The organism is Rathayibacter festucae DSM 15932 (genome assembly GCF_004011135.1).
GTDB lineage: Bacteria > Actinomycetota > Actinomycetes > Actinomycetales > Microbacteriaceae > Rathayibacter > Rathayibacter festucae.
Genome location: NZ_CP028137.1, coordinates 3511982 through 3568835, shown reverse-complemented (window position 1 = coordinate 3568835; position 56854 = coordinate 3511982). Strand labels below are relative to the sequence as shown.

Sequence of the window (56854 nt, the reverse complement as noted above, 5' to 3'; positions counted from 1 at the left end):
ATCATCCCACTGTAGCTCGGACGACCCTCGTCACCTCGGAGAGCACGCCGTCGCCGAGCACCACGACCTCGGGCGGGGAGAGCCTGAAGCGGCGGATCTGCTTCGCCGCGGCCTCGATCTCCTTCTCGGCGTTGATGCCCTTCAGCAGGACGAGCTCGCCGCCCGGCCGCAGCAGCGGCGCCGTCAGCGGAATCAGCTTCGAGAGAGCGCTGACCGCTCGCGCCGTGACCTGATCCAGCGGCTCCGCCAGCCGGACCTCCTCGGCGCGGGCCCGCAGAACCGAGACATTCTCGAGTTCGAGCGCGTCGACCTGCTCCTGCAGCCACAGCACCCGGCGCTCCATCGGCTCGATCAGCACGAACCGGACGTCCGGCCGCACGATGCCCAGCACGACGCCGGGAAGGCCGGCACCACTCCCGACATCACCCACGAGCCCCGGACGCAGGAGAGGGGCCACCAGGGCGCTGTTGAGCACGTGCCGCGTCCACAGGCGCGGGAGCTCCAGCGGTCCGATGAGGCCGCGCTCCTCCCCCTCGCGGGCGAGCGCCTCCGTGAAGCGCCGCAGGACGGGCAGTCGCTCACCGGCGATCGCGGCAGCGGCAGCGGGCTCCGGCTCGAGGGTCGGCTCCACGGCGCTCAGCCGCGGGTGATGACGGTGTGACGCTCGCGGGCCTCGCCGCGCGACTCCGACACGAAACCGCGCTCGCCGACCATGTCGTGGACCAGCTTGCGTTCGTAGGACGACATCGGGGGCAGCGACGCCGACGTCGCGCCCTCCTCGATGCGCTCGATCGCCCGGTCGACCAGCTGGGCCAGCTCGGCCTCGCGGGCGTCCCGGGAGCCGCCGATATCGAGGATGAGCCGCGAGAAGCCGCCCGTCTTCGTCTGCACCGCGAGGCGCGTGAGCTCCTGCAGCGCCTGGACCGCGTCCGGGCGGGAGAGCACGCGCAGGTTGGTGTCGCCGGAGGCAGTGACCGACAGGTAGGCGCGGCCGTTGCGGACCTCGATGTCGATGTCGCCGTCGAGGTCGCAGATGTCGAGGAACTCCTCGATGTAGTCCGCGGCGACGTCGCCCTCCTCCTCGAGCTGCGACAGCGTCGGCGCGGCACCGCCGTCGGTGGAGGACGCCCGCGGAGCGAGCTCCTCGTCGGCCGGAGCGTGCGCGTCCGGGGCCGCCGGAGCACCGGTGAACATCTGCGTCGAATCGGTCATTCTGGGGGCCTACTTCTTTCCGGCTTGCTTCTTGGAGCGGTTCTTGCTGACGGGCTGCGCGCGCTGCACGACCTTCTTCTCGACGAGCGTGACGGTGCCGGCGTCGGTCGTCTCCTCGACGAGCTTGCCCTTGCGGCGCAGGCGCTCCTCGCGGGCCTTCGCGGCCTCGCTGCCGGGGGTCGGCATGTTCCGGATGACGATGAACTGCTGGACCATCGTCCAGATGTTCGAGGTCAGCCAGTAGAACATGACGCCGAGGGGGAAGGCGAAGCCCGAGAAGGCGAAGACGAGCGGGAGGATGTAGAGCAGGATCCGCTGCTGCTTGAACGTCGGCGAGGCCTTGGCCTCGGGCGACATGTTCTTCGAGACGATCTGCAGCTGGGTGATGAACTGCGAGGCGGTCATCAGGACCACCATGACGACGGCGATGACGACGACGAGCTCCTGGCCGCCCTCCGCGAGCGCACCCTGGATCGACTGGTGCAGCGGGGCGATGCCGAAGAGGTTGGCCTCACCGAACTGGCGGGCGAGGACGTCGTCCAGCGGACCGACGCCGCGCTGGCTGTGCTGCGCCGAGTTCAGCACCGAGAACAGGCTGAAGAAGATCGGCATCTGGATCAGCAGCGGGAGGCACGAGGCGAGCGGGTTGGTGCCCGTCTTCTTGTAGAGCTCCATCGTCTCGCGGGACATCGCCTCGCGGGACAGCTGGTCGCGCTTGCCCTTGTACTTGTCCTGGATCTTCTTGAGCTGCGGCGCCACCTCCATCATGCGGCGCTGGCTCTTGATCTGCTTGACGAAGATCGGGATGAGCGCGGCGCGGATGACGAGGACCAGCCCCACGATCGACAGCACCCACGTGATGCCGGCCGCCGCATCGAGGCCGGTGAAGGTCAGCAGCTGGTGGAAGGCGACGAGGAGCAGCTCGACCACCCACTTGAGGGGCCAGAGAATCGTGCCGAGGAGGTCCATGGGAGGGGGTCAGTCCTTTCGAGGGCCCGCGACGAACCCGAATCGCGTCACGGCGAAGCGGGTCCGGCCGGGAGCCGGTCGGTGCAGGGGGATCGAGGTCGGCACGTCGTCGACCCCGCCGGCCGCCCACGGGTGGCAGCGGAGGAGTCGGCGGGCGCCGAGGACGGACCCGAGGACGAGCCCGTGGAGCTGGACCGCCTGGAGTGCGTAGGAGGAGCACGACGGGTAGTAGCGGCAGACGTCGCCGTACAGCGGCGAGACCACCGCCCGGTACACGACGAGCAGCAGGATGCCGATGTTGCGCGGCAGCAGGAGGAGGAACCAGCCCAGGCGGGCGGTCCGGGAGGCCGCGGGCGACGATCCGGAAGCGGTGACGACCGGCGCGGTCGTCGACGGAGCGGCCGTCACCGGAGCACCTCGCCCGTGCGGACGGCGCGCGCACGGGTGACGGCGGCGACCACGTCCTGCCGCAGCGCGGACCACGGAGCGTCGGCGCTGCCGGGCAGTGCCCGCACGACCACGTCCGTCCCGGACTCCAGCTGCGGCACGAGCTCGAAGGCGACGGCCTTGAGCCGGCGCCGCACGGTGTTCCGCTTCACGGCCGTCCCGACCGTCTTGGCCACGATGAAGCCGAACCGCACCGGTGCGTCGCCGGAGGACCTCCGGACATACGTGACGGTGTGCGGTCCCGTGGACCGCACACCGCGACGGACGACTGCCCGGTACTCGCCACCGAGGACGATGCGATGGGCTCTGGCCAGCACCGCTGGACGGAATCGCTAGGCGCTACGCCGAGAGCTCGGTGCGGCCCTTGGCGCGGCGAGCGCTCAGGATGCCGCGACCGGCACGCGTGCGCATGCGCAGACGGAAGCCGTGCACCTTGGCGCGACGACGGTTGTTCGGCTGGAAGGTTCGCTTGCTCATAGTCAGATCTCCACGTACGGGTTCCGCGGTGCGAGCGGGGCTCCACGCCGGTGGCGGGGGCTCCGGTTCGTCCGGGAAGAGGGGGTGCCCGGGTGCCGATCGGCCCGATCCGCGAGGACCGTGCTCCCGACGCCGGGCAGGCGTCAACTGACTTAAACTACGTCCTCCGCCGCCACCGGTCAAATGTGCGCCGGGCGAAACCTCGATTCTGCACACGGGACGCGGTGTTCCGCGCATTGACACGCGGGTGTCGCTGTGGTGGATTTGTCTCCCGTCGGCTCCGTTGGTTACGGTGTTGAGCCGCAGTTATCCACAGGCGCGAACCGCCCCCTCCCGCGTGATCGCGGGGATCGGGCGAGGCCTGTGGAAGCGCCTGTGCAGGGATCGGGCCCCGGATCTCCGCTGGAACCGAGGGCCCGCCGTGACGGACGACAGCCCGAGGCGGCGGCCAGGATTTCGAGAGCGACCGAGGACCGGAGACAGATGCCTGACGACACGTCGATGATCGACGCGTGGAACGTGATCCGCGGCGAGCTGTCGCGGGACGAGCGCATCACCGCGCCGATGTACGGCTTCGTCTCGCTGGTGGAGCCCAAGGGCATCATGGCGGGCACCTTCTACCTCGAGGTCCCGAACGAGTTCACCCGCGGGATGCTCGAGCACCGGGTCCGCGTGCCGCTGCTCAGCGCGATCGGCGCCCTCGACGACTCCTTCGGCGTCTCGACCTTCGCCTTCGTGGTGAACCCCGACATCGAGCACGAGCCGATGAGCTCCCCGTCGTCCGACTCCCTGAACCCCTTCGAGCCGGTGACCGGCTCCTCCGCCACGGTCGCCCCGCCGGTCCGCGTCGTCGAGGAGCTGCGCACCGTGCCGGCGACCGACACCCGGCTCAACCCGAAGTACAGCTTCGACAACTTCGTCATCGGCGGCTCCAACCGCTTCGCGCACGCCGCCGCGGTCGCCGTGGCCGAGGCGCCGGCGAAGGCGTACAACCCGCTCTTCGTCTACGGCGACTCGGGCCTCGGCAAGACCCACCTCCTGCACGCCATCGGCCACTACGCGATGAGCCTCTACCCGGGCATCCGCGTGCGGTACGTGTCGAGCGAGGAGTTCACCAACGACTTCATCAACTCGATCGCGAACAACCGCGGCAACGCGTTCCACGGCCGGTACCGCAACGTCGACATCCTCCTCATCGACGACATCCAGTTCCTGCAGGGGAAGGCGGAGACGCAGGAGGCGTTCTTCCACACCTTCAACCAGCTGCACGACCACAACAAGCAGGTCGTGATCACGTCCGACCTGCCGCCGAAGGCGCTGACCGGCTTCGAGGACCGCATGCGCTCGCGGTTCGAGTGGGGCCTGATCACCGACGTGCAGGCGCCCGACCTCGAGACCCGCATCGCGATCCTCCGCAAGAAGGCCGTCAGCGAGAAGCTGCTCGTCCCGGACGACATCCTCGAGTTCATGGCGTCGAAGGTGTCCAGCAACATCCGCGAGCTGGAGGGGACGCTGATCCGCGTCACCGCGTTCGCGAGCCTCAACCGCACCCCGGTGGACATGGCGCTGGTGCAGACGGTCCTGAAGGACCTGATCACCCTCGACGAGGACAACGTCATCTCGCCGGTCGACATCATCAATCACACCGCGGACTACTTCAAGCTCACGGTCGACGACCTCTACGGCTCGTCGCGCTCGCAGGCCGTGGCCACCGCCCGTCAGATCGCGATGTACCTCTGCCGCGAGCTGACCAACCTCTCGCTGCCCAAGATCGGCCAGCTGTTCGGCAACCGCGACCACACCACGGTCATGTACGCGAACAAGAAGATCTCGGAGCTCATGAAGGAGCGCCGCAGCATCTACAACCAGGTCACCGAGCTGACCACCCGCATCAAGACCAACCGCTGACCCCCGGGCCGCCGGCTGCTCCCTCTCTCCGGTCGAGCAGCCGCGCAGCGGCCCCCACCTGCTGGTCGAGTAGCCGCGGAGCGGCGTATCGAGACCCACCCCTCCCGGTGACGCCGTCTCCCACTACGCCCCCTCACCACCCCGCCACGCCCGCCCTCGTTCGCCACATCGAACGATTCCGGTCGATTTCCACACGTGTGAGCAACCTGTGGATAACTGTGGACAACCGCCCTCGATCTGTGCGCTCCGAGCACCCGCCTGTGCACTCCGGACGACCCGGTCGGATCCCTCCACAGGCCGTCCACGACCGCGCTCACACTCCGTCCACAGGTCGACCCCCTCCGCATCGCAGTCGCGAGTAGGGCTCCCGGACGTTTTCCACAGTTTCCACACGTGTTAACACTGTTAACGCAGTTCTCTCTTTACCCAGGGGCGGACCGGCAACCTCTCCACAGGGCTCGGCTGCGCCGGGAGGGCGCCGTGCTTCCGGGCACGTCGAAGCTGACGAGTACGATGGGCGTCGGTCTTCGTCCACGACTCGTCAGGGGTGTTCTCGTGAGGTTCCAAGCCAACCGCGATGTCTTCAGCGAGGCGGTGTCGTTCGCGGTCAAGCTGCTGCCGCAGCGCACGACCCTGCCGATCCTCTCGGGCATCCTCATCGAGGCGACCGCCGAGGGCCTCACGCTCTCCTCGTTCGACTACGAGGTCTCCGCGCAGACGCAGATCGCCGCCGACGTCGAGGAGACCGGCACGGTCCTCGTCTCCGGCCGGCTGCTCGCCGACATCGCCAACCGCCTCCCCAACGCCCCGGTGCGCGTCGCGACGGAGGAGTCGCGCGTCTCGGTCTCGGCCGGCTCCGCGCACTTCACGCTCCTGCAGATGCCCGTGGAGGAGTACCCGAGCATCCCCGAGATCGACGCCTCCACCGGCCTCGTCCCCGCCGACGCGTTCTCCGCCGCGATCTCGCAGGTCGCCGTCGCCGCCTCCCGCGACGACGTCACCCCCGTGATCACCGGCGTGCAGCTCGAGATCACCGAGAACACCATCGGCCTCGTCGCCACCGACCGCTACCGCGTCGCCGTCCGCGAGATCGACTGGGACAACGGCGACAACGCCGCCCCCAGCCAGCCGCTGACCGCGCTGGTCCCCGCGCGCACCCTGCAGGAGGTCGGCAAGACCTTCAGTCACTCCGGCACGGTCTCCGTCGCGATCACCCAGCGCGACGAGCGCGAGCTGATCGCCTTCACCGCCGATCGCAAGACCGTCACGTCGCTCCTGATCAAGGGCAACTTCCCGCCCGTGAAGCGCCTCTTCCCCGCCTCGGTCGAGAACTACGCCGTGATGGCGACGAGCGACCTCATCGAGGCCACCCGCCGCGTCTCGCTCGTCCTCGAGCGCGAGGCCGCCCTGCGCTTCAGCTTCAGCAGCGACGGACTCACCCTCGAGGCCATCGGCTCCGAGCAGGCGCAGGCGTCCGAGAGCATCGACGCCATCGTCACCGGCGTCGACGTCGTCGTGTCGCTGAAGCCGCAGTTCCTGCTCGACGGCCTCGCCGCCGTGCACTCGGAGTTCGTGCGCATCGCGTTCACGAAGACCGAGAACCCCAACAAGCCCGGACCGGTCCTGATCACGGCGCAGACCTCGCGCGAGCAGCCCGGGAGCGACAGCTACCGCTACCTGCTCCAGCCGAACCTGCTCCTGCGCTGACCGCTCCTCCCCGATCGCAGCGCCGCGACCGCCCTGCTCCCGACGAGCACCCGCCCGCCGGACATCGAATCCCAGGAAGGTTCACCATGCACATCGGACTCGTCGGACTCGGCAAGATGGGCGACAACATGCGCTCCCGCCTGCGGGAGAAGGGCGTCGAGGTCACCGGCTACGACCGCAACCCGGACGTCTCGGACGCCGCCTCGCTCGACGAGATGATCGCCGCCCTCCCCGCGCCGCGCATCGTCTGGGTCATGGTCCCGGCCGGCGCCATCACGGACGCCGTCGTCACCGACCTGTCCGAGAAGCTCAGCGAGGGCGACCTGGTCATCGACGGCGGCAACTCCCGCTTCACCGAGGACTTCAAGCACGACGCGCTGCTCAAGCCCAAGGGCATCCACTACATCGACGCCGGCGTCTCCGGCGGCGTCTGGGGCCTCGAGAACGGCTACGGCCTGATGGTCGGCGGCCCCAAGGAGCTCGTCGAGTACGCGATGCCCGTCTTCGACGCGCTGCGCCCCGAGGGCCCCCGCGAGGAGGGCTTCGTCCACGTCGGCGAGGTCGGCGCGGGCCACTACGCGAAGATGGTGCACAACGGCATCGAGTACGCGCTGATGCAGGCGTTCGCCGAGGGCTACGAGCTCCTCGACACCCGCAAGGACATCATCAAGGACGTCACCGGCACCTTCAAGGCGTGGCAGCGCGGCACGGTCGTCCGCTCCTGGCTCCTCGAGCTGCTCGTCCGAGCGCTCGAGCAGGACCCGGAGTTCGAGCACATCGAGGGCTACGTCCAGGACTCCGGCGAGGGCCGCTGGACCATCGAGGAGGCCATCAACAACGCCGTCCCCGTCCCCACGATCAGCGCCTCGATCTTCGCGCGGTTCGTCTCCCGCCAGGAGGACTCCCCCGCCATGAAGGCGGTCGCGGCGCTCCGCAACCAGTTCGGCGGGCACTCCGTCAAAGCAGTCGACTGAGTCGACCGGTTGAGGACCGCCGAGGCGGTCCTCAACGGCGGTCGGCTTCTCGAAGCCGTGGCGTCATGCAGAGCCGGTCGCGGACGGCGACCTGCGGCCCGCCGCGACCATGACGCAGGGATGCTGTCATGGCCGCGGCGGGCCTCCGGCCGCCTTCACCTTGCGCGGGGGAGTTCGTCGGCTTCTGCTGTGCTCGGTGGGAGAGGCGCGTCCTTCGGACGACGCGGTGGCTTGCTCGGTCGCGTCCTGCGGACGGCGGGGTTCCATGCTGGTCGAGTAGCCCCGCAGGGGCGTATCGAGACCCGCCGTCGTCAACCGTGGGGTCTGCAGACTCGTCCTTCTGACGCGGGTGGATCTCGATACGCCCGCTCCACGGGCTACTCGATCAGCAAGGCTCCGTCGCGGTGCACGGCCCCACCATGCTGGTCGACTAGCCGCGAGCGGCGTATCGAGACCCCGCGTCGGCAGGTGCCGCATCGGGCAGAGTGGACACGGAGGAGGTGAGCGCGTGCAGGTGACGCAGCTGGCGTTGAGCGACTTCCGCAACTACGCCTCCGTGGACGTCGCGCTCGCGCCGGGCCCCAACCTCTTCGTGGGGCGCAACGGCCAGGGCAAGACGAACCTGGTCGAGTCGCTCGGCTACCTCTCCACCCTCGGCTCGCACCGGGTGTCCACCGATCAGGCGCTGATCCGCGCGGGGCAGGACAGCGCGGTGATCCGCGCACGCCTCCGCAACGGCGATCGCGACCTGCTCGCCGAGGTGCAGATCAACCGCTCCTCGGCCAACCGCGCGCAGATCAACCGCGGCGGCATCAAGCCGCGCGAGCTGCCCCGCTTCTTCTCGAGCGTCCTCTTCGCGCCGGAGGACCTCCTCCTCATCCGCGGCGACCCGTCCGCGCGGCGCCGCTTCCTCGACCAGCTGGTCGTCCTCCGTTCCCCGCGCATGAGCGCCGTGCAGGCGGACTACGAGCGGGTGCTCCGCCAGCGCAACTCCCTCCTCAAGTCCGCGCGGGCGAGCGGCGTCCGCGATCCCGCCAAGCTCGGGACGCTCGACATCTGGGACGAGCGCCTCGTCGCCCTCGGCACCGAGATCATCCAGTCGCGGCTGACCCTGGTCGACGAGCTGAGCGGCCCGGTCCGAGCCGCGTACGAGGCGGTCGCCGGAGCGGATCAGCGCCCGGTCCTGCGCTCGCGCCTGAGCATCGAGGGAGCGGTCGACGACGACGACGAGCCCGTCGCGACGTCGGAGGTCGCCGCAGCGCCGGCCGAGCTGGCCGAGACCTTCTCCGCCGCTCTGCTCTCCGTGCGCCGCCGCGAGCTCGACCGCGGGATCTCGCTGGTCGGGCCGCACCGCGACGACGTCCAGTTCGAGCTCAACGATCTCCCGGCGAAGGGCTACGCCAGCCACGGCGAGAGCTGGTCGTTCGCTCTGGCGCTCAAGCTCGGCGCGGCCGAGCTGCTCCGTCGCGACTCCCCCATGGGCGACCCCGTGCTGATGCTCGACGACGTCTTCGCGGAGCTCGACGCCCGCCGGCGCGAGCGGCTCGCCGCCGTGGTCGCCGACTACGAGCAGGTGCTGATCACCGCCGCCGTCTTCGACGACGTGCCCGCGGCGCTGGCGGCGCACACGGTCCGGATCGAGGCGGGCCGCATCGTCGAGTCCGACGCGGTCGTGGTCCCGGAGACGCCCCTGACGGCTCCGGCTGAGACCGCGACCGCACCGGCCGAGACCGCGTCCGCTCCGGCGGAGACCGCCGACACGGACGCGTCCCCCGCGCCGGACGACAGCGCGGACGACGCCGCGGACCCCGACCGTGGCTGACTCCCCCCGCCGCGGCGCTCCCTCCCCCGCTCCCGACTCCGAGGCGGCGCGCGTCTACCAGCACCTCAAGGAGGTCTTCGGCGGCGACGCCCCCCGCCGCGTGCGCAAGACGGTCGACCGGGCCGAGCCCAAGGGCGACGCGGCCCCGTTCGGCGGGGGCCGCGATCCGCACGACCTCGGCGACGTGCTCTCCTCTCTCACGGTGAAGCTCGGCTGGACCGCTCCCCTCGCCCAGGGCGACCTGATGTCGTCCTGGACGGCCATCGCCGGCGAGGAGACGGCAAAGCACTCCACTCCGGTCGGCGTGGTGGACGGAGTGCTCACGGTGGCGTGCGAGTCGACGGCCTGGTCGACGCAGCTGCGGCTGATGCGGATCGAGATCATGAACCACATCGCGGTGAACCACCCGGACGCGGGGATCACCGCGATCCGTTTCCAGGGCCCCGACGTCCCGAACTGGAAAAAGGGCCCCAGGTCGATTCCAGGGCGTGGTCCGCGCGATACCTACGGCTGACGACGCATTTTCGGTCGACCCTCCAGAAATCGTTCGTCAGATCGCCACTGAGCGCCGCGCGACCGGCCGCCGCGCGGTAGAATGGAGGGCCGCCGAACCGCAGCGTCGACCCCGTGCGCGAGATCTCCAGATCCGCCTGCGCGCCGCGACGGACCGTCAGAGGAGAACTCCACAGCTATGACACCCGAGCCGACCGACTCCACGTCAGCCCCCGCAGCGAACGACCTGGACGCGAACGGCTCCACCGGCCCCTCCGCTGCTCCCGAGACCGCCGGGACGGAGGCGTCGCACTCCTCGGGGATGTCGACGAAGTCCTCCGGCGACTACGGCGCGAACCAGATCCAGGTCCTCGAGGGCCTCGAGGCGGTCCGCAAGCGCCCCGGCATGTACATCGGCTCGACGGGCCCGCGCGGTCTGCACCACCTGGTCTACGAGATCGTCGACAACGCCGTCGACGAGGCGCTCGCGGGCTACTGCGACAACATCGAGGTCGTCGTGCGCGCCGACGGCGGCCTGACCGTCGTCGACAACGGCCGCGGCATCCCGGTCGACATGCACCCCACCGAGGGCATCTCCACCGTCGAGCTCGTCCTCACCGTGCTGCACGCCGGCGGCAAGTTCGGCGGCGGCGGCTACGCGGTCTCCGGCGGTCTGCACGGAGTCGGCTCGTCCGTCGTCAACGCGCTCTCCACCCGGCTCGAGGTCGAGGTGAAGCGACAGGGCGCCTCCTACAGCATGACCTTCGCCGACGGAGTCCCGGAGGCGCCGCTCGCGAAGGGCGAGCCGAGCGACGAGACCGGCACCACCATCACCTTCTGGCCGAACGCCGAGATCTTCGAGACCGTCGAGTTCGACTACGAGACCCTCCGTGCCCGGTTCCAGCAGATGGCGTTCCTCAACAAGGGGCTCCGCATCGCGCTGACCGACGAGAAGGAGATCGAGTTCGACGGCGAGGGTGAGAACGAGACGTCCGGTGCGCGCAGCGACGTCTTCCTCTACGAGAAGGGCCTCGTCGACTACGTCGAGTACATCAACTCGCTCAAGAAGTCCGATCTGGTGCACTCCGAGATCATCGACTTCGAGTCCGAGGACACCGAGCGCCGCATCTCCCTCGAGGTCGCGATGCAGTGGACGACGGCGTACACCGAGAGCGTGCACACCTACGCGAACACGATCAACACCCACGAGGGCGGCACGCACGAGGAGGGTTTCCGCGCGGCGCTGACGACCCTCGTCAACAAGTACGCGCGGGCGAACAACCTGCTCAAGGACAAGGACGAGAACCTCTCGGGCGACGACATCCGCGAGGGCCTCACCGCCGTCGTGTCGATCAAGCTCGGCGAGCCGCAGTTCGAGGGCCAGACCAAGACGAAGCTCGGCAACACCGAGGCGAAGGCGTTCGTGCAGCGCGTCGCCGGCGAGCAGCTCGCCGACTGGTTCGACCGCAACCCCAACCAGGCCAAGGACATCATCCGGAAGGCGATCCAGGCCGCCTCCGCGCGGATGGCCGCGCGCAAGGCCCGCGAGACCGCCCGCCGCAAGGGGCTGCTCGAGGGCGGTGGCATGCCGGGCAAGCTCAAGGACTGCCAGTCGAAGGACCCGTCGATCTCCGAGATCTTCATCGTCGAGGGCGACTCGGCCGGCGGCTCCGCCGTCCAGGGCCGCAACCCCGAGACCCAGGCGATCCTCCCCCTCCGCGGCAAGATCCTCAACGTCGAGAAGGCGCGCCTCGACCGCGCGCTCGGCAACAACGAGGTCCAGGCGATGATCACGGCCTTCGGAGCCGGTATCGGCGAGGACTTCAACCCCGACAAGGCGCGGTACCACAAGATCATCCTGATGGCCGACGCCGACGTCGACGGCCAGCACATCACGACGCTGCTGCTGACCCTGCTGTTCCGCTACATGCGCCCGCTGATCGACCTCGGCTACGTGTACCTCGCGCAGCCGCCGCTCTACCGCCTCAAGTGGTCGAACTCGCCGCACGAGTACGTCTACAGCGACCGCGAGCGCGACGCACTGCTGGCGCACGGCGCCGCGTCGAACAAGCGCATGCCCAAGGAGAACGGGATCCAGCGCTACAAGGGTCTCGGCGAGATGGACTACAAGGAGCTGTGGGAGACCACGATGGACCCCGCCACGCGGACCCTCCTCCAGGTCACCCTCGACGACGCGGCCGCCGCCGACGAGATCTTCTCGACCCTGATGGGCGAGGACGTCGAGTCCCGCCGCTCCTTCATCCAGAAAAATGCCAAGGACGTGAGGTTCCTCGACATCTGATCGGTTATCGCTTCGCGATAACCGATAGATGTCGAGGTCGAGTAGGCCGCAGGCCGTATCGAGACCCGCGCGCCACCAAGCGCTACCTCGCACCACCTCGCACCACCGAATCATAAGAACTGAACTGACACCCAGCGCGACCCGCCCCCGTCACGACCCGGGGCCCGGACCCACCTGAGAAGACAGAGATCATGGCAGACGAATCAGACACCCCCACCGGACCGGACGACGGCGAGGACATCGTCACCGAGACCGGTGTCGTGATCCACGGGCACGACAAGATCGAGCCGGTCGACCTGCAGCTCGAGATGCAGCGCTCCTATCTCGACTACGCGATGAGCGTCATCGTGGGCCGCGCGCTCCCCGAGGTGCGCGACGGGCTCAAGCCCGTGCACCGCCGCGTGATCTACGCGATGTACGACGGCGGCTACCGCCCCGACAAGGCGTTCTCGAAGTGCTCCCGCGTCGTCGGCGACGTGATGGGCCAGTTCCACCCGCACGGCGACTCGGCGATCTACGACGCCCTCGTCCGCCTCGTCCAGCCGTGGAGCCTCCGCTACCCGCTGGCGCTCGGCCAGGGCAACTTCGGCTCCCCCGGCAACGACGGCGCCGCGGCCCCCCGCTACACCGAGACCAAGATGGCCCCGCTGGCCCTCGAGATGGTCCGCGACATCGACAAGAACACCGTCGACTTCCAGGACAACTACGACGGCCGCACCCGCGAGCCGGCGATCCTGCCCGCGCGCTTCCCCAACCTGCTGGTCAACGGCTCGGTCGGCATCGCGGTGGGCATGGCCACCAACATCCCGCCGCACAACCTCCGCGAGGTCGCCGCCGGCGCGAAGTGGGCGCTGGAGAACCCGGAGGCGTCGCGCGAGGAGCTGCTCGAGGCGCTGCTGCAGCGCATCAAGGGCCCCGACTTCCCCACCGGGGCGCAGATCCTCGGCGTCCGCGGCATCCAGGACGCATACCGCACGGGCCGCGGCTCGATCACGATGCGCGCCGTCGTCTCGATCGAGGAGATCCAGGGCCGCACCTGCCTCGTCGTCACCGAGCTGCCGTACCAGGTGAACCCGGACAACCTCGCGATCAAGATCGCCGAGCTGGTCAAGGACGGCCGCGTCTCCGGCATCGCCGACATCCGCGACGAGACCTCGGGCCGCACCGGCCAGCGCCTCGTCGTCGTGCTCAAGCGCGACGCGGTCGCGAAGGTCGTGCTGAACAACCTCTACAAGCACACCCCGCTGCAGGAGAACTTCGGCGCGAACATGCTCGCGATCGTCGACGGCATCCCGCGCACGCTCTCGCTCGACGGCTTCATCCGCGCGTGGGTCGACCACCAGGTCGAGGTCATCGTCCGCCGCACCCAGTACCTGCTCGACGAGGCCGAGGCGCGGATCCACATCCTGCGCGGCTACCTCAAGGCGCTCGACGCGCTCGACGAGGTCATCGCCCTCATCCGCCGCTCCCCCACCGTGGAGGAGGCCCGCGACGGCCTGATGGAGCTCCTCGACATCGACGAGGTGCAGTCGCGCGCGATCCTCGACATGCAGCTGCGCCGGCTCGCCGCCCTCGAGCGCCAGAAGATCATCGACGAGCACGACCGGATCCAGGCCGAGATCGAGGACTACAAGTCGATCCTCGCGAGCCCGGAGCGCCAGCGGACGATCATCTCGGACGAGCTCGACGAGATCGTCGACCGCTTCGGCGACGACCGCCGCACCGAGATCCTCTTCGGCTTCGACGGCGACATGAGCGTCGAGGACCTGATCCCCGAGGAGGAGATGGTCGTCACCGTCACCCGCGGCGGCTACCTCAAGCGCACCCGCAGCGACTCGTACCGCGCCCAGCACCGCGGTGGCCGCGGCGTGCGCGGCGCCCAGCTCAAGGCCGACGACATCGTCGAGCACTTCTTCGTCACCACGACGCACCACTGGCTGCTGTTCTTCACGAACACCGGCCGCGTGTACCGCGCCAAGACGTACGAGCTGCAGGAGGTCAGCCGCGACGCGAAGGGCCAGCACATCGCGAACCTCCTCGCGCTGGAGCCCGGCGAGCAGATCGCCCAGATCCTCGACATCCGCGACTACGAGGCGGCCCGCTACCTCGTCCTCGCCACCCGCGACGGCCTCGTCAAGAAGACGGCGCTGATGGAGTACGACACCAACCGCTCCGGCGGGATCATCGCGATCAAGCTCCGCGAGGGCGACGAGCTCGTCTCCGCGCTCCTGGTGGACGAGGACAGCGACGTGCTGCTCGTCTCCCGCAAGGGCATGTCGATCCGCTTCACCGCCTCGGACCAGGCGCTGCGCCCGATGGGCCGCTCCACCTCCGGAGTGATGGGCATGTCGTTCCGCGGCGACGACCGACTGCTGGACGCCAACGTCGTCAGCGACGAGGGCTACGTCTTCGTCGTGACCGAGGGCGGCTACGCGAAGCGCACCGCGGTCGACCAGTACCGGCTCCAGGGCCGCGGCGGTCTGGGCATCAAGGTGGCCAAGCTCGAGGAGAAGCGCGGCGACCTGGTGGGCGCCATCATCACCGGGGAGGACGACGAGGTGCTCGTCGTCCTCGCCAGTGGCAAGGTGGTACGCTCTGCCGTGGCCGAGGTACCGGCCAAGGGTCGCGACACCATGGGAGTCGTCTTCGCACGATTCGCAGACGACGACCGCATCATCGCACTCGCCAAGAACACCGAACGCAATCTCGACGCCCAGGACGAGGATCCCGACGCCGCGGCGTCGGCCGAGTCCGAAGCGGTGTCGGAGGAGGATGAGTCCGTCGATGAGTAGCACGGTCGCCGAGAAGCTCGCCAAGAAGTCCGCGAAGAGCCCGGCGGCGAAGCAGGTCAGACTCAAGCTGGTGTACGTCGACTTCTGGTCGGCCGTCAAGCTGTCGTTCCTGCTCGGTCTGACGCTGGCGATCATCACGATCGTCGTCGTCTACCTCGTCTACACGGTGCTCGCGCAGACCGGCGTCTTCGACGAGGTCAACGGCCTCGTCCAGGACATCGCCGGCGCGGAGGCGTTCGACCTCAACACGATTATCTCGCTGCCCCAGATCATGGGCTTCGCGGTCGTCGTCGCGGTGCTGAACACCATCGTCACCACCGCCCTCGGGGCGATCGTGGCGCTGCTGTACAACCTCAGCGTCAAGATCACCGGCGGCCTGCTGGTCGGCTTCACCAACCAGTAGAGTCCGCGGGCGGAGCGGCCGATTGGGATTCTGACCCGGCGTCGGGTAGAGTCTCATCTGGCCAATTCGGGGGTATAGCTCAGGCGGTTAGAGCGCTTCACTGATAATGAAGAGGTCCCAGGTTCAAGTCCTGGTACCCCCACGTGCCGAACGGCCCGACATCGCGAGGTGTCGGGCCGTTCCACTCTCGCCGGTGTTCCGCCGCCGGTCCGGGGCCTTAGCTCAGTTGGTAGAGCGCCTGCTTTGCAAGCAGGATGTCAGGAGTTCGAATCTCCTAGGCTCCACACTCGACACCCCTCTCGGGGTCTTCCTCACCCGCTGTGCGTGCCGTACCGCGGTCGGCGTGCTCGGGCGGCGAAGTCGTCGAGGGCCGCCAGGACCTCCACGGCCTCGAACGATCGGTTCCTGCGTCCCGCTCGCGACTGGGTGAGGACTCCGGCGTCGACGAGCTTCTGCACGGAGAGCGCGCCGACCTGACCATCGAGTCGCCTCAGCTCCAGGCACGCGTGCTCGCTGGCAGCGAGACGTCGAGGGTCGGCGGTCAGCGGGCGATGACGCGATCAAGGGATACCGGGTAGCCCTTGATAAGGGCTCTCCGGACTGCGAGCACCTCGTCCTCTGGCGGGCGACGGCGGGGTCAGCGGGGCTGGCAGGCCAGGCCGAGGAAGTTCTCGACGGAGAGGGTCTCGGAGGTGCCGTCGCGGATGTCGCCGACGATGATCTCGCCGACGGACAGGGTGTCGAACTGCTCGGCGGTGAAGACCACGGGGCGGCCGATGACTGGCCCGCCGACCGCGTAGGCGCCGAGGGTGAGGTCGACGCCCAGGGGGAAGCGCTCGATCTCCCGGTCGGCGGGCCAGACGGTGCGGCCGGCGAGGTCGGTCGCGCCGATGTCGTCGACGGGCTCCGGGGCGACCCAGCGGGTGATCCGCCGCGCGCGATCGCCGATCAGCAGGGGAGCGGTGTCCTCGATGGCGAGGTCGAGGCCGTCGACGGCTCCGGAGCAGACGACGACGACGCCCAGCACCTCGGCGCGCTGTCCGCCGCGGCCGATGCCGACGGTCGCCTCGGAGACGGGCTCCGTCGCGCAGCCGGACAGCGCCAGGGAGGCCGTGGCCGCCAGCACGACGGCGACGCTGGCGACTCGACGACGATGCGGCACGAGGTCACCCTACGGCGAGGGCGAGCGCGGAGAGCGCCTGGGGGAGCGACGGCGCCCCCTCCGCACGGAACACCGCGCGGCCGTCGGCGTCGCGGACCACGACCGTGGGGGTGGAGCGGATGTCCGCGGCTTCCGCTGCCTCGGGCGCGAAGGCGACGTCGAACTCGCGGATCTCCGCAGCGGGGACCAGCTCCGCCGCGCGCTCGAGCACGCTGCGGGCCGCGTTGCAGGCGCCGCAGAACGCGGACGTGTAGAGCTCGACGATCACAGGAACGACAACGCCGGGCGGCACCGCACGATTCCCGGGATGGATCTCGATACGCCCGCTGCGCGGGCTACTCGATCAGCATGGAGGTCGATCCACATCGGATGTGACGCCGTGAGGCGCTCTGCGTGCTGGTCGAGTAGCCGCCGGAGGCGGCGTATCGAGACCCGCCGGGGTCAGCGCAGCGTCCAGGCCTCGTTCATCGTGAGGGCGACGTCGATCAGCTCGACCCGCTCGAGTCCCTCGACCTCGGCCAGCGGGAGCCACGCGGCGGCGTCGGTCGAGCCGTCGACCTCGTGGGTCAGCTCACCGCCGGTCACGCGGGCGCGGTAGACGACGCGGATGGCGTGCAGGGGTCCGGCCTCGGGATCGCTGCGGCGATGCGCGGGGATCACGTGCGAGTCGACGCCGATCAGCCCCTCGAGCTCCGCGTGGTAGCCGGTCTCCTCGAAGATCTCGCGGACGGCAGCATCCGCGGGCGACTCGCCCTCGTCGATGCCACCGCCGGGAAGCGTCCACGCCTCCCAGGGCCCCTGGCTCCAGTGTGCGAGGAGCATGCGCTCGCCGTCGATGATCACGCCATACGCGGCGACCCGGATGTCCACCTCAGCAGCCTAACCGCGGACCGCGCACCACCGGACACGCGTGAGGCCCGGACCCGCAGTGCGGTGTCCGGGCCTCACGCGGCGACTCAGGAAGCGGTCGACGCCGGCGACTGCGCGGCGCTGGCCGGCTCGTCCTCGGCGACCCACAGCTCGTCGTCGGCGCGGAACGTCTGCCAGACGGCGTAGCCGATGCCGCCGACGGCGACGAGGGCGGCGCCGATCGCGAAGACCGTGCCGACCTTGTTCTTCTTCTTCGGGGGAGTGGTGAGCTCCTCCCAGCGCGCCTTCGAGATCTCAGCGAGCTTCGCGCGGTTCTTCGAGTCCTTGGCGGCCTCGAACGCGGCCGCGGCGGTGCCGCCGACAGCGGCGAAGGTCGGGAGGACCTTGTGCTTGTAGGCGTCGCGTGCGGAGGAGTACGTGCCCTCGACGGCGGAGACCCCGTTGTCGTAGACGGGCTTCACCCGGCTCGAGTAGGCGTCCTTGACGGCCGGCACGACCTCCTTCTTCGCGTACTTGGTCGCGTGGCGGCGGCTCTTCTCGAGAACGGAGGCGGCGTGCGCCAGCACCTCCTGCTGCTCACTCCAGACCGCCTCGGCGTTCTTGCGGAGGCGCTTGAGATCCTTCTTGTGCTTACGTGACAGACCCACTTGGTCCTCCATCGGCTACGAGCGGCGAACAACGGCTCAATACTGCCACTCATCCCGCGGCCCGCGCATCGCGCACCCAGCGCATTGACACCCGGCGTTGCGGAGCCCTACAGAGCCGCTGTGCGAGAATCCACCCATGCCTTTGCACACCGCAGTCGCGACGTTCCACACGACCAAGGGCGACATCGTCGTCAACCTCTACGGCAACCACGCGCCGAAGACGGTCCGCAACTTCGTCGGTCTCGCGACCGGCGACATCGAATGGACCCACCCGGCGACCGGTGCGAAGACGAAGGAGCCGCTCTACAACGGCACCGTCTTCCACCGCATCATCCCCGACTTCATGCTCCAGGGCGGCGACCCGCTCGGCCAGGGCATCGGCGGCCCGGGCTACCAGTTCGACGACGAGATCAACTCGGAGCTCGACTTCACCCAGCCCTACATCCTCGCGATGGCGAACGCCGGCAAGCAGGCGGGGCGCGGCACCAACGGCTCGCAGTTCTTCATCACCGTCGCGCCGACCACCTGGCTCCAGGGCAAGCACACCATCTTCGGCGCCGTCGCCGACGACGAGTCCAAGAAGGTCGTCGACGCACTGTCGGCCGTGGCGACCGACGGTCGCGACAAGCCCCTCGAGGACGTCGTCATCGAGAGCGTCGAGATCACCGAGGTCTGACCGCCTCTCCACCACTCATCGAGGGTCGGGTCCGTCTGGGCCCGGCCCTCGTTCTCTCTCCCGGAGGAACGTCCGTGACCCAGGTCCCGCCGAGCAGCAGCACCTACACCTGCTACCGCCACCCCGATCGCCAGAGCTTCGTGCGCTGCCAGCGGTGCGGTCGCACGATCTGCGGCGAGTGCCAGACCCCGGCCCCGGTCGGCGTCATCTGCCCGGACGACATGGCGCAGCAGCGCAGCGAGGCCCCGCGCGTGCGCGGTCCGCTCGTGTCGCGGGTCCGGGCGATGACACGGGCGGACCAGCCGACCGTCACCTACGCGATCATCGCGCTCTGCGTCCTGGTCTGGATCCTCGAGGTGCTGCCGTTCATCGGGAACACCGTGCTCAACGCGATCGCCTACTTCCCGGCGTACACGCTGCCCGGCTTCGGCGCGGGCTTCGAGCCGTGGCGGATGATCACGTCGATCTTCGCGCACAGCACGTCCCTCTTCTTCGTGGTGCCGTTCCACCTCCTGCTGAACATGTACACGCTGTGGGTCTTCGGCATGGCGCTCGAGCGGATGCTCGGCCGCGGGCGCTACCTGACGCTGTTCCTCCTCAGCGGCTTCGCAGGCTCGGTCGGCGTCCTGCTCCTCTCCAGCCCGCTGACGCCGGTGATCGGTGCCTCGGGCGCCATCTTCGGGCTGATGGGCGCGTACCTCGTGATCCTCCGCCACCTCGGCGGGCAGGCCTCGCAGCTGCTGGTGCTGGTCGGGCTCAACCTCGTGATCGGCTTCCTGCCGGGGATGAACGTCGCCTGGCAGGCGCACGTCGGCGGCCTGGTCGCCGGTGCTCTCATCGGACTCGTCTTCACCCGGACGCGGCAGCGCTCGCAGCGACGCACCCAGAACCTTCTCGTCGGGCTGATCGGCGTCGGCCTCGTGGCGATCACCGTGGGGGCGTACGTCCTGGCCTGAGGCCCCGCGGCACGGGCCGGGAGCCTGTCCACAGGGCGTTCTCCACTGTCCACAGCAGCTGTCCACAGCTGGGGACGAAGTTATCCACAGAGTTGTTAACACTGGGGAGAACTACGCCGTTGTCATTCGGAGCGGCCGGTGAGACGGCCTCCGGATCGGCGATCCCGCCCCGTCCCGCCGCCGATGTGCGTCCGATCACGCTCCGCATCCGCGACCTGGCGCGGGGTCCGGAGTTCTCCACAGGAGTTTCAACACCTGGGGATAATTACACGCGTGTAGTTCGCCGTCGAGGGGCGGAGACGACCGTGGCGTCGAGGTCGTCGTCGAGGAGGATCGACGGGTCGAATCCCACGTCCGCGAAGAGTGCCGCCGTCCGCTCCGCCTGCTCCCGGCTGGTCTCGATCGCGACCACACCGTCCTCAGTCAGCCAGGGGAGGACCTCCGCCGCGATCCGGCGGTGCAGCGCGAGGCCGTCGCCCCCGCCGTCGAGGGTGGACGCCGGCTCGTGCAGGCGCGCCTCCGGCGGCATCAGTGCGATCGCGGCGGTCGGCACGTAGGGCGCATTGACCACGACGAGGTCGATCCGGCCTCGGAGATCCTCGGGAAGGGCGGCGAACAGGTCGCCCCGGTGGACCGTCGCGAGTCCCGTCAGGGTCCGCCGGGCGCAGGTGACCGCGGCGGGGGAGAGGTCGGCCGCGTGGAGGGTGACGCCGTCGCGCTCCTCGAGAAGGGCCCGCCCGATCGCTCCGACACCGCAGCAGAGGTCGAGGACGGTCGCCGGCCCGCGCCCGTCCAGCAGCGCGAGCGCCGCGTCGACGACCGCCTCGGTGCGCCGCCGGGGGACGAAGACGCCGGGGGAGACCGGGACGCGCAGCCCGCGGAAGGCGACCCAGCCGAGGATCTGCTCGAGCGGCTCCCCGGCCTCACGGCGCCGCAGGAGCGCGTCGAGGCGGTCGGAGCCGGCCGCCGCCTCGTGCAGGAGCTCCGCCTCCTCCTCCGCGAAGACGCAGCCCGCCGCACGCAGGCGCGCGACCGACGATGCGAGGGCCGGCGGGAGACCCGACCCCGGGGACGACGAACGCCCCGTCGGCGGACCGGACGGGGCGTCGTTCATGCGGGCGTGATCAGCGCCAGCGCGTCGTCATGAGGAAGCCGATGAAGGCGATTCCGAAGCCGATGAGGATGTTGGCGTTGCCGAGATCCGGCACGGGGAGCGTGCCCTGGCTCACGTAGAAGACGATGATCCACGCGAGGCCCAGCAGCATGAACCCGAACATGACGGGCTTGAACCACACCGGATTGGGTGCGTCCTCACCGGTCCGGGCCTCGTCGCGCTCGGGCTTCGGGCTCTTCGTCGCTCGTGCCATGCCTTCCACTGTACCGGGAGACGGCCGCCGACCGGGAGCGCGAGGCCGGGGGGATGCCGTGCAGGCGCGCAGGAGCGGCTGTGCGGAACGCGCCAGGGGCCGCGGAGCCCGTCGGACGGGCGCGCCCCGCGCCTAGACTCGTCGCATGAGTGCCCCGTCGCCCGCCGCCGCCCCGCTGCGACCGCGCGACCGACGAGAGCGCACACGGCGACCGCGCCGCCGCCTGACGTTCTTCGGCGTCCTCGGCGAGCTGCTCATGACGGCCGGAGCGCTCGTCCTGCTCTATCTGGGCTGGCAGCTCTGGTGGAACGACGCGGTGATCGCCGGCCAGCAGACCTCCGAGGCCGCGGAGCTCCGGCAGAGCTGGGGCGACGCCGCCCCCGCGCCGGAGCCCTCGACGGCGCCGAGCGAGACCCCCGCCGGCTTCGGCGATCCGGTGATCGCTCCCGTGGCGGCACTCGACACCTCCTTCGGCAACCTCTACATCCCGCGCTACGGCGAGGGCTGGGTCCGCACCATCGCGGAGGGCGTGGACGCAGAGAACGTCCTCGACGAGGGCAGCATCGGTCACTACCCGGGAACGCAGATGCCGGGCGAGGCGGGGAACTTCGCCCTCGCGGCGCACCGCAGCGCCTACGGCGGCGGCATGCACCTGATCGACCAGCTCCAGCTCGGCGATGCGATCTACATCGAGACGGCGGACGGCTGGTACACCTACCGGTTCCGGAACCTCGAGTACGTGCAGCCCTCGGAGATCCAGGTCATCGACCCCGTCCCGTGGACGACGGGCGCCGTCGCGACCGACCGGCTGATCACCCTGACGAGCTGCAACCCGCTCTACTCCACCGCTGAGCGGATCATCGCCTACGGCGTCTTCGAGTCCTGGCAGCCGCGCTCCGCGGGTGCGCCGGCCGAGATCGCCGCGTCTCTCACGCAGGAGGGCTGACCGTGTACGCGGCACTCTGGCGGGTCCTGCCCGGACCCTGGTGGCTCCGGCTGCTCCTCGTGATCGTCCTGGTGGTGGCGGTGCTCGCCGCACTCGCCGAGTGGGTCTTCCCCTGGGTGCAGTCGCTCGTGCTCGATCAGAACGTCACCGTCGGGACGTGAGCCGGCCCCCGAGGCGGTCGCCGCGATGACGCGGGTCCTGGTCGTCGACAACTACGACAGCTTCGTGTTCACGCTCGTCGCCTACCTGCGCGAGGCGGGGGCGGAGGTCGACGTCGTCGAGGGAGCGGAGCTGTCTCCGCGCGACGCGATCGAGCGCGCGGCGGGGAACGACGGGATCGTGCTGTCGCCCGGGCCGGGCCGACCGGAGGACGTCCCCACGTCGGTGGCGCTCGCGCGGCACGCCCTGGCCGAGGCGCAGCCGCTCCTCGGGGTCTGCCTCGGGCACCAGGTACTCGCGCACGCGCTCGGTGCGCGGGTCCGCGAGGCTCCGGAGCTGATGCACGGCCGGACCTCGGCGGTCGTGCACGACGGCGACCCGCTGTTCTCCGGGATCCCGTCGGGGTTCACGGCGATGCGCTACCACTCGCTCGCCGTCCAGCGCTCGACACTGCCTGCGGAGCTCGCCGTCATCGCGGGGACCGCCGAGGGGGTCGTGATGGCGCTGCGCCATCGGACCGCCCCCGCGGTCGGCGTCCAGTTCCACCCCGAGTCCGTTCTCACCGAGGGCGGTCGTCGGCTGATCTCGAACTGGCTCGTCGAGACGGATCTGCCCCGTCCGACCCGATAGGCGCGGAGCGGAATGCGGAGCCCGGTCGTTGCGAGCGCTCGGAGCACCGCTTATCGGACCGGCTGAGCAGGCCCATTCACCGCTTATCGACGCCCCATTCACCTCTCCCGGTCCGAGAGATCACCCGTACGTGTCACCCCCTGATGGGGGGCCGAGGTGAGCGTCAGAAGGGGTGCGATCCGCGCCATCGACGCGCTATGAGAGCGCGCACTCTTTTCGGGATCGGCGCCACGACAGGGAAGTGCCGCTCGTGGCTCTTCGCGATCCCCCCGAGCGGGTGGCGTGATTTGACGGAGCACTGGCGGATGATGCGAGGGGCTCGACGGGCATAATCGGAGGGCGCCGGTTAGGGGACCGGTGCCGTCGAGAAGAGAATTCCGAGGCATCACATGGTGGAATCGATTTCTTGGGCTTATTCCGGAATTCGCGAACTCGAGACACTGGGCCCACGCATCGTCGTCAAGCCGGGCACTGTTCCGCGCATGGCGGGCTCCGGTTTCACCGCGGCCGGCATCAGCGTCGTGCTCCTGACGACCTCGCCTCTGCGGGTCCTCCGCGGGACCTGGGGCGCCGACGACACGTCGTTCCTGAGCTTCAGCTTCCTGATCGAGGGCGCGGTCCGGCTCGTCGGGCCGGATCGGACGGTGCTCCTGCGGCCCGGCTCGATCGCCTACCAGCCGGGGACGACCACCTTCACCACCGAGTCGACGATGCCCGTCACCTCCCTCCAGATCACGATCCGCGCGGACGAGATGCGCCGCTACGGCTTCGATCTCGGCTCGAACGTGTACGCGCTCGATCCGGACGCCCGGTCCACCCGTGCGGCCTTCGCCTTCACGACGGCGTTCGCGCTCGCGGCGGAGTCGGGTACGGGACTCCCGTCCGACCACGAGGTCGACGGCTTCGGGCACGTGGTCAAGCAGCTGCTCGTGAGCGCCTTCCTCGCCTCGGCCGGTTCTCAGCCCGGGACGACGAGCGTGCGCGCGGCGACCCTCGGCCGAGCGCGGACCGTGATCGACCGGACCCATCGGACCCCGCGGTGCACCCCGGAGGCGGTCGCGGACGCGGTCAACGTGTCCACGCGCTCGCTGCAGCGGCTCTTCGAGGACGCGGGGACGACGGTGGCGAGCGAGATCGAGCGCGCCCGGGTCGCCAGCGCCGTCGAGCTGCTCCGGCGCCGCCCGCGGGAGGTGCCGCTCGAGGCCATCGCTGCGGCGTCGGGCTTCTCGTCCGCCGATCACCTCCGCCGGGCCCTGAAGCGCCGCGAGGGTCTCACCCCGAGCGACATCCGCGGGCGGGTGGGGACGTCGATGGACGCCGGCTCGCCGGACGACGGTGTGCTGCGGCTCGCGCCGCCGCTCGCGGACGCTGCCCGGCGCGCGTAGAGCAGCCGAGTCCGGCGGCCGCCCCCCGGGCCGTCCATGCTGATCGAGTAGCCCGCGGAGCGGGCGTATCGAGATCCACCATCGCCAAGAGGACGAGTCTGCAGACCCGTTCTACTGACGACGACGGGTCTCGATACGCCCCTGCGGGGCTACTCGACCAGCATGGTTGCGGGCGTCTCTTCCGAGTAGATCCGCCAGCGCCAGGAGGACGAGTCAGCAGACCTGTCCTGCCGGCGGCGGAGCGTCTCGATGAGCCCCTCCGGGGGCGAGGGTCAGCCGGCGCAGAAGCCGAGCTCGACGGTGGAGCCCTGGGGGACGTCGCCCGGGGCGATCGACTGGGTGGTGATCGGGGGGTTGGCCCGGACGGACTCGCAGGTATCGTCGGGAGCCTCCTCGCCGATCAGCTGGAGCTGCTCGGACGCCAGGGTGGCGAGGGCGGTGCTCAGCGTCTGGCCGACGAGGTCGGGCAAGGTCACCTGGCCCGAGGAGACGACGAGGTCGACCGGCGTCCCCGGGGCGAGCTGCTGGCCGCCGGCAGGAGTGCTGGAGAGCACCACGTCACCCGGCACGGTGGGCGAGTTCTGGCGGGTCTGCGATCCCTCCGAGAAGCCGGCCCCGGTGAGGGCGGCGATCGCCTCCTCGAGGGTCGACCCCGCCGTCTCCGGGACGGCCACCGGCTGGGCGCCCTGAGAGACGTAGACCCGGATGACCGTCTCGGGCGCGACGATCGTGCCGGAGCCGGGATCGGTGCGGATCACCTCGCCGGCCGGGACCGTGTCGCTGAACTCGGCGAGCTGACTCGCCACCAGGTCGAGCTCGGTGAGAGTCGACTGCGCGCTGTCGTAGCTGGTGCCCGTCAGCACGGGGACCTCGCGCGACTGCGAGGGCAGTGTGGTCGTCGGCTGGAGCGTGAGCACCCAGAGCACCAGCGCCGCCACGATGACGGCGAGCACGACGATCGACGACCAGATCCAGAGCACCGGCGGGCGGCGCTGGGTGCGGACGATCGAGTTGTCCTCCGCGAGCTGGCGCAGCGCGAGCTCGGAGTCGTTCATGCCGCCGCCGCTGCGTGCGGCGAAGAGAGACGTGGTCAGCTCGTCGATCGGGCGGTGGTCGGGGAGGCGGCCGGCCGCGGCGTCGCGCAGGTCGTCGCGGAACTCGGCCGCTCCCTGGAAGCGCTCGTAGCGGTCCTTCGACAGCGCTCGGGCGACGACGCCGTCGAGGGCGGGCGAGACGGCCGGGTTGATCGAGCTGGGCGCCGGGGGCGTCTCGCTGACGTGCTGGTAGGCGACGGCCACCGGGGTGTCCCCGCGGAAGGGAGCGCGGCCGGTGAGCAGCTCGAAGAGGACGATGCCGGCGGAGTAGAGGTCGCTGCGGGCGTCGACCTGCTCGCCCTTCGCCTGCTCCGGCGAGAAGTAGGCGGCGGTGCCGAGGATGGCGGTGGTCTGCGCCACGGTCGCGGCGGAGTCGGAGACGGCGCGGGCGATCCCGAAGTCCATCACCTTCACCTGGCCTGAGGGGGTCAGCATGATGTTGCCCGGCTTGATGTCGCGGTGGACGACCCCCGCGCGGTGGGAGTACTCGAGCGCGGTGAGGATGCCCTCGGTGATGCGGACGGCCTCGTCGACCTCGACCGGTCCCTCCGCGATGACGTCCTTCAGCAGGCGCCCCTCGATGTGCTCCATCACGATGAACGGACGGCGCGACTCCGCGCCGGTGTCGTCGAGCGAGACCTCCTCGCCGGCGTCGAAGACGCGGACGATGGTCGGGTGCGACATGCGGGACGCGGACTGCGCCTCCTGCCTGAAGCGCAGGCGGAACGCGGAGTCGGAGGACAGCGAGAGCTTGAGCTCCTTGATCGCGACCGTGCGCCCCAGGCGGGTGTCGGTGCCGAGGTAGACCTCGGACATCCCACCGCGACCGAGCCGGGGCCCGACCTGGTACCGTCCTGCGATCAGGCGTCCCTCATCCGTCACGCGCACGCTCCCGCCCTGTACTTCCGTGTGGCACGGCCCCCGGGGAGCCACGGCAAGTGTACCCGGGCGCCTCCCGGCAGCCCGGCGCGCGGCGCCGGGCACTCATCGCGCCGCCGGGTGAGGCCCGCGCGGATCCTTCGGAGACCGACGTCGTGCGACACCGCCCCGCGCCACATCCGCTATTCCGTTGACGAGGAGTCGCGGGTATCGGATGGTGATTTCACCTCATTATGCGACGGGCTCATCGAGCGGCTCGTCGTTCGCCAGACCGACATCGATCGAAGGAGTCCCGTGTCCTCGTCCTCTCGTATCTCCGCGGATCGCCTCGCGGGCGTCGTGCTACTGCTCGTGGTCCTCACCGTCGCAGTGGTGCTCGCCGTAGGAACGGAGCTGCCCGCTCCGGCGCGGATCAGCATCGCTGCTGTCTCGGGGGTGATCGCTGCCGTGGTCACTCGGTCCCTGGTTCGCCGTCAGGACAGTCGCGGCCGCTGAAAGCGAGGAGCCCGCCCTCCGGTGCCGCGGTCGCGGTCGGAGGGCGGGCTCATTCGAGCGGTAAGGGTCAGCGCTCGTCGGGGGCGTTCGAGGCCGGCGCCGACGAGGTCGGGGTGGCCGTCGCGGTCGGGGTCTGCGTCGGGGTAGGAGCCACGACGGGGACCGACAGGGTCGGCGAGGCGGGGGACTCGGGCTCGCCGCAGAGCACCGTGTAGGTAATGTCGATCGAGCCTGCGGACTCGCCGGCCTGGATCGTCGCAGTGGTCGACGTCGACGGGTTGGTGCTCGTCACGGTCGCGCCCTCGCCGGCGACGGTCACCCGGTAACCGGTCACGGAGGTTCCGCTCGGGCACTGGTTGTAGTTGCTCCAGGTGACGTTGAACGTCTCGCCGGGCTCGACGCTCGACGCGGCGGGGGTGACCGTCGGGACGGCGGTCGGGGCACCGGGGACGGCGACCTCGGTGTAGGTCGTGACGACGATCGTGGTGCCCTTGATCACGTTGGCGGTCGGGTTGACCTCCTCGACCGTGCCGATCTGGTCCGAGCTGGGAGCGCTGGAGCCCTCCTCGCGCTGGACGCCCATCCCGAGCTCGGTGAGCTCGGCCTCGACCTCGTCGAAGGGGCGGCCGACGTAGTCGGAGGAGTTGATCACCACGATGTTCGAGCTCGGCGTCGCCGACGGCGTCTGCGAGGGGGACGGCGCCTGCGACGGGGTCTGGCTCACCGTCGGGCTCGGCGTCGGCTCGGCCTCGGTGCCGCCGTTGCTGGTCAGCGCGAAGATCGTGCCGCCGATCACCACGGCGAGGATCACGATCAGGGCCACGAGCGGCCAGGTCCAGGGGCTGCGCTTGCGCGGCTCCTCCGCCTCGATCGGCTCGTCCAGAGCGCCCGTCGGCGGGTTCGCCGCGAAGGCCGTGGTCGCTCCTGCGCCCAGGATCGTCGTCGCCTGGGTCGCGTTGCCCGCTGCGGAGGGCAGGACGGTCGTGGCCTGCGTGTTGGGCAGGTCGGCGGCGACGGCGGGCACCGCGAGGGCGGCGCCGCGGACGTCGCCCGAGCGCAGGGCCTGCGCGGCGCGGGCGAGGTGCGCGGCGGTCGCCGGCCGGTCGACCGGCTTCTTCGCGATGCAGGAGTAGACCAGGTTGCGCACGGGCTCGGCGACCGTGACCGGCAGCTCCGGCGGGGTGTCGTTGATCTGGGCCATCGCGATGGCGACCTGCGACTCGCCGGTGAACGGCCGACGGCCCGCCAGGCACTCGTACGCGACGATGCCCAGCGAGTAGATGTCCGTCGCGGGGGAGGCGGGCTGGCCGCTCGCCTGCTCCGGGGAGAGGTACTGAACGGTGCCCATGACCTGGCCGGTCGCGGTGAGCGGAACCTGGTCGGCGATGCGGGCGATGCCGAAGTCGGTGATCTTCACGCGGCCGTCGGGCGTGATCAGGAGATTGCCGGGCTTCACGTCGCGGTGCACCAGGCCCGCGGCGTGCGCTGCGTGCAGGGCCAGCGCGGTCTGCGCGACGATGTCGAGGACCTTGTCCGTCGACAGCACGCGCTCGCGCTCGAGGACCGTGGAGAGCGCCTCGCCGGGCACCAGCTCCATCACGAGGTAGGCGGAGCCGTCCTCCTCGCCGTAGTCGTAGACGTTGGCGATGCCCTCGTGGTTGACGAGCGCGGCGTGCCGGGCCTCGGCGCGGAAGCGCTCGAGGAACCCGGGGTCGCCGAGGTACTCGTCCTTGAGGATCTTGATCGCGATCGTGCGGCCGATGACGAGATCCGTCGCCTGCCACACCTCTCCCATGCCGCCGATGGCGATCCGGGACTGCAGTTCGTAGCGTCCCCCGAAGGTGAGGCCTGATGTGGGTCTCATTTGTTCAGCACCGCCTCTAGTACCTGTTGTGCGATGGGTGCGGCGATCAGGTTGCCGTACCCGGTCTGGCCGAGCCCCCCGCCGTCCTCCACGAGGACGGTGATGGCGTACTGCGGATCGTCCGCAGGAGCGAATCCGGTGAACCAGAGGGTGTACGGGTCGTCCCCGCCGTTCTCAGCGGTGCCGGTCTTACCGGCCACCGTGACGCCACCTATTGTTGCATTCGTCGCCGCGCCGCCCTGGACGCTGGCGACCATCATGGCCTTCACGGCGTCCGCCGTCTGGGTGCTCACGGCCCGCCCGAGCGACTTCTCCTCGAAGCGCTGCAGCACGCTGAGGTCCTGCGAGCGGATGACGTCGACGAGGTTCGGCTGCATCACCTCGCCGCCGTTCGCGATCGCCGCGGAGACCATCGCGATCTGCAGCGGGGTCGCCCGCACCTCGTACTGGCCGAAGGCGGTCAGCGCCGTCTGCGCGTCGTCCGTGGTCTGCGGGTAGGTGCTCGCCTCGACCGACATCGGGATCTCGAGCTCGGTGTCGAAGCCGAACTTCTCCGCCTGGGCGCGGATCGCGGCGGCGCCCAGCTGCACGCCCATCTCGGCCATCGGCACGTTGCAGGAGAGCGAGACCGCCGTGGCGAGGGTCACCGTGTCTCCGGAGCCGCAGAGGCCGCCGCCGGAGTTGGTCACCTGCGAGCTCGAGCCCGGCAGCGTGTACGCCTGGACGTTCGGGAAGCTGGAGTCGGGCGTGAAGCGGCCGGACTCGAGGGCGGCCGAGGCGACGACGAGCTTGAAGACCGAGCCGGGCGGGTTGAGCGAGCCGCCGATGGCGCGGTTGATGAGCGGGTCGGTCGGGTCGTCGTTCAGCGCGCGGTACGCCGCGAGGACGTCGTCCGTGTCGTGCGACGCGAGGGCGGTCGGGTCGAAGGTCGGCTTGGAGACCATCGCGAGGATGCGGCCGGTGGCCGGCTCGGTGACCACGACCGCTCCGGTGTAGTCGCCGAGGGCGTCGAACGCGGCCTGCTGCGCGACCGGGTCGATCGAGAGCTCGACCGAGGCGCCCTTGGGGTCCTGGCCGGTGACGAGGTTGTTGATCTCGTCGAAGAACTGCGAGTTCGAGGTGCCGGAGAGGTAGTCGTTCAGCGAGCGCTCGATGCCCGTGGTGCCCTGGTTCAGGGTGAAGTAGCCGGTCACCGCCGAGTAGAGCGGTCCGTTCGCGTACTGGCGCTGGAACTTGTAGATGTCGTCCGACGGCGTCGAGGAGGCGATGGGCTCCCCGCCGGCGAGGATGACGCCGCGCTCCGTCGAGAAGCTCTCGTACAGCGTCCGGGTGTTCCGGGAGTCCTCGGAGAGGGTGTCGGCCTGGAGGACCTGGATGGTGGAGGTGGACACGAAGAGGGCTACGAACATCGCCAGGACGACGAAGCTCACGCGCTTGAGTTCTCGGTTCATCGGGGAGTCACACCACCAGACGCGGCTGATTGCGCACTGTGTCGGACAGGCGGAGCAGGACGGCGACAATCATCCAGTTCGCCACGAGCGACGAGCCGCCGGCCGCGAGGAAGGGCGTGGTGAGGCCGGTGAGCGGGATGACGCGGGTGACGCCGCCGATGACGATGAAGCACTGCAGGGCGATCACGAACGAGAGCCCGACGCCGAGGAGCCGGCCGAAGTCGTCCTGGCCGGCGAAGCCGATCCGGAAGCCGCGCGAGACCAGCAGGAGGTAGAGGCCGAAGATCGCGAAGAGGCCGGCGAGGCCGAGCTCCTCGCCCAGGCTCGCGATGATGTAGTCCGACTGCGGGACCGGGGTGATGTCGGGCATGCCCTGGCCGAGGCCGGTGCCGAGCAGGCCGCCGTGCGCGAGGCCGAACAGTCCCTGCACGAGCTGGTAGCTGCCGCCGGGATCGGCGCCGTAGCGGTCGGAGCTGAAGGCGTCGAGCCAGTTCGCGAAGCGGTTGCCGACGTAGCCGAGGGTCTGGCTGGCGAGGATCGCGCCGCCGAGGAAGAGCCCGACGCCGATCAGAACCCAGCTGGTGCGGCCGGTCGCCACGTAGAGCATCACGAGGAACAGGCCGAAGTAGAGCAGCGCGGTGCCGAGGTCGCGCTGGAAGACGATGACGCCCATCGTCACGGCCCAGACCACGAGGATCGGGCCGAGGTCGCGCAGCCGCGGGAAGCGCATCCTCAGGAAGGTCTTCCCGACCATCGAGAGCGAGTCGCGGTTGCGGACGAGGTAGCCGGCGAAGAAGACCGCGAGCGCGATCTTGGCGATCTCGCCGGGCTGGAAGCTGAAGAAGTCGCCGATGCCGATCCAGACGCGGGCGCCGCTGACCTCCTTGCCGATGAACGGCAGGAGGGGGAGCAGGAGCAGCACGATCGCCGCGAATCCGGCCACGTAGGTGTAGCGGAAGAGGACGCGGTGGTTGCGGATCACCAGCAGGACGACGATCGCGGCGACGATCGCCAGGCCGCTCCAGATGATCTGCCGGACGGCGACCGACTCCCAGCCCGTCGCGCCGTCGGCGATGTCGATCCGGTAGATCTCGGCGACGCCGAGCCCGTTGAGGACGGTGGCGATCGGCAGGAGGAAGGGATCGGCCTCGGGCGCCGCGAAGCGCAGCACGACGTGGACGACCAGCACGAGACCGGAGAGGCCGGCGCCGAGCGAGACGAGGGTGGTGTCGACCGCGCCGAGGGCGCCGAGCTGGACCAGGACGATCGCCGACGCGTCGATCAGGCACGCGCCGATCAGCAGCAGCAGCTCGAGATTGCGCAGGCGCTGGCGGAGGAAGCGCGGGCGCTCCCGGGTGGCGGGGGGAGTGGCGGTGGCGGTCACGGTGCTCCGTTCGCGTCCGTCAGGCGCTCGACGATGTCGACGGCGCCGGCGTAGGAGTCGGCGCTGATCGTCTGCTCGAGCTGCTCGACGTCGTAGTCGCGGAGGGAGTCGAGGGGGATCCCCGTGTCCTCCTTCACTCCGGAGAGCGAGAGCGGCCCGACCGACTGCTGGATGCCCTGGTAGATGATGACGTTCTGGCCGTCGGTGCCGACGTAGAAGCGCGACTGCGTCCAGTCGTAGGCGAGCAGGACGCCGAGGAAGCCGGCGATCAGCACGAGCGAGAGGCCGACGAGCCAGGTGATCCGGCGGCGCAGGTGCCGGCGGCGGTCCTCCTCGATCAGCTCGTCGAGGTAGTCCTCGGACGCGGGCTCGAAGTGGGTCGGGCCCTGGGCGGCCGGGGCGCGGGTGTGCAGGCGGAGGCCGGGGATGCGGATCCGGTTCTGCGAGTCGTCTGTGCTGAGCGGCGTCGGCGCGGCGGCGGAGCCGACGATCACGGGCTCGGCCGTCGGCGCGAGGATCTGCGCGGTGTCGCCGGCGCCCGGGACGTCGAGGATGACGACCGTCACGTTGTCCGGTGCGCCGTGCGAGAGGCTGTCGCGGATCAGGCGGTCGGCGACCTGCTGCGCCGTCTCGTCCCGGGAGAGCTCCTTCTGGATCTCGTCGTGCGGGACGACGCCGGAGAGGCCGTCGGAGCAGATCAGCCAGCGGTCGTTCGGCTCGGTCTCGAGGGTGAGGGTGTCGATCTCGGGATTCGTGTGCACGTCGCCGAGGACCCGCATCAGGACGGAGCGGCGCGGGTGCGTCATCGCCTCCTCCTCGGTGATGCGGCCGGAGTCGACGAGGCGCTGGACGAAGGTGTGGTCGGTGGTGACCTGCTCGAGCTTGCCGTCGCGCAGCACGTAGATCCGGGAGTCGCCGATGTGGGCGATGGCGACCGACTCGCCCACGCGGACGATGGCGCTGACGGTGGTGCCCATGCCGGTGAGCTCGGGGTGGTCGACGACGGCGTCGGCCAGCATCGTGTTCGCGGCGAGCAGCGTGCGCTTGAGCTCGTCCTCGGCCTCGTAGGTGGAGGCGTAGGTGCGGTCGGCCTGCGCGATGCGCTTGATCGCGATGGAGGAGGCGACGTCGCCGCCCGCATGCCCCCCCATACCGTCGGCCACGACGAAGAGCTGCCGGCCCGCGTAGCCGGAGTCCTGGTTGTTGGAGCGGATGCGGCCGACGTGCGAGACGGCGGCGCTCTCGCGCGTGACGCCCGTCTCCGCGGCGCTGTCGGGTGTGGCTGCCACGCGCTACGACCGCCGCAGCTCGAAGGTCGTCGTGCCGACCTTGACCGGGGTGTTCAGCGGCACCTTGGTGGGGGCGCCGACGCGCCGGCCGTCGAGGAACGTGCCGTTGGTGGAGTCGAGGTCCTGGATCATCCACTCGTCGTTCCAGATCAGCAGGCGCGCGTGGTGCGTCGAGGTGTAGTCGTCGCGGATCACCAGCGCCGACTCCGAGGAGCGGCCGATCGTGAGCGGCTCGCCGTCGAGCTCGAGCTCGGTGCCGCGCTTGGGGCCCGAGGTGATGACGAGGCGCTGCGCGGTGTGCACGGTGGCGACGCCGCCCGAGTCGGTGCGCTCCTCGCGGGGGCGCCGAGCGGAGGGGGCCGACGGCTGAGGCGCGGGGGCGGGGGCCGCCGCGGCGGCCACGACGGGCTGCGCGGCGGTGACGAACGGAGCGGCGTCCTGCGCGGCCGCGGGCTGCTGGCCGGCGGGCAGCTTGCGCACCCGCTGGCCGAAGAGGTCGGAGCGCAGCGCGTAGACGATGCCGAACACGAAGAACCACAGCAGCGCGAGGAACGCGATGCGCAGGAGGAAGAGAGTGAGCTCGCTCATAGCCGGTCGTCCCAGAATCCCTCGGAGGAGCGCCCGGACGGACCGGACGGCGAGCGGTCGGCGCGCGCGGGTGCGGCGCCCTGGACGACGCGGAAGACGATCCGCGTGCGTCCGATCGAGATGGTCTGCCCGGGCGAGAGCGGCGCCTGGGTGACGGGCTTGCCGTCGAGCTTGGATCCGTTGGTGGAGCCGAGGTCGTGGACCTGGGCGCGGGTGCCGTCCCAGAGGATCTCGACGTGCTTGCGGGAGGTGCCGGAGTCGTCGACCGTGATGTCGGCGTCGCTGCCGCGGCCGATGACCGTCCTGGACTTCGTGATCGGGTAGCGCTTGCCGTCGATCTCGAGCGCGGGGGTGGAGGCGACGACGCCCTTGACGCTCCGGGAGTCGACCTCGACCATCCCGGCGCTGAGCGACTCGTCGGCGGCGAGCGAGATGTCGATCGGGCCGGAGAAGCGGAAGCCCTGCTTCTTGGCGTGCTCGGTGGCGACCGTGGTGAGCTCGTCGATGAGCGTCGGGCCCATCCGCTCCATCCGGTCGAGGTCGGCGGCGGACATGCGCAGGGTCAGCTGATTGGGCACGAGGATGCGGTCGCGGGTGACCACGGCCGCCGTGGTGTCGAGCTCGCGGCGGAGAGCGGAGGCGAGCTCGACCGGCTGCAGACCCGACTTGAAGGTCCGAGCGAAAGCGCCGTTGACGACGCGCTCGAGTCCCTTCTCGAAGTTGTCCAGAATGCCCACAGTCTTCCGATCTTCCGTTTCTTCGCCTCTCGGCGGTCGCGTTGGGATCGAGGTGTCTGCGCGCCCGGTCCGCTTCCGATCTCGTGTCTGCGCCGCGCACGGCTACGGGCATGTTACTGGGATGCTCTGGATACGGCCTCCCCGAGCGGGATTCGGGGTGCGGACCGCGCCCGTCCGGACGCGGGGCTCCGGCTCGCGGGACGTCGTCCGGCACGCTCGAATGCGCCGATCTCGCGAGCCGAGCACTGTTCCGCGAGCCCGAGGTGGCCTGCGACGGCCGTGCTCGCACGGCCCGGTTTCCGGTGTCGGCCGCGGGGGTGCTAGTCTTTCTCGTCGGTGCTTCGGTGCCGTTGGTGAGCGCGAGTGGCGGAATAGGCAGACGCGCACGGTTCAGGTCCGTGTGCCCGAAAGGGCGTGGGGGTTCAACTCCCCCCTCGCGCACCAGAGACACAGCCCCCGATCGGAATCCGGTCGGGGGCTGTGCTGTTCACCGGGGGCTGTGTCGTTCCCGCGGGCCGTGTCACTTCCGGGCTGTGGTCAGGCACGGCTCGACGACGCGACGCGGGCCGGTCATCGCGCGCCGGAATCGCCTCCACCGCGGCATGAGCTTGATCCGAGATGCCGACCATGGCAGTGTGACCGGTGCGTCAAGCGTCCGCCGCACTCAGTGCGGCAAGTCCTACAGCCATCTCGTCCGCGAGGTGGCTGTAGTTGTTTCCGCGTCGATGGTTCCAGGGAGGGAATCGCTTGCTGCTCTGCCACATCGACGAGTCCGGGGATGAAGCGGCGCTCAGGACGTCGACGGATCCGCCTGTACTGGTGATCGCCGGCCTGGTCGTCGAGCATCGGATGGCGAAGTCCTTGATCTGGCGGTTCCTCCAGATCAAGAAGAAGTACAACACCAGTCTCAGTGCCGACGATGCGAAGCTCTCGGACGTCATCCGCTTCGAGATGAAGGGGAGCGAGCTCCGGAAGGACATCCGCTCCGGGTCCAGGCGCCCGCGTCGTCGCGCCTTCGGAGTTCTCGACGATGTGCTCGAGCTGCTGGAGGAGCACCATGTGACGATCGTCGGCGATGTGAGCGTCAAGGGCGAGAAGCCTCTGCGGCGATGGGTGTACTCGGACTCCATCGCATGGATCACGGAGCAGTTCGAAGTCGCGCTGCGGGCTGCGGAGACACCGGGACAGGTGATCCTCGACGCCCGCACGAAGAGCAAGAACGTGCCGAGTGTTCACCGGATCACGACCAAGCGCTTCAAGTCGGGCGGAGACTCCTTCCCGCACCTGGTGGAGTCGCCGCTGTTCGGCCACAGTGATGCGCACGTCGTTCTGCAGCTCTCGGACATCGTCGTCTCCGCTCTGCTCTTCCCCATGGCTTGCGCGGGGTACTGCTCCTCCCTCCTCGACAACGTCCACATCACCCCGGAGTTCGAGGCCGTTCGCCTGCGGTACGGAGCGCGATTGAGGCTGTTGGAGCACCGCTACCTTGGACCGGCAGGTGAGCGGGCTGGGGGCGTGCGAGTGACCGATCACATGAACCGGCAGCCGACCCTGGGTCTGTACCAGGAGGTGCCTTTCTCCTACAGGGGTCGTGCATTCGCCTCCTCGTCCGCGGACACGTCGGACGATCCCGGTTCCGTCGAGACCACAGGGCGATCGGAGGAGCAGGGCGAAAGCCGGTGACGGTCGTGAGGGAATGCCGACGACGCGGGGACACCGGGGGAGGGGCGCGTGTTCACCGGGCGGACGTCGCGGGCGGGCACTGTCGGCGCATGATCGCTCTCCGCGCCGACGTCGGCGGCCTCGACTCGCGGGCGCTGCCCGAGCTGCTCCGCCGACTCCGCAGGCACCGGCACGTGCAGGTGGGCGAGCGTCAGTGGATCGCGGTGCTGCCCGAGGTCGGCTCGGTGCTCCTCACGGACGGCGCCGAGCTGGTGCTCGACGTGCTGGTGGAGCGCCGCGCGCTGCTGCCGATCGTCATCGACGCCCTCGAGGCGGAGCTGCGGCGCGACGGCTTCCGCGAGCGGCTCGCCCTCCGCTGGTCGACCCCCGACGTGGTCCCCGTCCCCCTCCGCTGACGCCCGGCGCCTCCCGCGAGATGCCACTTGTGCACGCCTTTCACGGCGTGTCGCGTGCACAAGTGGCATCTCGCGAGGGGGGGGGAAGGACGGGGTCAGCGGCGGGTGAGTTCGACGACGGGGATGGTGCGGGTGGTCTTGGCCTCGTAGCCCTTGAAGCCTTCGGAGGCGTCGGTGAAGCGCTTCCAGCCGGCGTCGCGCTCGGCGCCCTCGAGGGTGCGGGCGCGGACGGGGACGGTGCCGTCGTCGGGGGTCTCGATCACGGTGTCGGGGTTCGCCTCGAGGTTGTGGAACCAGGCCGGGTGCTTCGGGGCGCCGGCGGCGGAGGCGGCGATCAGCCAGACGTCGTCGGAGGGGTGCAGGCCCATCAGCGGGGCGATGCGCTCCTCGCCGGATCGCGCGCCGGCGTGGTGCACGAGGACGAGGCTGCGGCCGAAGCCCGCGGTCGTCACCGTCCCGCCGTTCGCGCGGAACTCCGCGATGATCTGCTCGTTGAAGTCGGCCATGCTCGTGCTCCTCGACGTCGGTGTCAGGCGCGGGCGCCGAGGGCGTCCGTCCGCGAGCCGGGGCCGGACGCGGGAGGCGGCTCCGAGCCGCCGACCGCCGCCGCGGGATCCGCGAGCGCGCGACGCCAGGGTAGCTCCGCGGCCCCCACCAGCTCCAGCCTCGAGCGCAGGGCCGCGCGCTCGATCCGGACGCCGCGGGCGAGGTCGCTGAGGGCGCGCGCCGAGACGCGGGCCGCCAGGCGCTCGCGGTCGACGGTGAGCAGCGAGCCGAGGAAGCCGCCGAGGACGACCGCGGTCGGGTTGAAGAGGTTGATGTAGGTCGAGAGGCCCTCGGCGAGCAGGTCGACCTGGCGGGCCACCTCCCCGAGGACGGCGGGGTCGCGGGAGGTGCCGAGCGCGATGTCGAGCTCGTCCTGATCGAGGACGCGGGCGCCGAGCACGTCGAGGAGGGAGCGCATCCGGACCTCGGCCTCGAGGCAGCCGTGCCGCCCGCAGCCGCAGAGGCGGCCGTTCGCGGCGACGAGGGTGTGGCCGAGCTCCGCCGCGAACCCGGAGGAGCCCTGCAGGGGGACGCCGCCGATGATCACGCCGCCGCCGATGCCGCTGGCACCGCCGGTCACGTAGACGACGTCGGCGACGCCCCGTGCGGCTCCGAACAGCGACTCGCCGATCGCGCCGAGCGTGGCGTCGTTGCCGACCGAGACGGGGAGGTCGAGCGCGCGGCTGAGCTGCGACGCGAGGTCGACGTCGCGCCAGCCCAGGTGCGGCGCGCGGTGCACGAAGCCCGAGTCGGCCTGCACGAGGCCCGGCACGGCGACGCCGGCGCCGAGGAGGACGCGATGGGTCTCCCGCTCGGCGCGGAAGCCGGCCACGATGCCGCTGACCACGCGGACGACGGTCGACGGGCTCGCCGGCTTCGGGGTGTCGAAGCGGACGCGGCGGAGGAGGTCCCCGTGCAGGCCGACCAGGCCGACGATGATCGCGTCGGTGTCGAGGTGGACGCCGACCATCGCGAAGGTGAGGCCGGGCACGACCGTCGCGCTCGGGCGGCCGATGCGGCCGTCGGAGGCGGTGGTCTCCTCCTCCACCCAGCCGAGCTCGCTCAGCTCGCCGACGAGGTTGGCGACCGCCGAGCGGTTCAGGCCGGTCAGGCGGCCCAGCTCGGCGCGGCTGATCGGTCCGGAGCGGTGCACCAGGGTCGCGATGGCGGCGAGGTTGTGCCGACGGAGCAGAGCGTTGCTCGATGCTCCGACTGCTCCTGCCATGCTGCTCAGCCTCTCGTCGGCGCGATGGGGCACCGGTCCGGGGATGCGCTCGGGCGCGGGCCCTCCGTGGAGAGAGCACGCGCCCGAGCACGGTGCAGGGAGGAGAGAAGGCTAGCGCCCGCCCGCCCTCCTCTTGTTGAAGATGTCGAACGCGACGGCCAGCAGGAGCACGAAGCCCTTGATCGCCATCTGCCACGCGGCGTCGACGGACAGGATCGACAGGCCCATGTTGAGCACGCCCATCACCAGACCGCCGATGACCGCGCCGACCACGGTGCCGACGCCGCCCTGGACGGCCGCGCCGCCGATGAAGACCGCGGCGATCGCGTCGAGCTCGTAGTTCTGACCGGCGGAGGCGACGGCGCCGCCCGCGCGGGCCGTGCTGACGATGCCGGCGACACCCGCCAGCGCGCCCATGTTGACGAAGATGAAGAAGTTGACCCACTTCGTCTTCACGCCCGACATCATCGCGGCGAACAGGTTGCCGCCCATCGCGTAGATGTGGCGGCCGAAGACCGTCCGGCCGAGCACGAAGCTGTAGGCGAGGATCAGCACCGCGAGCACGATCAGGATGATCGGCGTGCCGCTGTAGCCCGCGAGCAGCCAGGCGAGTGCCATGATCGCGACGACCGCGACGACGGCCTTCACGTAGAAGGACGCGATCGGCTCGCGCGGGAGCTCGAGACGGCGCAGCGTGGCGCGGGTGCGCACCTGCTGCACGACGAGGGCGACGCAGACGAGCAGCCCCAGCACGAGGGTGAGCGCGTCGCGGCCGGCGATGCCGCCGAGGACGCCCGGCAGCCAGCCCGCGCCGATCGCGGTGAACTCGGTCGGCAGGCCGTTGATCGTCCCGCCGGTGAGCAGGACCAGGGTGAAGCCGCGGAAGATCAGCATGCCCGCGAGGGTCACGATGAACGCCGGTATGCCGACGAACGCGACCCAGAAGCCCTGCCAGGCGCCGACGGCGGCACCGGTGACCAGGGCGACGATCACGGCGGCCCACCAGGGCAGGCCCCAGTTGTTCATCGCGATCGCGGAGATGGCGCCGACCATCGCGACGACCGAGCCGACCGAGAGGTCGATGTGGCCGGCGATGATCACCATCACCATGCCGATCGCGAGGATCAGCACGTAGGCGTTCTGCTGGATCAGGTTGTTGACGTTGCCCGGCAGCAGCAGCCGGCCGTTCGTCAGGACCTGGAAGAGCAGGATGATGATCGCGAGTGCGGCGAGGATGCCGTACTGGCGGAGGTTGATGTTCAGTCGGCGCGCCCGCTTGGGCGGCGTCGACGGCGTGCTCGCCGGCGTTCCGCTCGGGGCTGTCGTGGTCGTGGCGCTCATCGGGCCTGTTCCTTTCCGGCGGTCATGTAGTGCATGAGGTGCTCCTGGGTGGCGTCGGCACGGTCGATCTCGCCCGTGATGCGCCCCTCGGAGATGGTGTAGATCCGGTCGGCCAGCCCGATCAGCTCGGGCAGCTCGGACGAGATGACGACGACCGCCTTGCCCTGGGCCGCGAGCTCGTTGATGATGCCGTAGATCTCGTACTTGGCTCCCACGTCGATGCCGCGGGTGGGCTCGTCGAGGATCAGCACGTCCGGGCCCGAGAAGATCCACTTCGAGAGGACGACCTTCTGCTGGTTGCCGCCCGAGAGCTTGCCGGTGACGGCGGAGACGCTCGGGGCCTTGATGTTCATCTTCGAGCGGTACGAGTCGGCGACCTTGTACTCGCGGTGCTTGTCGATCACGCCGAGGCGGGCGAGCCGCGAGAGCGCGGCGGCCGACACGTTGACGGTGATGTCGCCGATGAGGTTGAGGCCGTAGCGCTTGCGGTCCTCGGTCGCGTAGGCGAGGCCGTTGCGGATCGCCTCCTCGACGGTGCGCGTCTGGATCTCCTTGCCGTCCTTGAAGACGCGGCCGGAGATGCCGGTGCCGTAGCTGCGACCGAAGATGCTCATCGCGAGCTCGGTGCGCCCGGCGCCCATCAGCCCCGCGAAGCCGACGATCTCGCCGGCCCGCACGGTGAAGGAGGCGTCCTCGACGACGACCCGGTTGATGTCGACCGGGTGGTGGACCGTCCAGTTCTCGACGCGGAGCTTCTCCTCGCCGATCTGCGGATCGCGCGGCGGGAACATGCTGTTGAGATCGCGGCCGACCATCGCGCGGATGATCCGGCTCTCCGACGCGTCCTCGCCGGCCATCGCGAAGCTCTCGATGGTGCGGCCGTCGCGGATGATCGTCACCGTGTCCGCGATGGCGCGGATCTCCTTCAGCTTGTGGCTGATGATGATGCAGGTGATGCCCTGGCGGCGCAGCTGGTCGATCAGGCCGAGCAGGTGGTCGCTGTCCTCGTCGTTGAGCGCGGCGGTGGGCTCGTCGAGGATGAGGAGCTTCACCTCCTTCGCGAGGGCCTTGGCGATCTCGACGAGCTGCTGCTTGCCGACGCCCAGCTCGAGGATCTTCGTCGCCGGGCTCTCGGCGAGGCCGACCCGGGCGAGCAGCTTGGCCGCCTCCGCGTTCGTGGCGTTCCAGTTGATGACGCCGCGGGTGGACTTCTCGTTGCCGAGGAAGATGTTCTCGGCGATCGAGAGGTAGGGGCTCAGCGCGAGCTCCTGGTGGATGATGACGACGCCGTCGGCCTCGCTGTCGTTGATCGAGCGGTACTGCGCCTGGTGGCCCTCGAACTCGATCGAGCCCTCGAAGCTGCCGACGGGGTAGACGCCCGAGAGGACCTTCATGAGCGTCGACTTGCCGGCGCCGTTCTCGCCGCAGATGGCGTGGACCTCGCCCGGCTGGACCGAGAGCGAGACGCCGTCGAGGGCGCGGACGCCGCCGCCGAACTCCTTGACGATGTCGCGCATGATGAGGATGGGACTGGCCAACAGGGCCTCACTTCGTTGTGCAGAGGATGGGCTTCGAGGGGAAGAAGGGGGAGAAGGACGGGGTGGGGGAGGATCACTCCTCCCCTGCCCCGCCCGACCGATCAGAGTCCGACGTCGCCGGCCTTGAGGAAGCCGGAGTCGACGAGGACCGGCTGCACGTCGTCCTTGACGACGACCTGCGGCTCGAGGAGGTAGGACGGGACGACCTTCTCGCCGTTGTCGTACGTCTCGGTGTCGTTGACCTCGGGCTCCTCGCCCGCGACGATCGACTGCACCATCTGGAAGACGCGGTCGCCGAGGGTGCGGGTGTCCTTCCAGACCGTCATCGACTGCTCGTCGGCGAGGATCGCCTTGACGTTGGCCTTGTCGGCGTCCTGCCCGGTGATGATCGGGTAGTCGGCGCCGGGCGCGTAGCCGGCGGACTTCAGCGAGGCCTCGATGCCGATCGCCAGGCTGTCGTTGGGGGAGAGCACCACGTCGACCTTCTGGTCACCGGTGTAGAAGGAGGAGAGGCGGTTGTCCATCTCGGACTGCGCCTTGTCCGAGGCCCAGCCCTGGATGCCGATCGAGGCCCAGTCGTCGTCCGAGGCGGGCGACTTGCCGGACGGCACGACGAGCTTGCCGCTCTCGATGTAGGGCTGCAGGACGTCCCAGGCGCCGGAGAAGAAGAACTTGGCGTTGTTGTCGTCGGGGCTGCCGGCGAAGGGCTCGAGGGTGAAGGGACCCGCGGCGTTGGCGAGGTCGAGGGTCGACTCGATGTACTGGCCCTGGAGCTGGCCGACCTTGTAGTTGTCGAACGTCGCGTAGTAGTCGACGTCGGCGGTTCCGTTGATCAGGCGGTCGTAGGCGATGACGGTCGCGTTCTGCTTCTTCGCCTCGGCGAGGACGGGGGCGAGCGCCTCGCCGTCGATGGCCGCGACGACGAGGATCTTCGAGCCGCCGGCGATCTGGTTCTGGATCTGCGAGATCTGCTGGTCGGTCTTGTTGTCGGCGTACTGCAGGTCGACGGTGCAGCCGTCGCCCTCGAGCTGGGACTGGAGGCCCTCGCCGTCGTTGATCCAGCGCTCGAGGCTGCGGGTGGGCATCGAGATGCCGACGGTGCAGTCGCCTTCGGCGCCCGCGCCGGCAGCGGCGCCGCCCGAGTTGGCGGGGCTGGCGGAACAGGCGGCGAGGCCGAGGGAGATGATGCCGGCGGCGGCCAGCGTGGTGATGCTGCGGGAGAACTTCATGGAGTGCATTCCTCTCTGAAAGCAGTGTCCGAGGATGAGGACGGCGCGAGAGCGTGCAGGTGGGAGCACGTCGTCGTGTCGTCGCCCGGGAGGGGCGGGGAGCCCCGAGGGGCTTTGTCCACGGAGACAACATATTGCGCGTGCACCGGTCTGTAAAGCGCGACGGGAGATCGATCCGCGGCGTTGCCCAACCGTGACCTTCCCCCGGTGCCTCCGCGCCAGTGCTGGGTGAGACCGCTCTCAGGAGGAGACATGAAAGAGGGGACCCCGGGTACGAGCCGAGCTCGTTCCGGGGTCCCCGTGTTCTGCAGCGCCGTCGTCAGAGCCAGCGGCGCAGGCCCGGCCGCTCCAGGACGCCGGCCAGGGTGCGGTTGCGGGTCCGCAGGATGCGGACGAGGAGACCGGTCGCGGAGATCTGCGAGCAGGTCGCCGCGAAGGCGAGGACGAGGCCCGAGAGCAGCGCCATCACCGGGTACTCGTCGATGAGCTGATCGGCCGACCAGTACATCAGCAGCGTCGCGAGCGAGGCGAGCGCGGCCGGCGCGGTGAGGATCCCCGCGATCAGCGCGACGCCCAGCCCGATCTCGACGAGCGGCGTGACGAAGCCGAAGAGGCCGGCCTGATCGTGCAGGATCGTCGACGCGAAGAGCTGGAAGTAGTCGGGCACCCGCCCGTTCTCCGCAGCGCCGTCGGCGACGAGGAGGATGTCGGAGGCCCCGAATCCGGATCGCAGCTTGATCGCGCCCTCGTTGATCCAGAGCAGGCCCAGGGCGACGCGGACGGCGGTGCCCAGGGCCGCGGCCGCCCAGCGCCACCCGGGCCGCGTCACGAGAGCTTCGCCGCGCCGAAGACGGCCTTCGCCTTGTCGCAGTGCACGACGACGTAGGTGTAGTCGGCGGCGTCGCCCACGTCGAAGCTCTGGGTCTTCGTGTCGTAGGAGACCGGGCCCAGCTCGACTCCGGCGCTCACGGCCTTCTCGTCGGTTCCGTTCGTCAGGTAGAGGTGCAGGTCCGGGCCCTCGTCGGAGGAGAAGCCGCTGAGGTCGACCGTCTTTCCCGACACGGTCGCGGTGCCGGCGACCTTCTTGCCGTTGAGGCCCTCGAACGCGCCTTCGCGGCTCTCGCCGGCCGGCGCGACCGTCGACGGCGCCGTGGTCTTCGCGGCGGCGGAGCTGGAGCTCGTGGACGACTGCGAGGCGGTTCCGGTGGCCGGCGCGCAACCGGTCAGGACGCCGGCCACGAGGACGACTCCGGCGATCGCCTTGGGGAGCAGGTGACGGGACATGGGGGTGTTCCTCTCATTCGTGGTCCTCCGGGTCGAGACGACGCGGAGGACGGGAAGGCGACCGGAAGGGGTCCGGTCGCGACCTCGGGCGGGCCGCAGCGGAGTGTGGGAACGGCGCGGCCCGCCCGAGGAGTGCGGGAAGGGTCAGTTGACCTTCGAGATGGCGCAGGACTTGAAGCCCGAGTTCGCGTTGACCTGCACGTTGTAGGAGTGCCCGGCCTCGAACGTGTAGCCCGATCCGACCGGGCAGGCGTACTGCTCACCCGGTGAGGCGACGTCGCTCTGCGCGGAGTAGCCGTTGATCAGCACCTGCGAGGTGGTGAAGGACTTCTTCCCGCCGCTGAAGATCGAGTCGAGGCTGCTGCTGTTGATCACGTACGGGGTCGCGGGGTTCTTGGCGGACGCCGAGGTGCCGAACGACTCGTTGGCGCCCGGGCTCAGTGCCGAGCCCCACTTGTTGCCGAAGATCCAGTACTGACCGTCGACCACGAGCGTGGCCGAGGCGTAGGCGCCCGAGTCGGGGCTGTCCGGGCCGGTGTTGCTCACCTGGAGGAGGAAGTACGGAGCCGGTGCCGGCGCGGCCGCCCCGAAGAGCGCGACGCTGAAGGCGCCGGGGACGGCCGAGGCGTCGCCCCAGGCCGCGGGCGCGTAGTCGTTGTTGAGCGACCACTGCATCACGCCGGTCACGTGACCGTAGAGCTCGGGCTTCGCCTTCATCGCCTTCCACTGCGCGGCGAGGTCGGCGAGCACCGCGGCCTGGTCGTAGGCGGCGGCGCCGGATCCGCCGAAGACGTTGTTCGCGGTGCCGCTGGCGCCGGCGTTGCTGACCTGGCCGATCACGATCCTCGTGCCCTCGCCGATGCACAGCGAGGTGGCGGCGGAGCAGTCGGACCGCACCGCGCTGTTCAGCGCGCGGGCGATCGTGCTGAAGAAGCCGGGGTCCTTCTCGGCGGCGCCGCCGACCGTCCAGCCGCCGGTGTTGTAGGTCTGGGCGAGCAGGTAGTCGACTGTGCCGCTCTTCAGGAGCGGACCGAACTGGTCGTTCGCGCCGTCGTGGACACCGGAGGTGAGGGTCAGGTTCGTGGGCGCGGCCGGGTCCACCTCGGTCCCGCTGCTCAGGTAGACCTGCGGCGCGACGGCGAGGGAGAGGCCCGCGCCCTTCACGGTCGCGCCGAGGGCGCTGATCGTCGGGGCGTCGATGCCGTTCTCGAGGTCGAGGTCGACGCCCGTGATGCTCCCGCCGGAGAGCTTCGCGTTGTAGTCCTCGATCTGCGCGAGCAGCCGGGAGCCGACGGCGCTCGCCGTGCCGGTGTTCACGGTGTCCCGGGTGACGGTCTGCCCGCCGAGGCTGAGCAGGTTCACCGTGCCCTTCGCCTCCTGGTCGATGACCTTCTGCATCGCCGCGAGGGTCGCGGGATCGGCCGTGCTGCTCGCCGGGTCGGCGAAGGCGAACACGATCACGTTCGAGGCGGCGATGCCGGCCGGATCGATCTGCGCCAGCGAGCCGGTCGCTCCGAGCTGGAGGTAGGAGACGCGGAGGTCGGGGACGGCGCTCGCGGTGTCGGCGACGGCGGCCGGTGCGGCACCGCCCACGGCGACGGCGCTCGGAACGGCGACCGCGGCGGCGAGGGCGGCGGCGGCCAGGAGGCGGCGGCGGAGTCGTGGTCTCATTCTCGGGTGTCCCTTTCGTGGGTGGGGAGGGCGAGCGATGGTCGCGGCGGACGACGATCTGAACCGGCCTCGTGGGCGGCAGAGCGGTTTTCGCGGGGTCGACATCGATGGTGAGCCGATCGCGCGGCGTCCCGAAATCTCTGGCACGGATCATCGGAGATGGCGGGAACGGCTGATGAGGCTCAGCGATACATGTCCGGAACCTGAAAGTGCTCTTCGTTCATGAGGACGTATATAAAGGTCGATGCTTGCGTATAGAAAGACATCCATCCGCGGAAAGACGGGGAATCGAAGATGGCGGAGATCAGCTGATTCGGCGGGGAATCACTCAATTGGCGCCGGACTTGAATTCGGCGCCCTCTCTCCTGTTACACTCACCGCTCGGTCACCCCGCAGCAGTCCCCGTTCACCGTGTGGATGAGCAGGTTGTGGCTTTGAGAATTCACATGTCCTGCCGTCGCGGACGTGTGGCGAGCGGATCCCGTTCCGGGCCGCTCGTAGCCGATCCTCGAGATGGAACAGCAGTGATGAAAGAGACCCTCCCGTCCACGGACTCCCCCCTCAGGCCGAGCTCGCCCTGCCGCATCGATCGGCAGCGCTTCAGCGGTCCGGGCGCCGAGAAGGCGATCAGCGAGTGGATGGGAGTCGGTGAATTCCATCCGCGCAGTCGAGAGGCGTTCGAGGCGGAGTCGGAGCGGGTGGTCATCGATCAGGTGAGTGCTCAGCGGATGACCGCGCGCGCCAATTACTTCACCTCTCCGGATTCGAGCTCCCTCGGATTCCCGAGAAGCAATCGCATCGAGATCGTGGCGCTGATCGAGGGCGAGTGCTTCATCTCCGTCGGCACTCAGCGCTATCGCCTCACGCGGGGCTCCATCGCCATCGCGGGCGGCGGTGAGCCGGTGTCCTCGGAGACCTACGACGTGACCGAGTGCATCTTCATCAGCATTCCGGTCGATCAGCTGAGCGAGCGCTTCCGGGCCTCCGTCCCGCTCTACGGGCTGGAGGTGATCTCGCCGCCGCGACTGATGCGCCTGTTCCAGACCCTCTCGCACGAGCTCGCCTCGCAGGACTCGATCTCGCCGGACGCGTTCCGCGCGCAGCTCGCGCAGCTGACCGGGCTGATCGAGGCGTCGCTCGCGAACCGGTCGCACCTCGCCGTCGGCGACCTCGATCGGATCAAGCTCTCCCGGGAGCACGTCGAGGGCTACGTGCGCGACCACCTCGCCCAGCGCGATCTCACCGTCGGCACCCTGGCCGAGGTCTTCCACACCAGTCCCCGCACGATCCACCGGCTCTTCGCGAGCGACGGACCGACCCTCTCCGAGTACATCCGGACCAGTCGCCTGACGGCGCTCGCCGCGGAGATCAGTGCGGCCGACAACCCCGACGGCTTCGAGGTGCTCGCCGCCCGGTGCGGACTGCACGAGTACGTGACCGCCGCACGGCTGTTCCGCAAGGAGTACGGCCTGACCATGCGCCAGTTCTGGAAGGCGTACCGCCTGCGCTGAGGTTCGCGGCGCACCTCGGGCTCGTAGAATCACCTTCGGCTCGCCGGAACGCCGCGATCGTGCGTGCCGGAGCCGATCTCGCGAGCCGAGAGTGGGGGCCGGAGCATGACGAAGGGCCGCCTGCGCGTGCTGCTGGGAGCGGCGCCCGGCGTCGGCACGACGTCCACGATGCTCGAGGAGGGCGGCCGGCTCGCCGATGAGGGGCGCGACGTCGTGATCGCGGTCGTCGAGACGCACGGCCGCGCCGAGACCGCCGCGAGGATCGCGGGCCTCGAGGTCGTCCCGCGGCGCGCGGTGCTGCACCGCGGTGCGCGACTCGAGGAGATGGACCCGGCGGCGGTGCTCGCCCGCCGACCGGACATCGCGCTGGTCGACGAGCTCGCGCACACCAACGCTCCCGGCTCGTCGCACCGGAAGCGCTGGGAGGACGTGGCGGAGCTCCTCGACGCCGGCATCACCGTGCTCACGACCGTCGACATCCAGCACATCGCCTCGCTGAACGACGTCGTCGAGGCGATCACCGGGGCGCGGCCGCACGAGACGATCCCCGACGCCGTGCTCCGCGCCGCCGACCGGATCGAGCTCGTCGACCTCGCTCCGCAGGCGCTGCGCGACCGGCTCGCCGCGGGCCGCGTCTTCCCGCCCGAGCGGATCGACGCCGAGCTCTCGCACCGCTTCCGCCTCGGCACGCTCACCGCGCTGCGCGAGCTGGCACTGCTCTGGCTCGCGGACGAGGTCGACAGCGCGCTCCGCGACTACCGCGGCGAGCACGGCATCGACAGCACCTGGGCCGCCCGCGAGCGCGTGGTCGTGACGCTGACCGGCGGCTCGGAGGGCGAGACGCTGCTGCGCCGCGGTGCGCGGATCGCCGCGCGCGCCTCCGGCGGCGACCTGCTCGCCGTGCACGTGCTGACGCCGGACGGACTGCGGACCCCGCAACCCGAGGTGCTCGCGGCGCAGCGCGCGCTCGTCGAGTCGCTCGGCGGCAGCTACCACCAGGTGGTCGGCGAGGACGTGCCGCGCACGCTCGTCGCGTTCGCCCGCTCGGTGGACGCCACGCAGCTGGTGCTCGGCGTGAGCCGGCGCAGCCGTCTCGCCGCGGCGCTCACTCCAGGGATCGGCGCGACCGTGATCCGCGAGTCGGGCGACATCGACGTCCACATCGTCAGCCATTCGGCCGCCGGTCGCGCGGCGGTGCTGCCGCGCCTCGGCGGAGCGCTGACACTGCGGCGCCGGCTCCTCGGCACGGCCCTCGCGCTGGTCGGCGGGCCGCTGGTCACCTGGCTGATGGCGAGCCTGCGGAGCGACGAGTCGATCACCAGCGACGTGCTCTCGTACCAGCTGCTCGTCGTGCTCGTCGCGCTGGTCGGCGGGCTCTGGCCCGCGCTGTTCGCGGCCGTCCTCTCGGGGCTGACCCTCGACTACTTCTTCGTCGATCCGCTCTACACGGTCTCCGTCGACGAGCCGCTGCACGAGCTCGCGCTCGCGCTCTACGTCCTGAACGCGGTGCTGGTCAGCGCCGTGGTGGACCGGGCGGCCCGGCGCTCCCGGGCGGCGAAGCGGTCCGGCGCCGAGGCGGAGCTGCTCGCGACGATCGCGGGCGGGGTGATCCGCGGCCAGGGTGCGCTGCAGGCGATCCTCGAGCGCGCGCGCGAGGCGTTCGGCCTCACCGGCGTCCGGCTGGTGCGGGACGGCGCGGTGGTCGCCGCGGACGGCGAGCCGGCGGCCGCGAGTGAGCCCGTGCGGATCCCGGTGGGCGCGCAGGCGGAGCTCGAGCTGCACGGCCGCGAGCTGGAGGGCAGCGAGCGGCGGCTGCTGCAGGTGGTCGCCGCGCAGCTCGACTCCGCGCTCGAGCGGGAGGCGCTGAGCGAGACGGCGAGCTCGCTGGCTCCGCTGGCCGAGACCGATCGGATGCGCAGCGCCCTGCTCTCCGCGGTCAGCCACGACCTGCGCCGGCCGCTGGCGGCCGCCACCGCCGCCGTCTCGGGGCTGCGCTCCCGCGACGTGGAGTGGAGCGAGGGCGACCGGGCGGAGCTGCTCGCGACCGCGGACGAGAGCCTCACCACCCTGGGCGCGCTGGTCACCGATCTGCTCGACGTGACCCGGCTCGAGGCGGGAGTGCTCGCGGTGTCGCTCGCGCCGCTGGACGCGGCCGATGTCGTGCTGCCCGCTCTCGACGAGCTGGGGCTCGGCCCGGGAGAGGTCGACCTCGATCTGGATCCGGACGGGCCTGAGCTGCTCGCCGACGGCGTCCTGCTGCAGCGGGTCGTGGTGAACCTCCTGGCGAACGCGGTGCGCTACGCGCCGGAGGGGACCCGGGTGCGGGTGTCGACCAGCGTCTTCGGCGGCACGGCGCAGATCCGGATCGTCGACCACGGCCCGGGGATCGCGCCCGAGCGCCGGGAGGAGGTCTTCGTGCCGTTCCAGCGCCTGGGTGACGACGACAACACGACCGGGCTGGGGCTGGGGCTCGCGCTGTCGAAGGGGTTCACCGAGGGGATGGGCGGGACGCTCGAGGCCGAGGACACCCCCGGCGGCGGGCTGACGATGGTGGTGACGCTGCCGGTGGTGGCGGACGACGCGGCCGCCCGGACCGATGCCGCCGAGACCGATGCCGCCCAGACCGATGCCGCCGAGCGGCGGGCCGCGGGAGCCGATGCTTCGGGAGGAGCCGCATGAAGATCCTGATCGCCGACGACGACCCGCAGATCCTGCGCGCGCTGCGGATCACCCTGACCGCCCGCGGCTACGACGTGGTCACCGCGGGCGACGGGACCGAGGCGATCAACCGCGCCATCGACGAGCGGCCGGACCTCTACATGATCGACCTCGGCATGCCGCGGCTCGACGGGGTCGAGGTGATCCAGGCGCTGCGCGGCTGGACGAGCGCGCCGGTGCTGGTCGTCTCGGGGCGCACCGGCTCGGCGGACAAGGTCGGCGCCCTCGACGCGGGGGCCGACGACTACGTGACCAAGCCGTTCTCGATGGACGAGGTGCTCGCGCGCATCCGGGCCCTGTCGCGGCGCGTGCAGCCGGCCGAGGGCGAGCCGACGGTGCGGATCGGCGACGTGACCGTCGACCTGGCGGCGAAGAGCGCGATGCGCGACGGCGCCGCGGTGCGGCTCACGCCGACGGAGTGGCAGGTGCTGGAGATCCTCGTGCGGAACGCGGGCAAGCTGGTCACCCGGCGCTCGCTGCTCGACGAGATCTGGGGGCCGACCCACGTGACCGACACCGGCTACCTCCGGCTGTACCTCGCGCAGCTGCGCAAGAAGCTCGAGCCCGATCCCGCGCACCCGCGGTTCCTGCTGACGGAGGCGGGGATGGGCTACCGCTTCGTGCCGGGCGAGGACGCGGCGGCGCGGTAGCGGTGTCGGCGCCCATCGCGACTCCCTGGTCGGGTACTCCGGTCCGCTGATCGACCGCGTCCGTGCTCGACCCGGCGCGTCCGCCGTCGATCTCGGGGGGGGTGAGGCGGCGGGGAGTGGAACGGGGGACGCCGACGAGACAGACTCCTCAACAGGGCCCGGAACCAGAATCTCTCCTCCGATCGGCGTCCCGGAATCGTCCTCGCCCGAAGAACGGCGGCACGCTTGCGGGAGTCCACTTCGCGGAAGGAGCCGCCCATGGTCGTCCCCGACAGCGCCATCGGCGTGGCGATCCTGCTCGCGCTGGTCGTGCCGGGCGTGCTCTACGCAGCGGTGCGGCTCTGGCTCAGGGGCTTCAGGTGGACCGACCAGAACGTGAGCACTCGCGTCTTCGATGCGGTCCTCGTGAGCGTCGTCCTCGATGCGGTGTACCTCGTCGTCCTCGGCGACGATCTGGTGGCCTTCGCGAGCGACCCACGCGCCTCCTTCGAGCGGGAGCCCCGGCTCGTCGGCGGCTACCTGCTGTGGCTCGGGGTGCTGATCCCGTCCGCGGCGGCGTTCGTCCTGCACTTCAGGCCGCGGTGGTGGCGCCCCGACTGGCGATGGCTCGCGCGCCCGCAGTTCCGCTGGATCCGCTTGCCGGTCGGACGGGCTACGGCGTACGAGAGCATCCCGACGGCATGGGACAAGGTCGCGCAGACCATGGTCGATACCTGGGTGAAGGTGCAGCTTCCCGACGGTCGCCGAGTCGGCGGATGGATGTCGGTGAAGAGCTTCGTCTCGACCTATCCGCAGTCTCGCGACATCTTCGTCGAAGTGCAGTTCGAGGTCCTGGCCGACGGGACTTTCGGTGGAAGGATCGAAGGGAGTCGCGGCGTCTGGGTATCGGTCCCGGAGGGGGCCGTCGTCGAATGGCTCGACGCCGCTCGTCCTCAGCAGAAGGAGGGATCGCATGTCGGATCGGACCACGACCACTGAAGGGGCGCTCGCCAGGGGTCAAGCACCTGTGCAGGGCCACCCCGCACCCGCGGTGGCACCGAAGACGCCGTCGGGGATCTACACGCCGCCGGCGCTGCTCGGCATCCCTTCGCCGCCGATGGCGACAGGCGCTTCCTCACCTCGATAGCAGTGGATCGGCGCTCGGGCTGCTGTCGGAGGCGCGGGGGACAATGGAGGGACCCCAGGAGAAGGAGACCACCGTGGATCAGCCGCGCATGAACGTCGAGTCGTTCAACCTCGATCACCGCACCGTCGCCGCGCCCTACGTGCGCCTGGCCGACGCGAAGACGCTTCCGGCCGGGGACCACCTCGTCAAGTACGACGTGCGCTTCACCCAGCCCAACCGCGGCCACCTCGAGATGCCGACCGTGCACTCGCTCGAGCACCTGTTCGCGGAGAAGTCGCGCAACCACTCCGACCGCGTCGTCGACTTCTCGCCCATGGGCTGCCAGACCGGCTTCTACCTGATCCTGCAGGGCGAGCCCGAGCTCGCCGAGGTGCTGGACCTGGTCGAGTCGACTCTCCGCGACATCACCGAGGCCACCGAGGTCCCCGCCGCCAACGAGACGCAGTGCGGCTGGGGAGCGAACCACTCGCTCGAGGGCGCTCAGGACGCGGCGCGCACGTTCCTCGCGCGGCGCGACGAGTGGGAGCAGGTCACCGCGTGAGCGCGGTCGAGGCGATCGTCCTCGTCGCGATGGACGAGGAGGCCGAGCCGTTCCTCGCGGCGGCGGGCGGCGCCCCGGAGCCGGTCGCGGTGGGCAACGCCCTGCAGTGGTCGATCGAGGTCGGCGGCCACCCGGTGCTGCTCGTGCGCACCGGCGTGGGGCTCGTGAACGCGGCCGGCGGGCTGACGGCGGCGGTCCTCCGGGTGGGGGGCGCGCCGCTGGTGATCAGCGCTGGATCGGCGGGCGGACTCGGTGCCGAGGTGCGCGTGGGCGACGTGGTCGTCGGCGACGAGTACGTGCAGACCGATGCGGACGCGCAGGCGTTCGGCTACGCGATGGGGCAGGTGCCGGGGATGCCGGCGCGCTACTCCGGGCACGCGCCGGCGCTCGCCGCGGACCTCGATGCGGCGATGCCGGGCGGTGCAGCGATCACGGTGCGGCGCGGGCTGATCGTCTCGGGCGACGTCTTCGTCTCGGGCGACCATGTGGCGCGGGTGCGCGGACTGTACGACGGGGCGCTGGCGACGGACATGGAGTCCGTCTCGCTCGCGCAGACCGCCTTCGTGCACGGACTGCCGTTCGTGTCGGTGCGCGGCATCTCGGATCTCTGCGAGCCCGGGTCGTTCGAGGCGCACGTGGACGACGCGGCGGACCGCTCGGCCGCGGTGGTGCGGGCTCTGCTCGACGCGGTGGGGTGACCTGCGGCGCGGGGTGGTCTGCGGAGCCGGGGTGCTGGGGGTGGTGGGTCTCGATACGCCCCTCCGGGGCTACTCGACCAGCATGATTCCGATCCGTCGGGCTGCTCGACCGGCGTGGTCGTCGGCGGTTCATGCTGATCGAGTAGCCCGCGGAGCGGGCGTATCGAGATCCACCTGCGTCAGACGACGGGTCTGCAGACCCGCCCTGCTGGTGACGGCAGGTCTCGATACGCCCCTCCGGGGCTGCTCGACCAGCATGATGACGGCAGTCCGGGGCTGCTCGACCGGCGTGATGACGGCACTTCGGGGCTGCTCGACCAGTACGGGGGCATCGACTCGTCGGATTTCTTTCACGGGGATGTCGATGTCGGCGGGCGCCGTTCGACGGGATAGTAGGAGGGCGCAGAGGGCGCCCGCGAATCCCGAGGAGACCACCGTGAAGTACATGCTGATCATGCGCGCGACCGAGGCCGCCAAGGCCGCCTACGAGGCGATCCCGTTCGACGAGATCATCACCCGGATGGGGCAGTACAACGAGGCGATGATCACCGCCGGCGTCCTGCTCGCGGGCGAGGGGCTCGCCGACGACGTCGCGACCTCCGGGTTCGTCGTCGACTTCTCCTCCGAGCCCGCCGCGATCACCGACGGCCCCTACGGCGAGACGCACGAGCTGTTCAACGGCTTCTGGATCATCCAGGTCTCCTCGAAGGAGGAGGCGAAGGAGTGGGCGCTGCGCTGCCCGCTCGTTCCCGGCAACAAGCTGGAGGTGCGCCGCGTCACCGACGAGAGCGACTTCGCGGACTTCGCCGACAACGAGTACCTCCAGAAGGAGGCCGGCTGGCGCGAGGACGAGAAGGCCCGCGCCGAGAACGGCTGACATGACGCCGGCGCCTCCCGGGGAGGAGACCCGGGCGCGGGTCGACGCCGTCTGGCGGATCGAGAGCGCGCGCATCGTCGGGACGCTCGCCCGGGTGACGGGCGACGTCGGCCTCGCCGAGGACCTGGCGCAGGAGGCCCTGGTCGAGGCGCTCGAGCAGTGGCCCACGACCGGTGTCCCGCGCAACGCCGGGGCCTGGCTGACGGCCGTGGCGAAGCGCCGGGCGATCGACGGCTGGCGGCGGCGGACGGCACTCGACGAGCGCTACCGCCTCCTCGCCCGCACCCTCGAGGAGAGCGTCGACGACGAGTGGCGGCCGATCGAGGACGACGTGCTCCGGCTGGTCTTCACCGCCTGCCACCCGGTCCTCTCTCGGGAGGCGAGCATCGCGCTCACGCTGCGGCTCGTCGGCGGGCTCGGCACGGAGGCGATCGCCCGGCTGTTCCTGGTGCCGGTCGCGACCGTCCAGCAGCGGATCGTGCGGGCGAAGAAGTCGCTCGCGGCGTCGGGCGTGCCGTTCGAGGTGCCGGACCCGGCGGAGTGGCGGGCACGGCTCGACGCGGTGCTCGGGGTCGTCTACCTGATCTTCACGGAGGGCTACGCCGCGACCTCGGGCGATCGCTGGCTCCGCACGGAGGTGGCGGGGGAGGCGCTGCGGCTCGGGCGCGTGCTCGCCGCGCTGCTCCCGCGCGAGCCCGAGGTGCTGGGGCTGCTCGCCCTGATGGAGCTGCAGGCCTCGCGGTTCGCGGCGCGGACGGCGCCCAACGGCTCGCCGGTGCTGCTCGAGGACCAGGACCGCACCCGCTGGGACCGCGGGCAGATCGAGCGCGGCCGGGAGGCGCTGCGCCGCGCCGACCGCGTGGGCAGGGGCCGCGGGCCCTACGGGCTGCAGGCCGCGATCGCCGAGTGCCACGCGATCGCCCCGAGTGTGGCCGCGACCGACTGGGAGCGCATCGTGCTGCTGTACGAGATCCTCGGTCGGGTGTCGCCGAGCCCGGTCGTCGAGCTCAACCGCGCCGTCGCGGTGTCGATGGCGACCGGTCCCGCCTCCGCGCTGCTCGTCGTCGACCGGCTGGCGTCCGACGGGGTCCTCCGCGGGTCGCACCTGCTGCCGAGCGTGCGGGGCGAGCTGCTCGCGCGCCTCGGCCGGCGGGAGGAGGCGCGCGCCGAGCTCGCCGTCGCCGCCGCGCTGGCCGGCAACGAGCGCACCCGCGCCCTGCTGCTGGCGCGCGCCGCGTCGCTGTGAGGTCGCACGCGCAGGTCAGCGCTCGGTGACGACGCCCGCCTCGACGTGCCAGTGGCGGGTCAGCTGCACGGTCTCGAGCATGCGGCGGTCGTGGGTGACCAGCAGCAGCGTGCCCTCGTAGGACTCGAGCGCCTGCTCCAGCTGCTCGATCGCGGCGAGGTCGAGGTGGTTGGTCGGCTCGTCCAGCACGAGGAGGTTCGTGCCGCGCGCCTGCAGCAGCGCCAGGGCGGCGCGGGTCCGCTCGCCGGGCGAGAGCTCGCCGACGGGGCGCGAGACGTGGTCGGCCTTGAGGCCGAACTTCGCCAGCAGGGTGCGCACCTCCGCGGTCGGCCACTCCGGCACCAGCGCCTCGAAGGCGTCGGCGAGCGGGACGTCGGCGGCGAGCAATCCGCGCGCCTGGTCGATCTCGCCGACGGCGACGCTCGCGCCGAGCGAGGCGCCGCCCTCCTCGGGAGCGGAGCGGCCCAGCAGCAGTGACAGGAGCGTCGACTTGCCGGCGCCGTTGGGGCCGGTGATGCCGATGCGGTCGCCCGCGTCGACCTGCAGCGAGACCGGGCCGAGGGTGAAGGTGCCGCGGCGGGCGACGGCGCCGTTCAGCGTGGAGACGACCGAGCTCGAGCGCGGGGCGCTGCCGATGGTGAAGGCGAGCTGCCACTCCTTGCGCGGCTCCTCCACCTCCTCGAGCCGGGCGATGCGGCTCTCCATCTGGCGGACCTTCTGGGCCTGCTTCTCGCTCGACTCGGCCGAGGCCTTGCGGCGGATCTTGTCGTTGTCGGGCGCCTTCTTCATCGCGTTGCGGACGCCCTGGCTCGACCACTCCCGCTGGGTGCGGGCGCGCGAGACGAGGTCCTCCTTCTTGTCCGCGAAGTCCTCGTACTTCTCGCGGCGCTGGCGGCGCGCGGTCTCGCGCTCCTCCAGGAAGGCGTCGTAGCCGCCGCCGTAGACGGTGGTGGTGTTCTGCGCGAGGTCGAGCTCGAGCACGCGGGTGACGCTGCGGGCGAGGAACTCGCGGTCGTGGCTGACGAGCACCACTCCGCCGCGCAGACCGCGGACGAACGCCTCGAGCCGCTCGAGGCCGTCGAGGTCGAGGTCGTTGGTGGGCTCGTCGAGCAGCACGACGTCGAAGCGGGAGAGCAGGAGGGCGGCGAGGCCGACGCGAGCGGCCTGGCCGCCGGAGAGCGAGGTCATCAGGGAGTCGGCGGCCACACCGCTCGTGCGCCCGGTCGCGTCGAGCGCGAGGCCGAGGTCGGCGAGGACGACGGGGGTCCGCTCGTCGAGGTCGGCGGCACCGCTCGCGAGCCAGCGGTCGAGGGCGAGCGCGTAGCGGTCGGCGATGCGACCGTCGGGGTCGGGCTCGGCCAGCGCGGAGGCGGCCTCGTCGAGCTCGGCCGAGGCCTCCGCGGCGCCGGTGCGGCGGGCGATGTAGGCGGCGACGGTCTCGCCCTCGCGGCGCTCGTGCTCCTGCGGCAGCCAGCCGACGAAGGCGTCGCCGGGCGCGAGCACGACGCTGCCGTCGAGCGGCGCGGTCTCGCCGGCGAGGATGCGCAGGAGGGTGGACTTGCCCGCTCCGTTCGCGCCGACGACGCCGACCACGTCGCCCGGGGCGACCGTGAGGTCGAGGCGGTCGAACAGGGTGCGGTGCGCGTAGCCTCCGGAGAGGCCCTTGGCGACGAGGGTGGCGGTCACCGGTCCAGCGTAGGCGGGCGGGCCGCCGGCACAGGTCCCCGGTCGCTAGACGGTCTGATTGCACGCGAGTCTAGGATGGCCGGATGAGCGAGACGACGGTCCGGGGCGGCGCCGGCTACTGGTACCCGGACGAGTCCTCGACGCGACGTGCCGTCGAGGTGCTCAGCGCGATGCGCGGGTACCGGGTCTCCGAGGTGGCGATGCGCCGCCGCACGCGCGAGAAGATGGCGATGGGCGAGACCGACCTGATCGCGATCCAGTTCCTGCTGCGGCGCCAGCGGGAGGGCGACCTCGTCAGCGCGAAGGACCTCGCCGCGCACCTCTCGATCTCCTCCGCCTCGACCACCGTGCTGATCGACCGGCTCGTCCGCAGCGGGCACCTGGTGCGGAAGCCCCATCCGAGCGACCGCCGCGGCATCGTCGTCGAGGCGACGGTCGACAGCGATCAGGAGGTCCGCGAGACGCTGCAGGAGATGCACCGCCGGATGCTCGAGATCGCGGAGGACCTCGACGCCGGCGAGGCCGAGGTCGTCGTCAACTTCCTCCGCCGGATGGGCGCCGCGGTCGACGAGATCGACGCCGACGCCGCTGATCACGGCGAACCCGAGAAGTAGCTAGACCTTCTAGTAAAGAGCCGGACTAGGGATAGGCTGGCGGCATGGGTCAATTCCTCTACGGCACACCGCCGGCCGTGATCGAGATCGAGGACCGGACCCTCGCGCACCTGCAGATCGTCGTCTACGCGAAGTTCCGGCGCGACGAGCGCTTCAGCCTCACCCTCGACTCCATGCCCGAGGGGGCTCGC

Annotated in this window: 54 protein-coding genes and 3 tRNA genes (1 of these 57 only partly in view); 29 read left to right on the top strand and 28 right to left on the bottom strand. The window is 70.5% G+C overall.

Annotated features, from left to right (window positions below; genetic code table 11):
• Position 1: 1 nt before the first annotated feature.
• The 6 genes from rsmG to rpmH all read right to left on the bottom strand — a co-directional run bounded on the left by rsmG (position 2) and on the right by rpmH (position 3105).
• A complete protein-coding gene (rsmG, locus tag C1I64_RS16280; protein ID WP_123447264.1) occupies positions 2-631 on the bottom strand; it encodes a 16S rRNA (guanine(527)-N(7))-methyltransferase RsmG in 630 nt (209 codons plus the stop codon).
• Between the two features lie 5 nt (positions 632-636).
• Positions 637-1212 carry a Jag family protein gene (locus C1I64_RS16275; RefSeq protein WP_244209508.1) on the bottom strand — a complete coding sequence of 192 codons (576 nt, stop codon included), beginning with the start codon at positions 1210-1212 and terminating at the stop codon, positions 637-639.
• A 9-nt stretch (positions 1213-1221) separates the two neighbouring features.
• A complete protein-coding gene (gene yidC, locus C1I64_RS16270) occupies positions 1222-2181 on the bottom strand; it encodes a membrane protein insertase YidC (RefSeq protein WP_123447263.1) in 960 nt (319 codons plus the stop codon).
• Positions 2182-2190: 9 nt separating this feature from the next.
• Positions 2191-2511 carry a membrane protein insertion efficiency factor YidD gene (gene yidD, locus C1I64_RS16265; RefSeq protein ID WP_127888610.1) on the bottom strand — a complete coding sequence of 107 codons (321 nt, stop codon included), beginning with the start codon at positions 2509-2511 and terminating at the stop codon, positions 2191-2193.
• Positions 2512-2585: 74 nt separating this feature from the next.
• Positions 2586-2945 (bottom strand): ribonuclease P protein component, encoded by a 360-nt coding sequence (gene rnpA, locus C1I64_RS16260; RefSeq protein WP_127887913.1) that lies wholly within the window; start codon positions 2943-2945, stop codon positions 2586-2588.
• 22 nt (positions 2946-2967) lie between these two features.
• Positions 2968-3105: a 50S ribosomal protein L34 gene (gene rpmH, locus C1I64_RS16255; protein WP_055784512.1), complete on the bottom strand. Its 138-nt coding sequence runs from the start codon at positions 3103-3105 to the stop codon at positions 2968-2970.
• Between the two features lie 483 nt (positions 3106-3588).
• Between rpmH and dnaA the strand changes: the two genes are divergently transcribed.
• From dnaA to C1I64_RS16205, 10 genes are all read left to right on the top strand, one after another.
• Positions 3589-5013 carry a chromosomal replication initiator protein DnaA gene (gene dnaA / locus C1I64_RS16250; RefSeq protein ID WP_123447261.1) on the top strand — a complete coding sequence of 475 codons (1425 nt, stop codon included), beginning with the start codon at positions 3589-3591 and terminating at the stop codon, positions 5011-5013.
• 555 nt (positions 5014-5568) lie between these two features.
• Positions 5569-6720, top strand: coding sequence for a DNA polymerase III subunit beta (dnaN, locus tag C1I64_RS16245; RefSeq protein ID WP_123447260.1), 1152 nt, complete (start codon positions 5569-5571; stop codon positions 6718-6720).
• Positions 6721-6806: 86 nt separating this feature from the next.
• A complete protein-coding gene (gene gnd / locus C1I64_RS16240; protein WP_123706114.1) occupies positions 6807-7694 on the top strand; it encodes a phosphogluconate dehydrogenase (NAD(+)-dependent, decarboxylating) in 888 nt (295 codons plus the stop codon).
• Between the two features lie 508 nt (positions 7695-8202).
• Positions 8203-9516, top strand: coding sequence for a DNA replication/repair protein RecF (recF, locus tag C1I64_RS16235; protein WP_127887912.1), 1314 nt, complete (start codon positions 8203-8205; stop codon positions 9514-9516).
• The gene (locus C1I64_RS16230; RefSeq protein WP_123447257.1) at positions 9509-10030 is read left to right on the top strand and encodes a DciA family protein; all 522 of its coding nucleotides are present in this window, start codon (positions 9509-9511) and stop codon (positions 10028-10030) included. The genes recF and C1I64_RS16230 overlap by 8 nt, the downstream gene beginning before the upstream one ends.
• 300 nt (positions 10031-10330) lie before the next feature.
• A complete protein-coding gene (gene gyrB / locus C1I64_RS16225) occupies positions 10331-12310 on the top strand; it encodes a DNA topoisomerase (ATP-hydrolyzing) subunit B (protein ID WP_123447534.1) in 1980 nt (659 codons plus the stop codon).
• A gap of 191 nt (positions 12311-12501) precedes the next feature.
• Positions 12502-15102 carry a DNA gyrase subunit A gene (gene gyrA, locus C1I64_RS16220; protein WP_127887911.1) on the top strand — a complete coding sequence of 867 codons (2601 nt, stop codon included), beginning with the start codon at positions 12502-12504 and terminating at the stop codon, positions 15100-15102.
• Complete coding sequence (locus C1I64_RS16215; RefSeq protein ID WP_123447255.1) at positions 15095-15505, top strand: DUF3566 domain-containing protein; 411 nt, start codon at positions 15095-15097, stop codon at positions 15503-15505. The genes gyrA and C1I64_RS16215 overlap by 8 nt, the downstream gene beginning before the upstream one ends.
• A 68-nt stretch (positions 15506-15573) precedes the next feature.
• Positions 15574-15647 (top strand) — tRNA-Ile (locus tag C1I64_RS16210).
• 69 nt (positions 15648-15716) lie between these two features.
• Positions 15717-15789 (top strand) — tRNA-Ala (locus tag C1I64_RS16205).
• Positions 15790-16142: 353 nt separating this feature from the next.
• Here the strand turns inward: C1I64_RS16205 and C1I64_RS16200 are convergent.
• The 4 genes from C1I64_RS16200 to C1I64_RS16185 form a co-directional block, all read right to left on the bottom strand.
• Positions 16143-16667: a hypothetical protein gene (locus C1I64_RS16200; RefSeq protein ID WP_127887910.1), complete on the bottom strand. Its 525-nt coding sequence runs from the start codon at positions 16665-16667 to the stop codon at positions 16143-16145.
• A gap of 4 nt (positions 16668-16671) precedes the next feature.
• Positions 16672-16959, bottom strand: coding sequence for a thioredoxin domain-containing protein (locus tag C1I64_RS16195; RefSeq protein WP_243585697.1), 288 nt, complete (start codon positions 16957-16959; stop codon positions 16672-16674).
• A 149-nt stretch (positions 16960-17108) separates the two neighbouring features.
• Positions 17109-17537 (bottom strand): NUDIX hydrolase, encoded by a 429-nt coding sequence (locus C1I64_RS16190; RefSeq protein ID WP_127887909.1) that lies wholly within the window; start codon positions 17535-17537, stop codon positions 17109-17111.
• A gap of 86 nt (positions 17538-17623) precedes the next feature.
• Complete coding sequence (locus C1I64_RS16185; protein WP_123706109.1) at positions 17624-18184, bottom strand: hypothetical protein; 561 nt, start codon at positions 18182-18184, stop codon at positions 17624-17626.
• A gap of 136 nt (positions 18185-18320) precedes the next feature.
• On the opposite strand from C1I64_RS16185, the gene C1I64_RS16180 reads away from it, so the two are divergent.
• Complete coding sequence (locus C1I64_RS16180; RefSeq protein WP_123447250.1) at positions 18321-18860, top strand: peptidylprolyl isomerase; 540 nt, start codon at positions 18321-18323, stop codon at positions 18858-18860.
• Positions 18861-18934: 74 nt separating this feature from the next.
• Entirely contained in the window at positions 18935-19816 is an 882-nt protein-coding gene (locus C1I64_RS16175) for a rhomboid family intramembrane serine protease (RefSeq protein ID WP_123447249.1), read from the top strand.
• Between the two features lie 265 nt (positions 19817-20081).
• Here C1I64_RS16175 and C1I64_RS16170 read toward each other — a convergent pair whose 3' ends face one another.
• Both C1I64_RS16170 and C1I64_RS16165 read right to left on the bottom strand, forming a co-directional pair.
• Positions 20082-20930 carry a putative protein N(5)-glutamine methyltransferase gene (locus C1I64_RS16170; RefSeq protein ID WP_127887908.1) on the bottom strand — a complete coding sequence of 283 codons (849 nt, stop codon included), beginning with the start codon at positions 20928-20930 and terminating at the stop codon, positions 20082-20084.
• A gap of 10 nt (positions 20931-20940) precedes the next feature.
• Positions 20941-21183: a cell division protein CrgA gene (locus C1I64_RS16165; RefSeq protein ID WP_123447247.1), complete on the bottom strand. Its 243-nt coding sequence runs from the start codon at positions 21181-21183 to the stop codon at positions 20941-20943.
• 145 nt (positions 21184-21328) lie between these two features.
• Between C1I64_RS16165 and C1I64_RS16160 the strand changes: the two genes are divergently transcribed.
• From C1I64_RS16160 to C1I64_RS16150, 4 genes are all read left to right on the top strand, one after another.
• Positions 21329-22129, top strand: coding sequence for a class E sortase (locus C1I64_RS16160; protein ID WP_127887907.1), 801 nt, complete (start codon positions 21329-21331; stop codon positions 22127-22129).
• A gap of 2 nt (positions 22130-22131) precedes the next feature.
• A complete protein-coding gene (locus C1I64_RS20200) occupies positions 22132-22290 on the top strand; it encodes a hypothetical protein (protein ID WP_164874570.1) in 159 nt (52 codons plus the stop codon).
• 25 nt (positions 22291-22315) lie between these two features.
• Positions 22316-22918 (top strand): anthranilate synthase component II, encoded by a 603-nt coding sequence (locus C1I64_RS16155; RefSeq protein WP_127887906.1) that lies wholly within the window; start codon positions 22316-22318, stop codon positions 22916-22918.
• A gap of 482 nt (positions 22919-23400) precedes the next feature.
• Positions 23401-24303 carry a helix-turn-helix domain-containing protein gene (locus tag C1I64_RS16150; RefSeq protein ID WP_164874569.1) on the top strand — a complete coding sequence of 301 codons (903 nt, stop codon included), beginning with the start codon at positions 23401-23403 and terminating at the stop codon, positions 24301-24303.
• Positions 24304-24575: 272 nt separating this feature from the next.
• Here C1I64_RS16150 and pknB read toward each other — a convergent pair whose 3' ends face one another.
• The 7 genes from pknB to C1I64_RS16115 form a co-directional block, all read right to left on the bottom strand.
• On the bottom strand, positions 24576-26279 hold the full coding sequence (gene pknB / locus C1I64_RS16145) for a Stk1 family PASTA domain-containing Ser/Thr kinase (protein ID WP_127887905.1): 1704 nt from the start codon (positions 26277-26279) through the stop codon (positions 24576-24578).
• Between the two features lie 559 nt (positions 26280-26838).
• Positions 26839-28635, bottom strand: a complete 1797-nt coding sequence (locus tag C1I64_RS16140; RefSeq protein ID WP_127887904.1) for a protein kinase domain-containing protein — start codon at positions 28633-28635, stop codon at positions 26839-26841.
• Positions 28632-30086: a peptidoglycan D,D-transpeptidase FtsI family protein gene (locus C1I64_RS16135; RefSeq protein WP_127887903.1), complete on the bottom strand. Its 1455-nt coding sequence runs from the start codon at positions 30084-30086 to the stop codon at positions 28632-28634. Before C1I64_RS16135 ends, C1I64_RS16140 begins: the two co-directional genes overlap by 4 nt.
• A gap of 7 nt (positions 30087-30093) precedes the next feature.
• Positions 30094-31470, bottom strand: a complete 1377-nt coding sequence (locus tag C1I64_RS16130) for an FtsW/RodA/SpoVE family cell cycle protein (protein WP_123447239.1) — start codon at positions 31468-31470, stop codon at positions 30094-30096.
• Entirely contained in the window at positions 31467-32759 is a 1293-nt protein-coding gene (locus tag C1I64_RS16125) for a Stp1/IreP family PP2C-type Ser/Thr phosphatase (RefSeq protein WP_123447238.1), read from the bottom strand. The genes C1I64_RS16130 and C1I64_RS16125 overlap by 4 nt, the downstream gene beginning before the upstream one ends.
• Before the next feature lie 3 nt (positions 32760-32762).
• Entirely contained in the window at positions 32763-33347 is a 585-nt protein-coding gene (locus tag C1I64_RS16120) for an FHA domain-containing protein FhaB/FipA (RefSeq protein WP_127887902.1), read from the bottom strand.
• Positions 33344-34084 (bottom strand): FhaA domain-containing protein, encoded by a 741-nt coding sequence (locus C1I64_RS16115; RefSeq protein ID WP_127887901.1) that lies wholly within the window; start codon positions 34082-34084, stop codon positions 33344-33346. Before C1I64_RS16115 ends, C1I64_RS16120 begins: the two co-directional genes overlap by 4 nt.
• A 357-nt stretch (positions 34085-34441) precedes the next feature.
• On the opposite strand from C1I64_RS16115, the gene C1I64_RS16110 reads away from it, so the two are divergent.
• From C1I64_RS16110 to C1I64_RS16100, 3 genes are all read left to right on the top strand, one after another.
• Positions 34442-34528: transfer RNA gene (locus C1I64_RS16110), tRNA-Leu, on the top strand.
• A 303-nt stretch (positions 34529-34831) separates the two neighbouring features.
• Entirely contained in the window at positions 34832-35767 is a 936-nt protein-coding gene (locus C1I64_RS16105) for a DUF3800 domain-containing protein (RefSeq protein WP_164874568.1), read from the top strand.
• A gap of 89 nt (positions 35768-35856) precedes the next feature.
• A complete protein-coding gene (locus tag C1I64_RS16100) occupies positions 35857-36162 on the top strand; it encodes a hypothetical protein (protein WP_127887899.1) in 306 nt (101 codons plus the stop codon).
• Positions 36163-36257: 95 nt separating this feature from the next.
• Here the strand turns inward: C1I64_RS16100 and C1I64_RS16095 are convergent, their stop codons facing one another.
• The 8 genes from C1I64_RS16095 to C1I64_RS16060 all read right to left on the bottom strand — a co-directional run bounded on the left by C1I64_RS16095 (position 36258) and on the right by C1I64_RS16060 (position 44996).
• Entirely contained in the window at positions 36258-36668 is a 411-nt protein-coding gene (locus C1I64_RS16095) for a nitroreductase/quinone reductase family protein (protein ID WP_123706099.1), read from the bottom strand.
• Between the two features lie 23 nt (positions 36669-36691).
• A complete protein-coding gene (locus C1I64_RS16090; RefSeq protein WP_123447232.1) occupies positions 36692-37933 on the bottom strand; it encodes an ROK family transcriptional regulator in 1242 nt (413 codons plus the stop codon).
• 111 nt (positions 37934-38044) lie between these two features.
• A complete protein-coding gene (gene mmsB / locus C1I64_RS16085) occupies positions 38045-39274 on the bottom strand; it encodes a multiple monosaccharide ABC transporter permease (RefSeq protein ID WP_123447231.1) in 1230 nt (409 codons plus the stop codon).
• Positions 39271-40791: a multiple monosaccharide ABC transporter ATP-binding protein gene (gene mmsA, locus C1I64_RS16080; protein ID WP_127888609.1), complete on the bottom strand. Its 1521-nt coding sequence runs from the start codon at positions 40789-40791 to the stop codon at positions 39271-39273. Before mmsA ends, mmsB begins: the two co-directional genes overlap by 4 nt.
• 122 nt (positions 40792-40913) lie before the next feature.
• A complete protein-coding gene (chvE, locus tag C1I64_RS16075; RefSeq protein WP_425272918.1) occupies positions 40914-42041 on the bottom strand; it encodes a multiple monosaccharide ABC transporter substrate-binding protein in 1128 nt (375 codons plus the stop codon).
• 319 nt (positions 42042-42360) lie between these two features.
• Positions 42361-42870: a DoxX family membrane protein gene (locus tag C1I64_RS16070; RefSeq protein ID WP_208645148.1), complete on the bottom strand. Its 510-nt coding sequence runs from the start codon at positions 42868-42870 to the stop codon at positions 42361-42363.
• On the bottom strand, positions 42867-43325 hold the full coding sequence (locus C1I64_RS16065) for a DM13 domain-containing protein (RefSeq protein WP_123447228.1): 459 nt from the start codon (positions 43323-43325) through the stop codon (positions 42867-42869). Before C1I64_RS16065 ends, C1I64_RS16070 begins: the two co-directional genes overlap by 4 nt.
• A 144-nt stretch (positions 43326-43469) precedes the next feature.
• Positions 43470-44996 (bottom strand): glycoside hydrolase family 18 protein, encoded by a 1527-nt coding sequence (locus C1I64_RS16060; RefSeq protein WP_127887897.1) that lies wholly within the window; start codon positions 44994-44996, stop codon positions 43470-43472.
• Between the two features lie 446 nt (positions 44997-45442).
• On the opposite strand from C1I64_RS16060, the gene C1I64_RS20195 reads away from it, so the two are divergent.
• From C1I64_RS20195 to C1I64_RS16020, 8 genes are all read left to right on the top strand, one after another.
• On the top strand, positions 45443-46507 hold the full coding sequence (locus C1I64_RS20195; RefSeq protein ID WP_341867848.1) for an AraC-like ligand-binding domain-containing protein: 1065 nt from the start codon (positions 45443-45445) through the stop codon (positions 46505-46507).
• Positions 46508-46612: 105 nt separating this feature from the next.
• Positions 46613-49186: a DUF4118 domain-containing protein gene (locus C1I64_RS16050; protein ID WP_127887895.1), complete on the top strand. Its 2574-nt coding sequence runs from the start codon at positions 46613-46615 to the stop codon at positions 49184-49186.
• Positions 49183-49875, top strand: a complete 693-nt coding sequence (locus tag C1I64_RS16045; RefSeq protein WP_123447224.1) for a response regulator — start codon at positions 49183-49185, stop codon at positions 49873-49875. Before C1I64_RS16050 ends, C1I64_RS16045 begins: the two co-directional genes overlap by 4 nt.
• 258 nt (positions 49876-50133) lie before the next feature.
• Positions 50134-50853, top strand: a complete 720-nt coding sequence (locus C1I64_RS16040) for a DUF6338 family protein (protein WP_127887894.1) — start codon at positions 50134-50136, stop codon at positions 50851-50853.
• Positions 50854-51044: 191 nt separating this feature from the next.
• Positions 51045-51542, top strand: a complete 498-nt coding sequence (locus tag C1I64_RS16035; RefSeq protein ID WP_244209506.1) for an S-ribosylhomocysteine lyase — start codon at positions 51045-51047, stop codon at positions 51540-51542.
• Positions 51539-52240 (top strand): 5'-methylthioadenosine/S-adenosylhomocysteine nucleosidase, encoded by a 702-nt coding sequence (gene mtnN, locus C1I64_RS16030; protein WP_127887893.1) that lies wholly within the window; start codon positions 51539-51541, stop codon positions 52238-52240. Before C1I64_RS16035 ends, mtnN begins: the two co-directional genes overlap by 4 nt.
• A gap of 436 nt (positions 52241-52676) precedes the next feature.
• A complete protein-coding gene (locus tag C1I64_RS16025) occupies positions 52677-53117 on the top strand; it encodes a YciI family protein (RefSeq protein ID WP_127887892.1) in 441 nt (146 codons plus the stop codon).
• A gap of 1 nt (position 53118) precedes the next feature.
• Positions 53119-54363, top strand: a complete 1245-nt coding sequence (locus tag C1I64_RS16020) for an RNA polymerase sigma factor (protein ID WP_127887891.1) — start codon at positions 53119-53121, stop codon at positions 54361-54363.
• A 15-nt stretch (positions 54364-54378) separates the two neighbouring features.
• Here C1I64_RS16020 and C1I64_RS16015 read toward each other — a convergent pair whose 3' ends face one another.
• Positions 54379-56049, bottom strand: coding sequence for an ABC-F family ATP-binding cassette domain-containing protein (locus C1I64_RS16015; RefSeq protein WP_127887890.1), 1671 nt, complete (start codon positions 56047-56049; stop codon positions 54379-54381).
• An 83-nt stretch (positions 56050-56132) separates the two neighbouring features.
• On the opposite strand from C1I64_RS16015, the gene C1I64_RS16010 reads away from it, so the two are divergent.
• Positions 56133-56663: a MarR family winged helix-turn-helix transcriptional regulator gene (locus C1I64_RS16010; RefSeq protein ID WP_123447217.1), complete on the top strand. Its 531-nt coding sequence runs from the start codon at positions 56133-56135 to the stop codon at positions 56661-56663.
• Positions 56664-56707: 44 nt separating this feature from the next.
• Positions 56708-56854, top strand: partial view of a DUF7882 family protein gene (locus C1I64_RS16005; RefSeq protein WP_123447216.1) — the start only. The gene runs 156 nt beyond the window's last position; only the first 147 of its 303 coding nucleotides appear in the window; it begins with the start codon at positions 56708-56710; its stop codon lies beyond the right edge, outside the window.

What these genes read in the sequence shown, in the direction of transcription:
- C1I64_RS16275 (WP_244209508.1), bottom strand. Translation starts at nt 1,212, where the DNA reads ATGACCGATTCGACGCAGATGTTCACCGGTGCTCCGGCGGCCCCGGAC.
- yidC (WP_123447263.1), bottom strand. Translation starts at nt 2,181, where the DNA reads ATGGACCTCCTCGGCACGATTCTCTGGCCCCTCAAGTGGGTGGTCGAG.
- rpmH (WP_055784512.1), bottom strand. Translation starts at nt 3,105, where the DNA reads ATGAGCAAGCGAACCTTCCAGCCGAACAACCGTCGTCGCGCCAAGGTG.
- dnaA (WP_123447261.1), top strand. Translation starts at nt 3,589, where the DNA reads ATGCCTGACGACACGTCGATGATCGACGCGTGGAACGTGATCCGCGGC.
- gnd (WP_123706114.1), top strand. Translation starts at nt 6,807, where the DNA reads ATGCACATCGGACTCGTCGGACTCGGCAAGATGGGCGACAACATGCGC.
- gyrB (WP_123447534.1), top strand. Translation starts at nt 10,331, where the DNA reads ATGTCGACGAAGTCCTCCGGCGACTACGGCGCGAACCAGATCCAGGTC.
- gyrA (WP_127887911.1), top strand. Translation starts at nt 12,502, where the DNA reads ATGGCAGACGAATCAGACACCCCCACCGGACCGGACGACGGCGAGGAC.
- C1I64_RS16215 (WP_123447255.1), top strand. Translation starts at nt 15,095, where the DNA reads ATGAGTAGCACGGTCGCCGAGAAGCTCGCCAAGAAGTCCGCGAAGAGC.
- C1I64_RS16180 (WP_123447250.1), top strand. Translation starts at nt 18,321, where the DNA reads ATGCCTTTGCACACCGCAGTCGCGACGTTCCACACGACCAAGGGCGAC.
- C1I64_RS16170 (WP_127887908.1), bottom strand. Translation starts at nt 20,930, where the DNA reads ATGAACGACGCCCCGTCCGGTCCGCCGACGGGGCGTTCGTCGTCCCCG.
- C1I64_RS16165 (WP_123447247.1), bottom strand. Translation starts at nt 21,183, where the DNA reads ATGGCACGAGCGACGAAGAGCCCGAAGCCCGAGCGCGACGAGGCCCGG.
- C1I64_RS16160 (WP_127887907.1), top strand. Translation starts at nt 21,329, where the DNA reads ATGAGTGCCCCGTCGCCCGCCGCCGCCCCGCTGCGACCGCGCGACCGA.
- C1I64_RS16155 (WP_127887906.1), top strand. Translation starts at nt 22,316, where the DNA reads ATGACGCGGGTCCTGGTCGTCGACAACTACGACAGCTTCGTGTTCACG.
- C1I64_RS16150 (WP_164874569.1), top strand. Translation starts at nt 23,401, where the DNA reads ATGGCGGGCTCCGGTTTCACCGCGGCCGGCATCAGCGTCGTGCTCCTG.
- C1I64_RS16140 (WP_127887904.1), bottom strand. Translation starts at nt 28,635, where the DNA reads ATGAGACCCACATCAGGCCTCACCTTCGGGGGACGCTACGAACTGCAG.
- C1I64_RS16135 (WP_127887903.1), bottom strand. Translation starts at nt 30,086, where the DNA reads ATGAACCGAGAACTCAAGCGCGTGAGCTTCGTCGTCCTGGCGATGTTC.
- C1I64_RS16120 (WP_127887902.1), bottom strand. Translation starts at nt 33,347, where the DNA reads ATGAGCGAGCTCACTCTCTTCCTCCTGCGCATCGCGTTCCTCGCGCTG.
- C1I64_RS16100 (WP_127887899.1), top strand. Translation starts at nt 35,857, where the DNA reads ATGATCGCTCTCCGCGCCGACGTCGGCGGCCTCGACTCGCGGGCGCTG.
- C1I64_RS16095 (WP_123706099.1), bottom strand. Translation starts at nt 36,668, where the DNA reads ATGGCCGACTTCAACGAGCAGATCATCGCGGAGTTCCGCGCGAACGGC.
- C1I64_RS16090 (WP_123447232.1), bottom strand. Translation starts at nt 37,933, where the DNA reads ATGGCAGGAGCAGTCGGAGCATCGAGCAACGCTCTGCTCCGTCGGCAC.
- mmsB (WP_123447231.1), bottom strand. Translation starts at nt 39,274, where the DNA reads ATGAGCGCCACGACCACGACAGCCCCGAGCGGAACGCCGGCGAGCACG.
- mmsA (WP_127888609.1), bottom strand. Translation starts at nt 40,791, where the DNA reads ATGCGCGACATCGTCAAGGAGTTCGGCGGCGGCGTCCGCGCCCTCGAC.
- chvE (WP_425272918.1), bottom strand. Translation starts at nt 42,041, where the DNA reads ATGAAGTTCTCCCGCAGCATCACCACGCTGGCCGCCGCCGGCATCATC.
- C1I64_RS16065 (WP_123447228.1), bottom strand. Translation starts at nt 43,325, where the DNA reads ATGTCCCGTCACCTGCTCCCCAAGGCGATCGCCGGAGTCGTCCTCGTG.
- C1I64_RS16060 (WP_127887897.1), bottom strand. Translation starts at nt 44,996, where the DNA reads ATGAGACCACGACTCCGCCGCCGCCTCCTGGCCGCCGCCGCCCTCGCC.
- C1I64_RS20195 (WP_341867848.1), top strand. Translation starts at nt 45,443, where the DNA reads ATGTCCTGCCGTCGCGGACGTGTGGCGAGCGGATCCCGTTCCGGGCCG.
- C1I64_RS16050 (WP_127887895.1), top strand. Translation starts at nt 46,613, where the DNA reads ATGACGAAGGGCCGCCTGCGCGTGCTGCTGGGAGCGGCGCCCGGCGTC.
- C1I64_RS16045 (WP_123447224.1), top strand. Translation starts at nt 49,183, where the DNA reads ATGAAGATCCTGATCGCCGACGACGACCCGCAGATCCTGCGCGCGCTG.
- C1I64_RS16040 (WP_127887894.1), top strand. Translation starts at nt 50,134, where the DNA reads ATGGTCGTCCCCGACAGCGCCATCGGCGTGGCGATCCTGCTCGCGCTG.
- C1I64_RS16035 (WP_244209506.1), top strand. Translation starts at nt 51,045, where the DNA reads ATGGAGGGACCCCAGGAGAAGGAGACCACCGTGGATCAGCCGCGCATG.
- C1I64_RS16020 (WP_127887891.1), top strand. Translation starts at nt 53,119, where the DNA reads ATGACGCCGGCGCCTCCCGGGGAGGAGACCCGGGCGCGGGTCGACGCC.
- C1I64_RS16010 (WP_123447217.1), top strand. Translation starts at nt 56,133, where the DNA reads ATGAGCGAGACGACGGTCCGGGGCGGCGCCGGCTACTGGTACCCGGAC.